Annotated in this window: 51 protein-coding genes (1 of these 51 running past the window's edge); 20 read left to right on the top strand and 31 right to left on the bottom strand. The window is 73.5% G+C overall.

Annotated features, from left to right (window positions below):
- The 3 genes in view from ABTZ99_RS24525 to ABTZ99_RS24515 are tightly spaced (each overlapping or abutting the next) and all read right to left on the bottom strand, a layout consistent with a single transcriptional unit that may run on beyond the window.
- Positions 1-612, bottom strand: partial view of an ABC transporter ATP-binding protein gene (locus ABTZ99_RS24525; protein ID WP_499614260.1) — the beginning only. 1101 nt of this gene lie to the left of the window's left edge; the window shows 612 of its 1713 coding nt (coding positions 1-612); its start codon is at positions 610-612; its stop codon lies off the left edge, out of view.
- Positions 609-2411 carry an ABC transporter ATP-binding protein gene (locus ABTZ99_RS24520; protein ID WP_498779393.1) on the bottom strand — a complete coding sequence of 601 codons (1803 nt, stop codon included), beginning with the start codon at positions 2409-2411 and terminating at the stop codon, positions 609-611. The genes ABTZ99_RS24525 and ABTZ99_RS24520 overlap by 4 nt, the downstream gene beginning before the upstream one ends.
- Positions 2408-3415, bottom strand: coding sequence for an alpha/beta hydrolase (locus ABTZ99_RS24515; RefSeq protein ID WP_498779395.1), 1008 nt, complete (start codon positions 3413-3415; stop codon positions 2408-2410). The genes ABTZ99_RS24520 and ABTZ99_RS24515 overlap by 4 nt, the downstream gene beginning before the upstream one ends.
- A gap of 77 nt (positions 3416-3492) precedes the next feature.
- On the opposite strand from ABTZ99_RS24515, the gene ABTZ99_RS24510 reads away from it, so the two are divergent.
- Positions 3493-4071, top strand: coding sequence for a TetR family transcriptional regulator (locus ABTZ99_RS24510; protein ID WP_499614257.1), 579 nt, complete (start codon positions 3493-3495; stop codon positions 4069-4071).
- 147 nt (positions 4072-4218) lie between these two features.
- Positions 4219-7380 carry a S8 family serine peptidase gene (locus ABTZ99_RS24505; protein WP_499614255.1) on the top strand — a complete coding sequence of 1054 codons (3162 nt, stop codon included), beginning with the start codon at positions 4219-4221 and terminating at the stop codon, positions 7378-7380.
- 48 nt (positions 7381-7428) lie between these two features.
- Here the strand turns inward: ABTZ99_RS24505 and ABTZ99_RS24500 are convergent, their stop codons facing one another.
- Positions 7429-10113: an nSTAND1 domain-containing NTPase gene (locus tag ABTZ99_RS24500; RefSeq protein ID WP_499614253.1), complete on the bottom strand. Its 2685-nt coding sequence runs from the start codon at positions 10111-10113 to the stop codon at positions 7429-7431.
- A gap of 302 nt (positions 10114-10415) precedes the next feature.
- Between ABTZ99_RS24500 and ABTZ99_RS24495 the strand changes: the two genes are divergently transcribed.
- A complete protein-coding gene (locus ABTZ99_RS24495; RefSeq protein WP_499614250.1) occupies positions 10416-11528 on the top strand; it encodes a lytic polysaccharide monooxygenase auxiliary activity family 9 protein in 1113 nt (370 codons plus the stop codon).
- Positions 11529-11579: 51 nt separating this feature from the next.
- Here ABTZ99_RS24495 and ABTZ99_RS24490 read toward each other — a convergent pair whose 3' ends face one another.
- Positions 11580-12404 (bottom strand): SDR family NAD(P)-dependent oxidoreductase, encoded by an 825-nt coding sequence (locus tag ABTZ99_RS24490; protein ID WP_498779403.1) that lies wholly within the window; start codon positions 12402-12404, stop codon positions 11580-11582.
- 111 nt (positions 12405-12515) lie between these two features.
- Between ABTZ99_RS24490 and ABTZ99_RS24485 the strand changes: the two genes are divergently transcribed.
- Entirely contained in the window at positions 12516-13115 is a 600-nt protein-coding gene (locus tag ABTZ99_RS24485; RefSeq protein ID WP_499614247.1) for a TetR/AcrR family transcriptional regulator, read from the top strand.
- Positions 13116-13273: 158 nt separating this feature from the next.
- Positions 13274-13609 carry an SH3 domain-containing protein gene (locus tag ABTZ99_RS24480; RefSeq protein WP_498779406.1) on the top strand — a complete coding sequence of 112 codons (336 nt, stop codon included), beginning with the start codon at positions 13274-13276 and terminating at the stop codon, positions 13607-13609.
- 72 nt (positions 13610-13681) lie between these two features.
- Here the strand turns inward: ABTZ99_RS24480 and ABTZ99_RS24475 are convergent, their stop codons facing one another.
- The 4 genes from ABTZ99_RS24475 to ABTZ99_RS24460 all read right to left on the bottom strand — a co-directional run bounded on the left by ABTZ99_RS24475 (position 13682) and on the right by ABTZ99_RS24460 (position 18916).
- On the bottom strand, positions 13682-15412 hold the full coding sequence (locus tag ABTZ99_RS24475) for an HEXXH motif domain-containing protein (protein WP_499614244.1): 1731 nt from the start codon (positions 15410-15412) through the stop codon (positions 13682-13684).
- Complete coding sequence (locus tag ABTZ99_RS24470) at positions 15409-15723, bottom strand: hypothetical protein (RefSeq protein ID WP_498779410.1); 315 nt, start codon at positions 15721-15723, stop codon at positions 15409-15411. The genes ABTZ99_RS24475 and ABTZ99_RS24470 overlap by 4 nt, the downstream gene beginning before the upstream one ends.
- Positions 15720-18251, bottom strand: a complete 2532-nt coding sequence (locus tag ABTZ99_RS24465; protein ID WP_499614242.1) for a tetratricopeptide repeat protein — start codon at positions 18249-18251, stop codon at positions 15720-15722. Before ABTZ99_RS24465 ends, ABTZ99_RS24470 begins: the two co-directional genes overlap by 4 nt.
- Before the next feature lie 251 nt (positions 18252-18502).
- On the bottom strand, positions 18503-18916 hold the full coding sequence (locus ABTZ99_RS24460) for a DUF2000 family protein (RefSeq protein WP_499614239.1): 414 nt from the start codon (positions 18914-18916) through the stop codon (positions 18503-18505).
- Between the two features lie 49 nt (positions 18917-18965).
- Between ABTZ99_RS24460 and ABTZ99_RS24455 the strand changes: the two genes are divergently transcribed.
- From ABTZ99_RS24455 to ABTZ99_RS24440, 4 genes are all read left to right on the top strand, one after another.
- A complete protein-coding gene (locus ABTZ99_RS24455) occupies positions 18966-19775 on the top strand; it encodes an AraC family transcriptional regulator (protein ID WP_499614237.1) in 810 nt (269 codons plus the stop codon).
- Between the two features lie 84 nt (positions 19776-19859).
- On the top strand, positions 19860-24542 hold the full coding sequence (locus ABTZ99_RS24450) for a hypothetical protein (RefSeq protein ID WP_499614235.1): 4683 nt from the start codon (positions 19860-19862) through the stop codon (positions 24540-24542).
- Positions 24543-24651: 109 nt separating this feature from the next.
- Entirely contained in the window at positions 24652-26412 is a 1761-nt protein-coding gene (locus ABTZ99_RS24445) for a glycoside hydrolase family 3 protein (RefSeq protein WP_499614233.1), read from the top strand.
- Between the two features lie 4 nt (positions 26413-26416).
- Positions 26417-28423 (top strand): serine hydrolase, encoded by a 2007-nt coding sequence (locus ABTZ99_RS24440; RefSeq protein ID WP_499614230.1) that lies wholly within the window; start codon positions 26417-26419, stop codon positions 28421-28423.
- On the opposite strand, the gene ABTZ99_RS24435 is transcribed toward ABTZ99_RS24440, so the two are convergent.
- Complete coding sequence (locus ABTZ99_RS24435; protein WP_499614228.1) at positions 28424-29053, bottom strand: TVP38/TMEM64 family protein; 630 nt, start codon at positions 29051-29053, stop codon at positions 28424-28426. It lies immediately after the preceding gene.
- 80 nt (positions 29054-29133) lie between these two features.
- On the opposite strand from ABTZ99_RS24435, the gene ABTZ99_RS24430 reads away from it, so the two are divergent.
- Positions 29134-29511 (top strand): hypothetical protein, encoded by a 378-nt coding sequence (locus ABTZ99_RS24430; protein WP_499614225.1) that lies wholly within the window; start codon positions 29134-29136, stop codon positions 29509-29511.
- Between the two features lie 78 nt (positions 29512-29589).
- A complete protein-coding gene (locus tag ABTZ99_RS24425) occupies positions 29590-30198 on the top strand; it encodes a DUF305 domain-containing protein (RefSeq protein WP_498779425.1) in 609 nt (202 codons plus the stop codon).
- 32 nt (positions 30199-30230) lie between these two features.
- Here ABTZ99_RS24425 and ABTZ99_RS24420 read toward each other — a convergent pair whose 3' ends face one another.
- From ABTZ99_RS24420 to ABTZ99_RS24410, 3 genes are all read right to left on the bottom strand, one after another.
- Entirely contained in the window at positions 30231-30584 is a 354-nt protein-coding gene (locus ABTZ99_RS24420) for a hypothetical protein (protein ID WP_499614222.1), read from the bottom strand.
- A gap of 98 nt (positions 30585-30682) precedes the next feature.
- Positions 30683-32089, bottom strand: coding sequence for an MFS transporter (locus tag ABTZ99_RS24415; protein ID WP_499614219.1), 1407 nt, complete (start codon positions 32087-32089; stop codon positions 30683-30685).
- A 280-nt stretch (positions 32090-32369) separates the two neighbouring features.
- On the bottom strand, positions 32370-33485 hold the full coding sequence (locus ABTZ99_RS24410) for a serine hydrolase domain-containing protein (RefSeq protein WP_499614217.1): 1116 nt from the start codon (positions 33483-33485) through the stop codon (positions 32370-32372).
- Between the two features lie 218 nt (positions 33486-33703).
- On the opposite strand from ABTZ99_RS24410, the gene ABTZ99_RS24405 reads away from it, so the two are divergent.
- Positions 33704-34054, top strand: a complete 351-nt coding sequence (locus tag ABTZ99_RS24405) for a DUF6223 family protein (RefSeq protein ID WP_499614215.1) — start codon at positions 33704-33706, stop codon at positions 34052-34054.
- Here the strand turns inward: ABTZ99_RS24405 and ABTZ99_RS24400 are convergent.
- The 4 genes from ABTZ99_RS24400 to ABTZ99_RS24385 all read right to left on the bottom strand — a co-directional run bounded on the left by ABTZ99_RS24400 (position 33973) and on the right by ABTZ99_RS24385 (position 36678).
- Positions 33973-34710 (bottom strand): response regulator, encoded by a 738-nt coding sequence (locus ABTZ99_RS24400; protein WP_498779434.1) that lies wholly within the window; start codon positions 34708-34710, stop codon positions 33973-33975. The two genes, ABTZ99_RS24405 and ABTZ99_RS24400, sit on opposite strands and share 82 nt — an antisense overlap.
- Positions 34707-35813, bottom strand: a complete 1107-nt coding sequence (locus ABTZ99_RS24395) for a sensor histidine kinase (RefSeq protein ID WP_498779435.1) — start codon at positions 35811-35813, stop codon at positions 34707-34709. Before ABTZ99_RS24395 ends, ABTZ99_RS24400 begins: the two co-directional genes overlap by 4 nt.
- A gap of 65 nt (positions 35814-35878) precedes the next feature.
- Complete coding sequence (locus ABTZ99_RS24390) at positions 35879-36151, bottom strand: GlsB/YeaQ/YmgE family stress response membrane protein (protein WP_498779437.1); 273 nt, start codon at positions 36149-36151, stop codon at positions 35879-35881.
- Positions 36152-36225: 74 nt separating this feature from the next.
- Positions 36226-36678 (bottom strand): VOC family protein, encoded by a 453-nt coding sequence (locus ABTZ99_RS24385; protein ID WP_498779438.1) that lies wholly within the window; start codon positions 36676-36678, stop codon positions 36226-36228.
- A 126-nt stretch (positions 36679-36804) separates the two neighbouring features.
- Here ABTZ99_RS24385 and ABTZ99_RS24380 point away from each other — a divergent pair, with 126 nt between their 5' ends.
- Positions 36805-37350: a cysteine hydrolase family protein gene (locus ABTZ99_RS24380; protein WP_498779439.1), complete on the top strand. Its 546-nt coding sequence runs from the start codon at positions 36805-36807 to the stop codon at positions 37348-37350.
- 53 nt (positions 37351-37403) lie between these two features.
- On the opposite strand, the gene ABTZ99_RS24375 is transcribed toward ABTZ99_RS24380, so the two are convergent.
- The 5 genes from ABTZ99_RS24375 to ABTZ99_RS24355 all read right to left on the bottom strand — a co-directional run bounded on the left by ABTZ99_RS24375 (position 37404) and on the right by ABTZ99_RS24355 (position 42813).
- The gene (locus ABTZ99_RS24375; protein WP_498779440.1) at positions 37404-38153 is read right to left on the bottom strand and encodes a GH12 family glycosyl hydrolase domain-containing protein; all 750 of its coding nucleotides are present in this window, start codon (positions 38151-38153) and stop codon (positions 37404-37406) included.
- Between the two features lie 102 nt (positions 38154-38255).
- Complete coding sequence (locus tag ABTZ99_RS24370) at positions 38256-38861, bottom strand: hypothetical protein (RefSeq protein ID WP_498779442.1); 606 nt, start codon at positions 38859-38861, stop codon at positions 38256-38258.
- 41 nt (positions 38862-38902) lie between these two features.
- Positions 38903-40738, bottom strand: coding sequence for a WD40 repeat domain-containing protein (locus tag ABTZ99_RS24365; RefSeq protein ID WP_499614208.1), 1836 nt, complete (start codon positions 40736-40738; stop codon positions 38903-38905).
- Positions 40739-40782: 44 nt separating this feature from the next.
- A complete protein-coding gene (locus tag ABTZ99_RS24360; protein WP_499614205.1) occupies positions 40783-42165 on the bottom strand; it encodes an FAD-binding oxidoreductase in 1383 nt (460 codons plus the stop codon).
- A 66-nt stretch (positions 42166-42231) separates the two neighbouring features.
- A complete protein-coding gene (locus ABTZ99_RS24355) occupies positions 42232-42813 on the bottom strand; it encodes a TetR/AcrR family transcriptional regulator (protein WP_499614202.1) in 582 nt (193 codons plus the stop codon).
- Positions 42814-42858: 45 nt separating this feature from the next.
- Here ABTZ99_RS24355 and ABTZ99_RS24350 point away from each other — a divergent pair, with 45 nt between their 5' ends.
- Positions 42859-44067, top strand: coding sequence for a YbfB/YjiJ family MFS transporter (locus ABTZ99_RS24350; RefSeq protein WP_499614200.1), 1209 nt, complete (start codon positions 42859-42861; stop codon positions 44065-44067).
- Here ABTZ99_RS24350 and ABTZ99_RS24345 read toward each other — a convergent pair.
- Entirely contained in the window at positions 43985-44923 is a 939-nt protein-coding gene (locus ABTZ99_RS24345; protein ID WP_498779450.1) for a helix-turn-helix transcriptional regulator, read from the bottom strand. The two genes, ABTZ99_RS24350 and ABTZ99_RS24345, sit on opposite strands and share 83 nt — an antisense overlap.
- Before the next feature lie 53 nt (positions 44924-44976).
- Positions 44977-45324: a hypothetical protein gene (locus ABTZ99_RS24340; protein ID WP_498779452.1), complete on the bottom strand. Its 348-nt coding sequence runs from the start codon at positions 45322-45324 to the stop codon at positions 44977-44979.
- Positions 45325-45427: 103 nt separating this feature from the next.
- Here ABTZ99_RS24340 and ABTZ99_RS24335 point away from each other — a divergent pair, with 103 nt between their 5' ends.
- Entirely contained in the window at positions 45428-46003 is a 576-nt protein-coding gene (locus tag ABTZ99_RS24335; protein ID WP_499614197.1) for an RDD family protein, read from the top strand.
- 54 nt (positions 46004-46057) lie between these two features.
- Here the strand turns inward: ABTZ99_RS24335 and ABTZ99_RS24330 are convergent, their stop codons facing one another.
- Positions 46058-46861 carry a hypothetical protein gene (locus ABTZ99_RS24330; protein WP_499614195.1) on the bottom strand — a complete coding sequence of 268 codons (804 nt, stop codon included), beginning with the start codon at positions 46859-46861 and terminating at the stop codon, positions 46058-46060.
- A complete protein-coding gene (locus tag ABTZ99_RS24325; RefSeq protein WP_498779455.1) occupies positions 46861-47361 on the bottom strand; it encodes a SigE family RNA polymerase sigma factor in 501 nt (166 codons plus the stop codon). Before ABTZ99_RS24325 ends, ABTZ99_RS24330 begins: the two co-directional genes overlap by 1 nt.
- Positions 47362-47520: 159 nt before the next feature.
- On the opposite strand from ABTZ99_RS24325, the gene ABTZ99_RS24320 reads away from it, so the two are divergent.
- A complete protein-coding gene (locus ABTZ99_RS24320) occupies positions 47521-48666 on the top strand; it encodes an acyl-CoA dehydrogenase family protein (protein ID WP_499614194.1) in 1146 nt (381 codons plus the stop codon).
- Here ABTZ99_RS24320 and ABTZ99_RS24315 read toward each other — a convergent pair whose 3' ends face one another.
- Complete coding sequence (locus tag ABTZ99_RS24315) at positions 48667-49593, bottom strand: NAD(P)-dependent alcohol dehydrogenase (RefSeq protein ID WP_499614193.1); 927 nt, start codon at positions 49591-49593, stop codon at positions 48667-48669. It abuts the gene before it with no gap.
- Between the two features lie 92 nt (positions 49594-49685).
- On the opposite strand from ABTZ99_RS24315, the gene ABTZ99_RS24310 reads away from it, so the two are divergent.
- Positions 49686-50303, top strand: a complete 618-nt coding sequence (locus ABTZ99_RS24310) for a TetR/AcrR family transcriptional regulator (protein ID WP_498779460.1) — start codon at positions 49686-49688, stop codon at positions 50301-50303.
- Between the two features lie 94 nt (positions 50304-50397).
- Here ABTZ99_RS24310 and ABTZ99_RS24305 read toward each other — a convergent pair whose 3' ends face one another.
- The 4 genes from ABTZ99_RS24305 to ABTZ99_RS24290 all read right to left on the bottom strand — a co-directional run bounded on the left by ABTZ99_RS24305 (position 50398) and on the right by ABTZ99_RS24290 (position 54721).
- Positions 50398-51216, bottom strand: a complete 819-nt coding sequence (locus tag ABTZ99_RS24305; protein WP_498779462.1) for a siderophore-interacting protein — start codon at positions 51214-51216, stop codon at positions 50398-50400.
- A gap of 416 nt (positions 51217-51632) precedes the next feature.
- A complete protein-coding gene (locus ABTZ99_RS24300) occupies positions 51633-52724 on the bottom strand; it encodes a hypothetical protein (protein ID WP_499614192.1) in 1092 nt (363 codons plus the stop codon).
- A 218-nt stretch (positions 52725-52942) separates the two neighbouring features.
- On the bottom strand, positions 52943-53077 hold the full coding sequence (locus ABTZ99_RS24295; protein WP_499614190.1) for a hypothetical protein: 135 nt from the start codon (positions 53075-53077) through the stop codon (positions 52943-52945).
- Between the two features lie 3 nt (positions 53078-53080).
- Positions 53081-54721: an aminotransferase-like domain-containing protein gene (locus ABTZ99_RS24290; RefSeq protein WP_499614189.1), complete on the bottom strand. Its 1641-nt coding sequence runs from the start codon at positions 54719-54721 to the stop codon at positions 53081-53083.
- Between the two features lie 58 nt (positions 54722-54779).
- Here ABTZ99_RS24290 and ABTZ99_RS24285 point away from each other — a divergent pair, with 58 nt between their 5' ends.
- From ABTZ99_RS24285 to ABTZ99_RS24275, 3 genes are all read left to right on the top strand, one after another.
- Positions 54780-55385 (top strand): LysE family translocator, encoded by a 606-nt coding sequence (locus ABTZ99_RS24285; RefSeq protein WP_499614188.1) that lies wholly within the window; start codon positions 54780-54782, stop codon positions 55383-55385.
- A gap of 48 nt (positions 55386-55433) precedes the next feature.
- Positions 55434-56054, top strand: coding sequence for an L-threonylcarbamoyladenylate synthase (locus ABTZ99_RS24280; protein WP_498779469.1), 621 nt, complete (start codon positions 55434-55436; stop codon positions 56052-56054).
- Between the two features lie 101 nt (positions 56055-56155).
- A complete protein-coding gene (locus ABTZ99_RS24275; RefSeq protein ID WP_498779470.1) occupies positions 56156-56935 on the top strand; it encodes a hypothetical protein in 780 nt (259 codons plus the stop codon).
- The last annotated feature ends 79 nt before the right edge of the window (positions 56936-57014 follow it).

The raw sequence follows: 57014 nt of genomic DNA, 5'->3' as shown, positions 1-57014 counted from the left end.
CGGCTGCGCCTGGAGGTACTCGATGACCCGCCCGGCGGCCTCGTGGTCGCGTTCGGCGCGCTCGGCGTCGGTGGCGGCCGCCGAGCGCCCCGTCCAGGACTGCACCGCCGCCACGACCGGTGCGGCGGCCAACGCGGCCAACCCCAACCGCCAGTCGAAGCCGAGCATCACCAACACGATCGTCAGCGGCGTCACGGCGGCGGAGACGAACGGCGCCAGCAGGTGCGCGATCACACCCATGGCCTGCAACACCCCGGTGCCGGCCAGGACGGACAGCTCCCCGACCCGGCGGCCGTCGTACCAGCCGACGGGCAGCCGGGCGAGGTGGTCGCCGAGCCGGTGGTACATGCCGCGCAGCAACGTGGTCCCGGCGCGGAACCCGGACAGGTCGCTGCGGTAGCGCAGCACCGCGTAGACCGCGACGGCGGCGCCGAACGCGACCAACGACGGCCGGACGTCCCCCGGTGCGGGCCCGAGCAGCGCCCTCAGCACGGGGACCAGCAGGGCGTAGGACAGGCCTTCGGCCATCGCGGTGACCGTCATCAGGGTGACGGTGCGGCGCACCGGCCGGGCGTACTCGTTCCCGAGCACCCGCAGCAACATCCGGATCATCGGGGTTCGCTTCCTTCCCGGGCGGGGGTTCCGTCGGCCGTCGCCGCTCGGTGCGAGTGCCAGAACGCGGCGAACTTCCCGTTGCGCGCCAGCAGTTCGGCGGGTGCGCCGCGCTCCACGATCGCACCGTCCTCCAGCACCACGACGGTGTCGGCGTCGGCGATCGTCTCCAGGCGGTGGGCGATCACGAGGGTCGTCCGATCGCCCGCCGACGCCGCCAGGGCCCGGCGCACCGCCTGTTCGGTCCGCGGGTCGGCGAAGGCGGTCGCCTCGTCCAGCACCAGCACGGGCGCGTCGGCGAGCAGCGCGCGGGCCAGCGAGATCCGCTGCGCCTCGCCGCCCGACAGCCCGGCGTCCTCGCCGATCACCGACTCGTACCCGCGCGGCAGTTCGAGGATCCGCTCGTGGATGTCGGCCAGCCGGGCGGCGCGGACCACGTCGTCGCGATCGGCGTGCGGCACGGCCAGCGCGATGTTGTCCGCGACCGACGCGCGCAGCAGGGACGTGGACTGGAAGACGAACGACACCGTCCGGTAGAGCTCGCGGCCGTCGAGGTCGCGCAGGTCGACGCCGCCGAGCACGACCGCGCCCCCGGTCGGGTCGAAGAACCGCGGCAACAGCTGGACCAGCGTGGACTTGCCGCTGCCCGAGGGGCCGACGACCGCGGTGGTCGTGCCCGGTTCGAGCACCAGGTCGATCCCGCGCAGCACCTCGTGCCCCGGCTCGTAGCCGAAGCGGACGTCGCGCAGCTCCACCCGGTGCCCGCGCGGCGCGACCGGGTGCGCGGGCTCCGGCAGCGGTCGCACCGCCAGCACGTCCCGGATCCGGTCGAGCGCGCGCCGTGCGGCCTGGAGGTCGTCGAAACCGTGACCGAGGGCCGCCACCGGAGCCGTCAGGCCGAGCCCGAGCAGCACGAACGGCAGCAGGTCGGCCGGCGCCAGGCCGCCGGACGTGATCAGGACCGCCCCGCCGACCAGCACGACCAGCAGCACGAACGGCGGCGACAGCGCCAGCTGCATCCCGGCGGCGGGCCCGGCCATGCCGTGCACCCACCGGTTGAAGGCGCCGACGAAGTCGTCCACCGCCGTGCGGAACCGGCGGTGCGCGCGCTCGCCACCGCCGAACGCCTTCACCACGGCGATGCCCCGCACGAACTCGACCACCGAGCTCGCGATCCGCCCCATGGCGCCGTCGAACTCCTCCTGCTCGCGCAGCCGGGCCGGCGTCATCATCAGCGGGACCAGCGCCACCGCGAGCACCACCGGCGCCAACGTGATCAGCGTGAGCCGCCAGTCGACGGTGACCAGGTAGACCAACGACACCAGCGGCACCACGAACGCGGACACGAGCTCACCGGGTGCGTGGGCGATGACCGGGTGCACCGCGCTCACGTCCTCCCCCACGACCTTCGCCAGCTCGCCGGTCCGGCGGTGGGCGAACCAGCCGATCGGCGCGTGCCCCAGCCGATCGGCCAGCGCCCGCCGGAACGACAGCTGCACCCGGCCGTCGAGGAGGTGCCCCACGGCGGCCGACGCGGAGGTGAACAGCAGCCGCACGAACAGCCCGACCGCGCCCGCGACCACGACGAACCACACGTGGCCGTGGTCGACCGGGGCGGGCGACAGCAGCGCACGGCCCAGTTCGACCACCGCCAGCAACGGCGCCAGCCCCGCGACCGCGCCGACCACCTGGAGCACGACGACGGCGGCGAAGGCCCACCGGTGAGGGCGCAGCAGCACCGCCAGGCTCGGTCTCGCCGGGTCGACGCCCGGTGCCGCGGACACCTCGGCGGCGGTCATCGGTCCCCCACCTTCGTCGACCCGGTCACCAGGCGGTCCCGGAGGAACCCGGCGACCTCCGCCCGCGCGGGTTTCGCCTGCCGCACCACGCCCGGCATGCTGAGGAACCCGTGCGTCGCCCCGGGGTGCTCGGTGAGCCGTGCGGGCGTCCCCGCCTCCCGCAGCCGTTCGGCGTAACGGCGGCCGTGGTCGGCCAGCGGGTCGACGGTCGGCACCACGACGAGCGCGGGGGCCAGCCCGCTCAGGTCGTCCGCGCGCAGCGGCGACAGCGGACGGGCATCCGTTCCCGGCGGAACGGCCAGTCGCCGGTACAGCCGCAGGTGCGGCAGGGTCAGCGTCGGGCTGTGCGCGTGCCGGGTCATCGACGGGTGGTCGAACCCCGCCTCGGTCAGGTCGAGCGCGGGGTTGACCAACACCTGCGCCTGGAGGGGCAGCCCGGCTTCCCTGGCCCGGATCGCGACCAGCGCGGCGATCAGCCCGCCGTTGCTCTCCCCGAAGACCGCGGTGCGCGCCGGGTCGATCCCCCACTCCCCGGCGTGCCGCACCACGTGCCGCAGCACGTCCCAACCGTCGTCGACGGCCGCCGGCAGCGGGGTCCCCGGATCGAGGAGCCGGTGCTCGACCGAGACGACCACCGCGGGCAGCCGCGCGGCGAGGTGGCTGTTCACCCAGTCGCTCTGCGCCGCCGTGCCGACGAACCCGCCGCCGTGCACGTGCAGCACGAGTGGCAGGTCGTCGTCCCCGCCGCGGTCCGGTGACGGCCGGTACACCCGGACCCGGACCTCCCGGTCGGGCAACGCCACCTCCCGCCACCGGATCCCGGCGCCGCGCGCGGGCCACCCGGTGACCACCCGGAGCAGGCGGGACGCCCGCTTGCGGTTCTCCACCTCGCGGAAGGCGATCAGCTCCTCCGTCGTCATCGCGGACCAGTCCTGCTCCTTCCGCAGGGCGTGCAGCAGTCGGACCCCCGGCGAGGGGCGTTCGACGCCGGTGACGTCGTCCATGTCTCCTCCTCGACCACCGTAGTTTCGCTACCGATGGTATCGATACCGATCGTAGCGCAATTGGCTATCGTGGGGTCATGACCCCAGCGACCCCGTCCGGCAGGCCGCCCGGTCGTCCGCGCGCCGGCATCGACGCGGTGGTCTTCGCCGCGACGCTGGGCACGATCCACGAGCTCGGCTACGCGGGCGCGACGATGGACCGCATCGCGGCGGCGGCGGGGGTCGCGAAGACGACGCTCTACCGCCGGTGGGAGTCGAAGGGCGCCCTGATCGTGGACTGCATCCTCGACACGTTCGGCCCGCTGCGGCCGGAGAGCGAGGACCGGGCCGAGATCCTGTCCTCGGCCATCCGGTTGGCCGCGGCGAAGATCGGCGAGCCGGGGGTCGCCGCGGCGTTCGCGGGCGTGTTCGTGGACGCCATCAGCGATCCGACCCTGCGCGAGGTCCTGTCGACGCGGTTGCAGGCCCCGTACCTCGCCGTGCTCGTGGACGCGCTGGGGCTGCCGGAGGACCGGGTCCTGCTCTTCATCGACGTCGTCGTCGGGACCCTGCTGCACCGGATGGGCATGACCGGCGTGCCGATGGTCGACGCCGACGTCGAGGCGCTGACCGCGATGGTCCTGCGCGACTTCGCCGACTCCGACGACCCGGCCTAGATCGCCGCCGCCGGTGTTCACAACTCGTTGTTCAGCCTGCCCAGGGCGAAGCTGAACATCCTCCGCGCCGCTTGACTCGGGTCCGATGACGGAGCCCGTGCCGCGGCGTTCGAGGCACGGGCTCTCCCCTACGGACAGGGAGGTCCCGTGGCGCGAAGAGCAGTGGCGCTGGCGCTGGCCACCGCACTGGCGGGAACGGCGGCGCCCGCCCACGCCGCACCCGACGGCACACCACCGGACACGACCGCGCCCGGCGGCGCGCGGGGCACGACGTCGTCGCCGGACGACCGCAAGACCGTCACCCTCGTCACCGGCGACCGGGTCGTCCTCGACGGCGACCGGTTGGTCTCCGTCACCCCCGGCGCGCACCGGCAGGACGTCTCGTTCCAGGTCACCCGGCACGCGGGCCGCCTGCGCGTGGTCCCGGCCGACGTGGCCCGGCCGCTGGCCGAGGGCCGGGTGGACCAGCGGCTGTTCGACGTCACCGGGCTGGTCGAGGCGGGGTACGACGACGCGCGGCGCGACACCGTGCCGGTGATCGTCTCCGGGGGCCGGCCGCCGTCGGGCGCACGGGTGGCCGACGCGCTGCCCGCCGTGGACGCGGTGGCGGCCGAGGTCCCGAAGTCGACCGGGTGGCTCGAACTGCCCGAGGGCCCCGGCAAGGTGTGGTTGGACGGGATGGCCCGCCCGCTGCTGGACCGCAGCACCACGCAGGTCGGCGCGCCGGCGGCGTGGGCGGCCGGGCTGACCGGCGCGGGCGTGACCGTCGCGGTCGTCGACACGGGCGTGGAGGGTGATCACCCCGACCTGGTCGGGAGGGAGGTCGCCGGGCGCGACTTCACCCGCGAGCAGGACGGCGTCGACCGCTACGGCCACGGCACGCACGTCGCGGCCACGATCGCCGGCCACCGCGCGCCCTACCGGGGCGTCGCGCCGGACGCGCGGCTGCTCGACGCGAAGGTGTGCGACCGCGAGGGCTTCTGCCCGGAGTCCGCGATCATCGAGGGGATGCGCTGGGCCGCGGAACAGGGCGCGGACGTGGTGAACGTCAGCCTCGGCCTGCCGCCCAGCGACGACGTCGACCCGGTCGAGGCCGCCGTGGACGCCCTGTCGGCGAGCCACGGCACGCTGTTCGTGGTCTCGGCGGGCAACTCCGGCGACGCGCCGGGCACCCTGCTCTCGCCCGGCACCGCCGACGCCGCGCTGACCGTCGGCGCGGTGGCGCGCGACGACTCGGTGGCCGATTTCTCCAGCCGGGGACCGAGGGTCGCCGACGGCGCGGTCAAGCCCGACATCACCGCGCCGGGCGTGGACATCGTCGCGGCGAAGGCGAGCACCGGCGGACTTCTCGGCGCGCCCGTCGGCGAGCACCACATGGCGCTGTCCGGCACGTCGATGGCCTCGCCGCACGTCGCCGGCGCCGCGGCGCTGCTGGCGCAGCGGCACCCGGACTGGACCGGCGCGCGGCTCAAGGCGGCGCTGACCGCCTCGGCGCGGCCGAACCCGGCGCTGGGCCTGCACGACCAGGGCTCGGGCCGCCTGGACATCGCCGCCGCGTTGTCCACGACGATCACCAGCGAACCCACGTCGGTCGTCCTCGGCAGGCACGAGTGGCCGCACGACGACGACAAACCCACCACGAAACCCGTGGTCTACCGCAACGACGGCGCGCAGCCGGTCACGCTGGACCTGGCGGTGCGGGCGAACGGGCCCGGCGTGTTCTCGGTGTCCCCGACGAGCATCACCGTCCCGGCGGGCGGCGCGGCCGAGGTCGCCGTCACGGGCGACGCGCGGCAGGCGGCCGCAGACGGCGCGCACTCGGGCACGGTGGTGGCGACCGCAGGCGGCGCGGAGGTGCTGCGGACGCCGGTCGGCCTCAACCGCGAGGTGGAGAGCTACCCGGTCACCTTCGACTACCCCGGCGCGCCCGAGGGCCGGGCGTTCACGCTCCTGGTGCACCTGGCCACCGGCGCGCACACCTACGTGCGGGACGGCGCCGTGCGGCTGCCCAAGGGCGACTACGTGGTGCAGGCGCTGCTGGGCCCGGAGGAGGGCCCGCACACGATCGTCACGCGGCCGGACCTCCGGGTGGAGGGAGCGGCGCACGTCGTCCTCGACGCCCGGCCGGCGGGACCGCTGGAGGTCGTGGCGCCCGATCCGGCCGCGACCGCGGGCGAGCACCGCCTGCTGGTCGAGCGCCGGCTCGGCGAGCAGACCGTGAGCGTGGGGCTGTACCAGCCCGGCGGTTTCCGGGCCGGGACGCGGGTCGGTCACGCCGGGCCGGCGCTGCCCGCGGGCGAGTTGGACGTCTTCATCTCCGCGCAGTCCGAGAGCCCGTCGGCGTCCTACTGGCTGGGGTGGGTCGAGCAGGGCCGGGTGCCCGACGGGTTCGTGCGCCGGCCGCGTGAGTCGGACCTGGCGAAGGTGCGCACCACGATCGCCCTGAAGGACACCGGCGGGTACCGGGCGTTGGGCGGCTGGGTGGTCGCGCCGTCGGGTGCGGCCGGTCCGGGCTTGTTCACGGACTTGGCCCCCGGGCCCGTTTTCACGCGGTACACGACACCGGATGTCGCCTGGGAAACGCTGTACACCGACGAGGGAGCTCTGATGACCGCGAAGCAGGAGCGGTACGGCGCGGGCCGGACCTACGACCGGTCGTTCGGCGCGCCCGTCATCGGTCCGGTGATGTACTCCGGCGACTACCCGAACCTGGCCCGCACCGGGAACGAGGTGGCGGTCTCGCTGTCGCTGTTCGGCGACCGGGAGGGCAACGAGGGCTACTCCAGGGTCACGTCCGCGCGGACCGCGCTGTACCGCGGCGGTGAGCTGGTCGGCGAGAACGACAGCAGCGGGCACGGGGTGTTCGCGGTGCCGCCGGGGCCCGCGGTGTTCCGGGCGCGGACCGAGGTGACGCGCGCGCCGGAGGTCTCGGACTTCAGCACGCGCATCGAGGTCGACTGGACGTTCCGCTCGGACACGACGAACCGCGAACGACGGCTGCCGATGTCGGTGGTGCGGTTCACCCCGGAGCTGGACGGCACGGGCAGCGCGCCCGCGTACCGACCGCTGACCGTGCCCTTGGTGGTGGACCAGCAGCGTGGCGTGGACAACGCGCCGCTGCGCCACTTCCGCGTGGAGGTGTCCTATGACGACGGTGCGAGCTGGGTGAGCCTCCCGGTGCTGGGCCGCGCGGCGCTCGTGGGCAACCGGGCGAAGCCGGGGACGTTCGCCTCGCTGCGCGTGCACGCCACCGACGGCCGGGGCGGCGAGTTGAGCCAGACCGTGATCCGGGCCTACCGGCTCGGCTGACGGTCCCGGCAGGCGCCGGGCGGGTGTCCGCCCTCCCGCCCGGCGCCGTCACGGGCACAGCGGCCGTTCCGCCACCCCGGGGAAGTGCGCCGCCCAGTCGACGTCCACCAGTTCGGGGCACACCTCGCGGATCACCCGGTCGACGTCCACCGCGAGCCGCCACAGCGCGCCGCGGGTGTCCACCATCAGCAGCTCGCCGTGCTCGTAGCGCACGAAGCTGAACTCCACCCCGGGCGCGCGCAGCGCCAGCGATTCCCCACCGCGCAGGTCCCACAACCACACCGAGTCGCGGTGCACCGCCGTGACGGCCCCGCCGTCGCGGGCGAACTCGACCACGGCCGACTCCGGGATCCCGTCCGCCTCCAGCAGCGTCGTGGCGCCGTCGAGCACGGCGAGGTGCGCGTCGTCCCGGCCGTGGACGGCGAGCATGCGCCCCGGGCCCGGCACGAGCATCAGCCGCGAGTCGCGGCCGAACACCGGCGTGACCCGGCCGTCCGAGGACCACACCTCCACCTGCCGCCGGTCGCCGTCGTGGCGGGCCAGGACCACGCCGGAGCCGTCGTCCAGCGGCATGGCGTACTCGACGCCGTCGGCGGGCAGGCGGGTGCGGGTGGTGTCGCCGGGTCGCCAGTGGACCGCGGCGCCGTCCTCGACGGCGGTCATGAGGGTGCCCGCCGCGTCGACGCCGAGGGGGAACGGCCAGTCGGTCATGGTGCTCGTGACGCGCGGCGCGGCGGGGTCGCTGATGTCCCACAGCTGGAACTCGTCGCGGTCGACCACCACGAGCGCGGTGCGCTCGTCGGCGCTGATCAGGTTCAGGAAACCGGTGGGCGGCAGCGGGATCCGGCCGGCCTGCTGCTGTTCCGCGCCGGCCCAGAGCCGGATGGTCCCCGGCAACCCGGGTTCGGCGCCGAACTCCTGGGTCACCGAGAGGCGGCCGGGCACGCGCACGTGACCACTGCCCAGGGTGGTGGCGGCGCCGGCCGCGCGGGCGAGCAGCAGCGCGTCGCGGGACTGGGTGGTGGGTGCGACGCGGTAGGCCGCCAAGGCGAGCGTCGCCGCTTCGCGCGGGCGGGTCAGCAGGTCCAGGGCGGAGTCGGCGGCGCGCATCGACAGCGTCTGGTTGCGCTCGCGGGTGGCGGCGCGCTGGGCGGTGACCGCGTAGGCCGCGGTGGCGGTGAGCAGCAGGACGAGCGCGGCGAGGCAGGCGACGAGTCGCCGCAGCCTGCGCACGCCCCGCCTGCGCACCGCCTCGCGGTCGCGTTCGGCGGCCAGGCCCGCGTCGACGAACTCGCGTTCGGCGGGGTTGAGGCGGGACGCCAGGCGGCGTGCCTGGTCGAGGTGGACGCCGCGGTAGAGCGCGTCGGGGTCGCGGTCGTGCGCGCGCCAGGCGTCGGCGGCGCTGGTGAGCCTGCGGTGCGCGCGCAGCGCCTCGCGGTCCTCGTCCAGCCAGCCGACCAGCCTCGGCCACGCGCGCAGCAGCGCCTCGTGGGTCAGCTCCACGGTGTGCCGGTCGAGGGTGATCAGCCTGGCCGCGGCGAGCCGGTCGAGCAGCGCGTCGCCCGCGTCGAGTTCGGCGCGGGCGACGCGGCGGCGGGTGTCCTCGGTGCCGTCACCGGGTGCGACCAGGCGTTGGAACACCTGCCGCGCCGCCTCCCGGTCCGGCTCGGGTAACGCGTCGTAGACCTGTTCGGCGGTGCGCGCCAGGGCGTGCTCGACGCCGCCCGCGTCCTCGTACCCCGCCAACGTGAGCACCGCGCCACGGCGCCGTCGCCACGTCTCGACGAGCACGTGCGAGGCCAGCGGCAGCGCGCCCGACTGGGCGGTGACGTCCGCGATCAGCCGTGCCACCAAGGCGCTCTCCAGCGAGGCTCCCCGGCGGGCGGCGGGTTCGACGACCGCGCGGCGGAACTGCTCGGCGTTCATCGGGCCGACGAGCGACTGCGAGCGGTGCAGCGCGTCGAGCAGCTCGGGGTGGCGGGCGCAGTGGCCGTAGAAGTCGGCGCGCACGCCGATGACGACGTGGGCGGCGCCCGCGGCGTGCGTGAGCGCGTGCACCAACCAGCGGCGGTCGGCTTCCCGGCAGTGGGTGAAGACCTCTTCGAACTGGTCGACCACGAGCAGCAGGTCGTCGGCGGCCCGGCGCAGCAGGACGCGCAGGTGCTCGGGGTCGGCGGCGAGCTCGGCGCGCACCTCGACCGCGGACCGGTCGTCGGCGAGCGCCGCGGCCAACTCGGTGATCGGGTCCGAGCCGGGCGTGACGACCAGGTGCGCGCCCCACTGGGCGGCCAGTCCCGCGCGCAGCAACGACGACTTGCCCGCGCCGGACGCGCCGAACACCCCGACGAAGGGCCGTTCGCGCACCAGCGCCAGCAGTCGGCCCACCTCGGCCTCGCGGCCGAAGAACCGGTCGGCGTCGCCGACCTGGTAGGCGGCCAGCCCCACGTAGGGCGCGTCGCCGTCGTCCGGGCCCTCGGCGGCCAGCTCGCGCCAGCGGGCCGTCCACTCCTCGACGTCTCCCCCGCACGCGCGGACGAACGCCCTGGTCACCGCGAGGCTGGGCAACCTCCGTCCGGCCACCGCCTCGGACAGCGCGGCGGGCGAGTAGTTCGCCAGGCGGCCCAGCTCGCGGTAGGACGGCAGCCCGGCGACGCGGCGCAGCCGCCGCAGGTCGCCCGCGAACTTCAGCACCGGCGTGTCCTCTTCGACCAGCGGACGTTCCGTGCGCGGCACCCCGAATCCCCCTTCGACGCCTCGAATTCTCCCGGCGAGGACCACCGGCGGACACCGTCGCGGGGCGGCCCATCGCACGTTGCGCAACGTTGCGCAAGGCCCGGAAGGGCGCAAGCACGGCGTCCGATCCGTCCCCCGCACCCGGGTCCGCACGGCCGCTTTGCGAGCCCGTAACCCGAATGGCGGATGCCGACCAGGTGGCACAGCCTGACACTAACACCGTTCTGGGAGCGCTCCCAGAAGCGGGCGGAGGCACCCGCGCGTCCACGTCGTCGATCAACGAAGATTTGGCGGTCACACACATGCTTCGCTTCTCCGAAGACGTCCCCGACCGGCGCCGCCGGGCACCGGGAACCCCGACGAAGGTCGTGCCGGCCCGCGGCAAGGCCGCCGTCTGGCGGGCGTCCGCGATCCTCGGCGCCTGCCTGACCCTGCTGACGACCGTGCTGGTCACCTTCGGCGCGGGCAACGCCTCCGCGCACGGCGCGGTCAGCGACCCACCCTCGCGCCACTACGGCTGCTACAACCGCTGGCCCAACGGCCCGTCGCAGCAGATGGCCACCGAAGACCCCATGTGCTACCAGGCGTGGCAGGCCGAGCCGGCCGCGATGTACAACTGGAACGGCCTGTTCCGCGAGGGCGTCGCCGGCAACCACCAGGGCGCCATCCCCGACGGGCAGTTGTGCAGCGGCGGCCTGACCTTCAACGGCCGTTACGCCGCGATGGACAAGGTCGGCGCGTGGGTCGCCCCGAGCAAGCCCAGCCGGTTCACCCTGAACCTGAACGACACGTCCTCGCACGGCGCCGACTACATCCGCGTCTACGCCACCAGGCAGGGCTTCGACCCCAAGACCCAGGCCGTGAAGTGGAGCGACCTGGAACTGGTCGGCCAGACCGGCAGGATCCCCACCGGCACGCGCACGCCCGTCGAGGTCGACGCGCCCGGCCGCACCGGCCACCACGTCCTGTTCACGGTGTGGCAGGCCAGCCACCTCGACCAGAGCTACTACGCGTGCAGCGACGTGAACTTCACCGACGGTGGCACCACGACCACCACCACCCCGACCAGCACGACGACCACGACCACGACGACCACCACGACCACGACCGGGAACCCCTCGGCGGGCTGCTCGGCCACCTTCCGGGTGACCTCGCAGTGGAACGGCGGCTTCCAGGTCGAGGCGCGCGTGACCGCCGGCGCGACGGCGATCTCCGGCTGGGCGGTGAGCTGGACGTTCACCAACGGTGAGCGGATCAACTCCTCGTGGAGCGCCACCCTGACCACCAGCGGGTCCACCGTCACCGCCCGCAACGCCGCCTACAACGGCTCGGTGGGCGCGGGCGCGAGCACCACGTTCGGGTTCGTCGCCTCCGGCACCGCCGGGACGCCGACCCTCACCTGCACCGCGTCCTGATCGGCGTGGGTCCGCCCGCTGCCTCGACGGCGGCGGGCGGACCCGCGCACGTCAGCCCGCCTGCCGGCTGAGGTGCTCCCACTTGGCGAGTTCGGCCCTGCGGGCGCCGTCCAACTCCTGGACCATGTCGTAGGCCGCGGCGCCCAGGATCAGCCGCTTCGGCGGTTCGGGCAGGTCCACCACCTGCGTCAGGACCGCGGCGGCCAGTCGCGGGTCGAAGTCCTCGGACTCGGCCCACAGCCCGTTCAGCCAGGCGCGCAGCGGCGCGTAGGCCGGGTTCTCCCCGGTCGTCGTCAGCCCGAGGGTGAACAGGTCGGTCCGGTAGCCGCCGGGCTGCAGGATCGTCACCTTGATCCCGAAGCGCTCGACCTCCATCGCCAGGGCCTCGCTCATGGCGTCGAGCGCGGCCTTGCCCGCGCTGTACAGGCCGGTCGCCGCGAAGCCCCCGGCCGAGCCCATCGACGAGACCTGCACGATGTGACCCGAGCCCTGTGTCCGAAGGAGCGGGACGACCGCCTGGTTCACCCAGAGCGCGCCGAAGAAGTTGACGTCGAGGTGGGCGCGAGCCTGCTCCTCCGTGACCTCCTCGACCATGCCGAGCAGCGCGCCACCGGCGTTGTTGACGACGACGTCGAGCCGGCCGAACGCCGCGAACGCCCGCTCCACGCCGACCACGACGGCCTGCCGGTCGGACACGTCCAGCGGGAAGGCGACCAGCCTGCCGCCGGACTCGGCGACGAGGTCGGCCAACGGCGTGACGTCGCGGGCCACGCCGACGACCCGATCGCCCGCCGCGAGCGCGGCCTCGGTGAACGCGCGCCCCAGACCACGCGAGGCGCCCGTGATGAACCAGGTACGAGAGTGGTCGCGCGTCATGACGGTCTCCCCAGTTTGTGAGACGATACGTTCCGTCTCGATGCCCGGAACTCTGGCAGACGCCACGGCACAAGTCAAGACGGACCGTCTCGTTCCGAGTACAGTGCCGCCATGGCCACCAGCACCACGCCGAACAGCACCCGTCGCAGCGAGCGGTCCCGGGTGGCGATCCTCACCGCGACGCGCGAGCTCATCGGCGACCTCGGGTACGCCAAGCTGACGATCGAGGCCATCGCCGCCCGCGCGGGCGTGGGCAAGCAGACGATCTACCGCTGGTGGCCGTCGAAGGGCGCGGTCGTCTTCGACTCCCTGCTGGCGCTGAGCGAACGCCCCGACGGCGGCGGCATCGAACTGCCGGACACCGGCGACGTCGAGGCCGACCTCAAAGCAGTCCTGCGCGCGACGGCGGCCGAGTTCGCCGATCCCGGGTTCGAGGCACCGATCCGGGCGCTGAACACGGAGATCATCAACGACCCCGAGCTAGCCGCCGCCTACCGGGAGAAGATGGAACGGCCGATGCGCGAGGCGAAGCGACGACGGCTGCGCAGCGCCCAGGAGGCCGGCCAACTGTCCCCCGACGCCGACCTGGACCTCGTCATCGACCTGCTGTACGCGCCACTGGCCCAGCGCTGGCTGCTGCGCTCCGGCCCGCTGGACGACGCCTTCGCCGACGCCCTGGTCGCCGCCGCCCTCCGCGCCTTCCGCCCCTGAAGCCCGATACCGGCGGAGCTGCCGTGGCCAGGCGAGTCGTTCGATCGGCTTGTTTCGCCCATTTGCCGGGTGACGCCGCGGCACGGACCTTGCGCAGCCTCAGGCCGGACTGCTGCTCTTGGCTCAAGGGTGCACACCAGCCGGAGGAAGGAACTCACATGCCGCGGCGACCGGTATCCGCAGGCCTGGTAGGCCTCTGCCTCGCGTCCGTCCTGTGGCCGGCCCCTGCCGCGGCCGCGCCGAGTGCCGACCTGGAAGGCTGGTTCACCGACGATGACGTCGCCATCCGCGCGGAACCCCGCCTCTCCGCCCGCATTCACGGACGAGGCTATCGGGATCACAAAGTCACCTTGCACTGCTACACCGTGGGGGATGACGTCGACGGGATCAAAGACTGGCTGAAGCTGACCGACCGGACCACCAACGTCCGGGGGTTCTCCTCGGCGAAATACGTCAGCTTCGATTGGCACCATGAGGCCCCGTCGAAGTGCTGAGGGCCGGACATCGACGTAGCGCGCGGGGCGACCGGTTTCTCAGCGGCTCAGGCGCTGGAACCGACCACGTGGTCAACCGTGGACGTGGACCGGCGGGACGTCGGATCCGGCGGGTGGCGCGAGCCATGCCGCCACCGTCTCCACCTCGACGGTCCGGCCGGTCCGGTCGCGCACCTGCGTGCTGACGGCCCGCACCAGTTCCGGACACCGCAACAGGCCCCTTGCCACGTGGTGATCGCCCCGCCGGCGCGCCACGAGACCCAGCACGACCCAGGATTGCCTCTGTCCGAGCGCGTCCAGGCACAGTTGGCGCGCCCGGACGAGGTCACCGGTCAGGTAGGCGCGCCGGGCCGGGGACAGTGCGGTGTCGTCGTCGAGCGACGCCGAGCGGAGGAAACCCAGCTTGGTGTCGAGCACCTGCGTCCCGATCCCGTCCACCCACGCGGCACTCGAAGGCCTTGTCCCGGCGAGCCACATCTCCGCCAGAGCGCTCACGCGGCCGCCGTTCGGCACGACGTGCGCCAGCCTCCACTCCGCCCGGTGGTCGATGACGGCCTCGATGGCGGCCGACAGCACGTCGGCAGGCGGCTCGTCCGTGCAAGCCGCCAGGCGATCGACGATGCCGCGCACGAAAGCACGACCGGCCGGTGTGAGCTCAGGTCGGTCGACGACCGCCACCGCGACGTCGTAGGCCTGGCGTCGCCAGTACGCGTACTCGAACCACGCCTCGGGAGAAGCGTCGATCCGACATCGTCGCTGCCAGAACCCGGTCACCGCGGAGAACGCGTACACCCCGTGCAGAACGCCCTGCAGCGGACGGGGATCGTCACGCCAAGCCGTGTAGAGCAGCGCGCCGCGGTCCCCGTCGAGCAGGTCGACCAGATCCAGCAGCCCGGACAGCTTGGTGTGGTGGAACTCGTGCACGAGCGTCTCCGCCAACCGCACGGGTCGAGCAGGGCGGGTGAGCATGACCGCGCCGAAAGCCTCCTCGGCGGTGGCGCTCGTGAAGCCGGTCTCCTCGCGCGTCGACCACGGCACCACCACTGTCATCGTGGTTGCCATCGCCCTCGCCTGCGCGGCGTCGTTGCGGAACAGCACACCCCAAGCCTCTCGCCACATCTCGTTCCACAGCCCGACCTCCTCGGGCCCGGGCTGCGTCGGCGAGCGGTGGGGCCGCGTTCGCTCGAGCCCGCGGAACGGATCGTGGGAGTCCAACCGGGCCACCGCTCGGGGGGCGGTGAGCACCGGGATCGGGTGCCAGCCGGGTGTCGTCGTGGTGAGGTCGCGCGGCAGCCGCACCGCCGCGCCGCGGAACGACATGTCGGAACCCGGCCGGAACAGGGCATGACCGGATTCGGGTGCCGGGAACGCGGCGAACCCGATGCCCGGTATGACCGCTGTGCCGTCGTGAACCGGCACGGGCACTTCGACGTCCACGCCCGCGACGACCTTCGCCGCGGCGAGCAGGCTCCACAGGTACCCCGCGTCCTGCCACAACGGCGGCGACCCGTCCACGGTCCCGTGCAGTCGGCGTACCAGCCAACCCAACCACCGACCCACCTGTGGGTAGAGCAGGACCGAACGGACCGCTTCGGGCTCGTCGTCGTGCAGTTGGGTGAGTTCGTCCCACGCCAGCTCCACCGGAGGCAGGGGCCCGGCGGCGTCCTGCCGGTCGCGCAGCAGGCGGACGACCTCGTCGATCAGCAGCACCCGAGGTCCCCACCGGCTGGCGCCGAGCAGGGTGAGCACCCGGTCGTCACCCGATCCGAATGCCCGCAAGTCCGCCGACGACAGCCCGTTCACCCCGGCGATCCTTCCTTCGGCGGCGCACCGTCGGAAACGGCTTCACCGTCCTGGGCCTTCGGTTCCCGCTCCACGCGCTCGGACGGGGACCGCAGTTCCGTCGCCGGCCTGGAATCGGGCATCGGGTTGGACTGGGCCTCCGTGCTGGAGTAGTCGAACCCGCCGCCGCCGTCGTGACCGCCCATGCTGGACGTGGTGGCCTGAGCACGCCTGATCAACCGCCGGGTGATCCGGTCGGTGCTCTCCGGATCGAGTGACCGGATGTCCATGATGGACAGACCGTCGAGCTCCCGCGGGTCCGGACCGTTCACGAATCAGACCCGTTCTCCCCGGTTGACGAGGACGACGTGGACAGGAGGTCGAGCACGCGTGCGCGGTACCACCGGCTCTCCTCCGTCTGCGGGTGGTCCTCGCCCAGCACCGCTGATCGAGAGTTGGCCACGGCGTCGAACAGCACGAAGGCCTCGTTCAACGCCTCCAGGTCCAGCAGCACGCACGCCATGTTGTAGCGCACCGTCAACGTGTCGGGATGCGCCTCGCCCAGGGTGTCCGAGTTGACCCGCCAGACGTCGGTGAACTCCGCCAGGGCTTCCGAGTAGTGACCCCGCCGATGGAGCACGGTAGCGCGTTCGTGTCGTGTGGCCAAGGTGATCGGGTGGTCCTCCCGCAGCCGCTCACCGGTGACGTGGAGGATGGCGTCAAGCGCGCGCTCGGCCTGGTCGAGGTGTCCCAGGTCCCGGAGGTCCCGCGCCCACTCGTACCGCGCCGCGAGGAGCGCCAGGTGCTCCGGGGCGAAGGTGGCCGACGCGGTCTCTATGGCGTCCCGCAGTTCCGCCTCGGCTTCCTCGATCCGTCCCTGACCCCGCAGCGACCTGGCGATGTGGTGCCGGACGTCGAGCACGTACCGACTGGGTACTCCTTGGGGCAGCACGAACAGGTACCGCAACTCCCGCTCCGCCTCCGCGTGCTTGCCCAGGTTGACCAGCGCGAGGGCGCGAAGGTACCGGCTCGCGAGGGTCTCCGGGTCGTCCTCGGCGTGGCCCGCCTCGACCAGGGTGCGGAAGAGCTCGTCGAGCACCGCTTCCGCGTCGGTGAAGCGGCCGACGGCCATCAGCGCGCGGCCCAGTCCGCGACGCGCGGACAGCAGGTGCGGGTCGTTCCGGTCGAACAGCGGCAGGCTCAGCTCCAGGACGCGTTCGTACTCGCCGAGCGCGGCTCGGAACTCACCGTTCTCCAGGAGCGCGCGTGCGTGGTGGCGCCTGCCGTGCAGGGTCTCGGGGTGCGACGGGCCGAAGCGCTGCTCGCGCAGGCTCACCACCGACCGGAGCACTCCCACGCTCTCCTCGAAGTACCCGGCCGTGTAGTGGTGACGGGCGGCCAGGACACCCAGTGCGGTGGTGGTCAGGACCTGGTGGTCGCTCGCGCCCGGGGTGTCGACGAGGAGCCGCACCACCGCGGTGCAGTGCGACGCCAACAAGCTCCAGTGCGACCACGTGCCGGGATCGTCCGGGGACAGGCGCGCGGTGGCGCGTTCCAGCAGCGCGGTGACCAGGGACAAGTAGTCGACGCCATGGCCGGAGCGGATACCGGCTCGCACGACCGGGTGTATGTCGAGGGTGCGTCCCGCCTCGCCGGAGGTGATCGAGATCAGGCGCAGGCCCGCGAGCCCCTGCAACGCGTCCCGGAGGCCGCGGTGGGTCAGGCTCGCGAAGCGCCGATCCGCGCGCAGCACCTCGGAGTCGAGCACCATCTGGTACGGCAAGGAGGTCTCGGCGAAGCAGGAGAGCAGCCTCAACAGCGGCCGGGCGATGTCGTGGCCTTGGGTCACGAGCAGTTCCAAGGACAGTTCCCAGGTGGCGAAGATGTCCCGGCGGGCTTGCTCGGATCCACTCGACCGACCAACGGTGTTCACGGCCACGTCGGCTAGCCGGTGGGCGAACGCGGTGCGGTACGCGGCGAACGTGACGGGTTCGTCGTCGTCAGGCCAGACCGCCCTGGCCGTCGTCGCCAAGTAGGAGCCGGCGAGATCCAGGGCCAGCGGCAAGCCGCCCAGGTCCGCGGCCAGCAGTTCGGCTTCCCGCACGTCACCCGCGTCGGGGGCCAGGTCGAGGAGCACGCGCGCGGCGTCGGGCAGGGGAAGCGGATCCACTTCGTGGAACGTCACCCACGACCCCCAGCGCTCGCGGCGGGTCTCCCGACTGGTGACGAGGACCGTCCCGAGAGGCGTGCGCGGTGCGCGCAGCCAGCCGGTGCCGTCCGCCAACGCGCGCCCGGCGGCGGAGGCGGCGTCGAGGTCGTCGAGGTTGTCGAGCACCAGCAGCCACGGATCGGGTAGCACGTCCAGCTTCCGCCACAGGACGTCTGCCGGGTGCAGGTGGTCGAAGTCGACGGGAGCCGCGCCGGCGTCCGTTGCCACCGCCCGCAGCGCCGCCGACAGACCGGTCGCGTCCGAGGCCGACACCCACCACGTGTGCCGGTGATCGTGGTCGAGTCGATGGGCGACTTCGAGGGCGATCGTGGTCTTCCCCGTGCCCCCGAGCCCGCACAGCGCCCACACCCTCGGTGCGTCGATCGGGTCCGTCCTGCGCCGCACGCCTTCGGTCAGCGTCGCCACGAATGCTTCACGCCCGTGCAGTCGGTTCGAGGCGACCCGGCGGTGCGGCACCGCCAAGGGCGTGGAGGGCGGAAGCGGGTTCTGCGGCGTGACGGCGAAGTGCGCGACATCAGCGGCGGCGTGCACATGGACGTCACCGGTGATGGTGCCCCCTTGGATCACCGTCCCGGCGGAGCCGCTGAAGTCGTTCGTGGTCTCGGAACGTTGCTCCGGGTTACCGGTCAACCGAACCTCATTCCCTGCGACATCCGGAGCCTCACCACGATGATCCCGGGCCTCGGAGCATCCTCGCCCGCAATACTGCGGAAGGGGGAGGGGTGGTCGGTGAAACGACGCTGTGCTTGCGGAGAACGACTCCGTGCAGGTCAGGCTTACCGGTGACAGTCGTTGGGATGGTCGTCGAGTCGCGGCGGTCAGCTGATGCCGGAGCCGTCCCACCTGGACTGGTCGACGTCGCCGCGGCGGTCGGGCGATCGTCAGGGGTGCATCCGGGCACCCTTGAGGGCCTTGTCGACGGCGTTGCGCGGGCCGTGCACGCCGATGCCCACCAGGTCCAGCTCGGCACGCGGCACGGCTCGCACGGCGGCGCGGTTGTCCGCGTCGTTGCCGGCGGCGAACAGGTCGGAGGTGAACACCGCCGACGTCAGCCCCCGCGCGACCACCTTGGCGTGCGCGGTGGTCAGCACTTCCTTGCCACCGGTCAGCACGAGCACCGGTTGGCCGAGCATCGGCAGGTACCGCGTGCCGTCCGCGTCCTCGTACGGCTCCCCGACGGCCTCCGGCACGGCCGAGGTGAGGGCGCCGGCCAGGAAGGCGGTCACGTTCAACGCCTGCCACGGCGCCAGGTCGTCGCGGAGCAGGACGGCGAACTTCGTCTCGAATCGTTCCACCCGCACACCGTCGCCGAACCGGGCGGCGCCCGTCTTGTACGTTCTTGACGTGGGCCCCGACATCGCCGCGTGGCGGCCCGCCGTGCCGGGCATCGCCGAGGTGCTGCACGCGCGCTTCACCGACCACGCCTACCCAGCGCACACGCACGACGCGTGGACGTTGCTGCTGGTCGACACCGGCACGGTGACCTACGGCCTGGACCACCGCGAGCACGGCGCACCACCCGCGTCGGTCACCCTGCTCCCACCGCACGTGCCGCACGACGGCCGCAACGCCACCTCCGAGGGCTTCCGCAAGCGAGTCCTCTACCTCGACACGTCCGTCCTCGGCACGGACCTGGTCGGCGCGGCGGTCGACCACCCCGCGTTCGCCGACCCGGCGTTGCGCCTGCGCGTGCACCAGTTGCACGGCGTGCTGCACGGCGGCGACGAGTGGGAGGCCGAGTCGAGGTTGGTGCTGGTCCGGGACCGGCTGCGCACCCACCTGACCCGGCGCCCGCCGAGGACACCTGCCGCGGAGCCCGGCCTCGCCCGCACGTTGCGGGACCTGCTGGACGCCCACGTGACCGACGGCCTCACCCTGACCGACGCCGCGACCCGGCTGGCCGCCGCCCCGGAACGCCTGGTCCGCGCGTTCACCCGCGAGTTCGGCCTGCCACCGCACCGCTACCTCACCGGCCGCCGCGTCGACCTGGCCCGCCGCCTGCTGCTCGACGGCCTGCCACCGGCCGAGGTGGCACCGGCCGTCGGCTTCTACGACCAGTCCCACCTGACCCGGCACTTCCGCCGGATGCTCGGCACCGCACCGGGCGCTTACGCGCGATCGGGCACCTCACGCGCGGTCCGCTACCGCACCTGACCCGCTCACGACCACGACAGGACCACCCGTCCGTCGCCGCAGTATTGCGGGACCGCGCGGAAGTCCGGTCTGGATGATGCGGGGGTGCGAGTTGGTGACGAGTCCGACGGGCCCGCGGCGGCGGCCGGGAACGGGACCGGCGGCTCCGGGGCCGTGGCGAACGCCGCGGCGGCCACGTCGGGCGGTGTGGTCGTCCAAGCGGGACGGGACGTCAACCTCCGGACTGGTGAGCCGGTCCGGACCCGGTACCGGCACCAGGTGCTGAGGATCGTGCCACGCGAGCTGATCGGTCGCGGGTCGGAGTTGGCCGACCTGGCGGCGTTCTGCTCCGAGGAGTCGGCCGACGGCTGGTTCCGGTGGTTGAAGGCGGCGGCGTGGGCGGGCAAGTCGGCGTTGCTGTCCTGGTTCGCGGTGAACCCGCCGCCCGGCGCGCGGGTGGTGTCGTTCTTCGTGACGGCGCAGCTCGCCGACCAGGCCGACCGCGTGGCGTTCGTGGAGAACGTGCTGGAGCAGTTGCTCAGCATGCTGGGCGAGCAGATGCCACCGTTCCTGACGCCGGCCACGCGTGAGGCGCACCTGTTGGGGCTCTTGGAGGACGCGGCCTCCCTCTGCGCCGACCGCGGTGAACGCCTGGTGCTCGTCGTGGACGGGGTGGACGAGGACCGGGGCGTCGGCACGGGGCCGGACTCGCACAGCATCGCCGCGCTGCTCCCGGCCCGCCCGCTGAAGGGGTTGCGGGTCGTGGTGGCCGGACGGCCCGACCCGCCCGTGCCCGACGACGTGCCGGAGGGCCACCCGCTGCGCGACGGCGGGATCGTGCGGGAGCTGGAGGTCTCGCCGGAGGCCCGCGCGGTGCGCGCGGAGATGAAGCGCGACCTGAAGCGCCTGCTGGCCGGCCGCCCCGAACGCGACCTGCTCGGCCTGGTCGTCGCCTCCGGAGGCGGGCTGACCGCGGACGACCTCGCGACGTTGACCGGCACCCTCGCCTGGGAGGTGCGCGAACACCTCGGCACGGCGACAGGGCGGAGCTTCACCCGGCGCGACAACGACCTCGCCCCCGGCACGGCCCCGGAGGTGTACCTGCTGGCGCACGGCGACCTGCGGGTCACCGCCGCGGAGATGCTGGGCGCGGAAGCGGTGTCCGCCTACCGGGAGCAAGTCCACCGGTGGGCCGCGGGGTACCGGGACCGGGGTTGGCCCGCGGAAACGCCGGAGTACCTGCTGCGCGGCTACCTCTTCATGCTGCTCACCACGGCTGACGTCGGGCAGGCCACCGCCCTGTGCACCGATCCCGTCCGCCACGAACGGCTGTTCGCGCACACCGGTGACGACCGCGCCGCCCTCGCCCAGCTCGCGGCGACCCTCGACCGCCACGTCACCGGCGACGCGCCGGACCTCCTCGCGGTCGCCCGCCTGGCGGTGCACCGCGACCACCTGACCGATCGCACCACGCGCGTGCCGCCGGACGTGCCCAGGCTGTGGGTCCGCATGGGCCGGGCCAACCGGGCGGTCTCGTTCGCCCTGGCGGTCACGGACGACCACCGGCAGAGCTCCATGCTCGTGTCGGTCGTGGACGCGCTGGTCGACGAGGGCCTGCACGACCAAGCCGCGGAGACCGCCGCCCTCATCCCCACCGCGTCCCGCCGCGGCACCACCCTGGTCTCCCTCGCCCGGACCCTCACCGCCACCGGACGGCACGGCCAAGCCGCAGACCTCCTCGACCAAGCCGTCACCACCGCCCTGTCCACCGACGACCCCGACCACCGGAGCCTGGTCCTGGTCGCCGTGGTCGACGCGCTGGTCGACACCGGCCGGCCCGACCGGGCCGCGGAGACCGCCGCCCTCATTCCCACGCCGGCCCGGCGCGGCACCGCCCTGGTCCACGTCGCCGGCGCGCTCACCGCCACCGGACGACGCGACCAGGCCGCGGACCTGCTCGACCAGGTCGTCACGACCGCCCTCGCCCTCGACGACCCCCGACGCCAGAACCCGCTCCTGGCCGACGCAGTCGGCGCGCTGTTCCACAGTGGACTGCACGACCGGGCGATCCGGACGGCCGCCACGATCACCAACCCCTTCCGCCAGGGTGAGGTGCTGACCTCCGTGGTCAGGTCGTTGATCAGGGCCCGCCTCCACGACCGGGCCGTCGAGGCCGCGCGTGCCGTCGCCGACCCCGGCTGGAAGGGCGCCGCGCTGGTGTCGGTGATCGAGTCGCTGGCGGCGGAAGGCTCGCACGGGCGGGTCCAAGACCTCCTGGAGGAGGTGACCGGGGCCGTCCGCGCCATGCCCAACCCGTACCAGCGGAACACCGCGTTCGTGTCGATGGCCAGGGCGCTCGCCACCGCCCACCACGACGACCGGGAGGACCGGCCCGAGCGCGCCGCCCTCGCGCCCACCGACCACGCCTGGTCGGGATCGTCCCTGGCGTCGGTGGTCACCACGCTGACCCGCGCCGGTCACCACGACCGGGCGGCGGAGACCGCGCGCTCGATCACCGATCCGGCCGCGCGGCGAGCCGCCCTGGTGTCCGTCGCGGACGCCCTGGTCGAGGCCGAGCAGCACGACGAGGCGGAGTACGCCGTCGTGTCCGCCACCGACCGCTACCGGCGCAACGCGGCGTTGGCGTCCGCGGCGAAGGCGCTGGCGGACGCCGGCCTGCCCGAGCGGGCCTTGGCGACCGGCCGCTCGATCGTCGGGCGGCCCGAGACCGCCCCGGTCGTGGCGTCGCTGGTCGAGGCGGGCATGTTCGACCAGGCCGTGGAGGTCGCGGTCGACGCGGGCGACAGCTCGGTGCTGGCGTCGGTCGGCCGGAGCCTGGTCGAAGCCGACCGGTGCGCGTTGGCCGTCGAGGTCGCCCGGCTGATCACCGACGACGACCAGCGGGACCTGCTCCTGACGGCGGTGGCCGAGTCCCTGGTCGAGGCGGGACTGCCCCACCTGGCCCTGGACACCGCCGCGCGGTCGATCACCGACGCCTACCGCAGGGTGTTGGCGCTGGTCCCGATCGTCAAGGCGTTCGCCGAGGACGGCGCCCGTGATCGGGTGGACGAGGTCGCGGACCAGGCGGTCGGCGCGGCACGCTCGATCACCGACGCCTACCGGCGGAGCTGGGCGTTGCGGGTGGTGGTCGGGGTGCTGGCCGTGAACGGGCGGAGCCGCCGGGCCGAGGTGCTCGTGCACGAGATCGTCGACGCCGCCGACGCGATCGGCGACCTCGACCTGCGGTGCCTGGCCCTGGAATCGGCGGCCGGCACGCTCATCGACGTCGGCCTGCACGCTCCGGCGATCGAGGTCGCGCGGTCGATCGCCGACCCCGAACGGCGGGCCGCGGAACTGGTGGCGCTGGCCGAGGCGCTGCACGAGAGCGGTTTCCGCGACCGGGCCGAAGACCTCGTCGACGAAGCCGTCCAGGTCGCGCACACGGCCACGGACCCGTTCCAGGACGGCCGGGCGTTGATGACGCTCGCCGAGGTGCTCGCCAGGGCCGGGCACCCCGTTCGGGCCGTCGCCGTGGTCGGCTTGATCACCGATCCCGACCGCCGCGCCTGGGCTCTGGTGTCCGTGGCGAAGGGGGCGGTCGAAGCACGCCTGCTCGACCGCGCCGAAGAGCTCGCCGACGAGGTCGTCCTGGCGGCGCGCTCGATCCTGGACCCCTACCGGCGGAGCTCGGCGCTGGCGTCGGCCGCCGGGGTGCTGCGTGCTCTCGGCCGGCACGACGAAGCGGAGCGCCTCGTCGACGAGGTCCTCCGGCCCACGCGGTCGGCCATCGACCCCGACCTGCGCGGGTCGGAACTGGTGGCGGCGGTCGAGGCGCTGGCCGAAGGTGGTCTGCACGACCTCGCGGCCGAGGCCGTCGCCCGGATCACCCGCCGCCACCAGCGTGCTTCGGCCCTCGCCGCGGTGGCCAGGGAACTCGCCAAGGCCGGCCGGCACGACCGGGCGGTCGAGACCGCGTCCCTGATCGTCGATCCCCAGCGGCGGAGCTGGTCGCTGCTGTCGGTGGTCGAGGCACTGGTCGAGGCGGGGCGGCACGACCAGGCGATCGCGCTCGCCCGTTCGATCCCCTGGCCGCACCAGCGGGGGCTCGCGATCGCCGGCCTGGCCGAACGCCTCGTCGCGACCGACCGCGAAGACCGCGTCGAAGGCCTGGTCGAGGAACTCGTCAAGGCCGCCGACGAGACCACCGGACCCGACCACCAGGCGCTGCTGCTGGCCGCGGCGTCGAAGGCGATGGCCGTGATCGGCCGCCACGACCGGGCCGCGGACCTGCTGGACCGGTCCGGGGTGGCGATGCGCGGCGTCCACGACCGGTACGACCGGAACTCGGTGCTGGCCGCGATGGCCACCGCCCTCGCCGCCGCGGGGCACGACGACCGGACCGGCAAGACCGTCGAGTCGATCACCGACCCCGACCAGCGCGCCGCGGCCTTGGCGGCGGTGGCCGAGACGCTGGCCACCTGCGGGCGCCACGGCCCGGCACTGGAGGTGATCGACGCCATGGTCGACCCGAACCAGCGGTCCCGGACCACGATGCGGCTGGCGCGCCTGGCCCGGGACACCGCTCCGAGGGACGCGGGCCGCTTGGCCGCCCTCGCCCTGCGGACCGCCCACTGGAGCACGGCCACCACCGATCTCCGCCACGTCTCCCTGCCGACGGTCCTGGCGATGATCGACGAGGTCACCGCGCTCACCCGGATGGGCACGGGCTCGCCCGCGGACGCCGAGCCGCCCGATGCCCCCTCCGGTCAGTACGCCCTCTTCGAGTAAGTCCCCACCCGGTCCTTCGCGCCAACGCCCCCCGAACGGGCGATGCCGGCGCCGGCGCCGGCTGCGTACATTCGACCGGATCGGTGATTTCCTCACTGTAGGAGTGCGCATGAGGAAAATCTTCAACCGACGACGGGTGGTCGTCGGGCTGGCGGCCCTGCTGGTCGGCTCCGCCCCGGCGGTGGCCACGGCCGGCACGGGTGACGTGGTGGCGGACGCGTTGCGGCGGATGAGCCTGGAGGAGAAGGTCGGCCAGCTGTTCGTCACCTACGCCTACGGCGCCACGGTCGACGCGTCCGACCCTGCCTCGGTGGCCGCCAACCGGCGACAGCACGGCGTGGACAACGCAGAGCAGCTGATCCGGAAGTACCACCTCGGCGGCATCATCTACTTCGCGTGGTCCGGCAACACGGCCAACCCGGCGCAGGTCGCCGCGCTGTCCAACGGCATCCAGCGGGTGTCGGCGATCCCCGCCCTGGTGAGCACCGACCAGGAGTACGGCGTGGTGTCGCGGATCGGGGAGCCGGTCACGCCGTTCCCCGGCAACATGGCGCTCGGCGCGGCCCGTGACCCGCGGGCGGCGGGCGAGGCGGCCCTGATCGCCGGGCGGGAACTGCGCGCGATGGGCGTCAACCAGGACTTCGCGCCGGTCGCCGACGTCAACGTCAACGCGCTCAACCCGGTGATCGGCGTCCGGTCGTTCGCCGAGGACCCGGAGCTGACGGCGGCGTTGGTCGAGGCGCAGGTCCGGGGTTACGAGCGGGGCGGCGTCTCGGCCACCGCCAAGCACTTCCCCGGCCACGGCGACACCGCCGTGGACAGCCACACCGGTCTCCCCGTGATCGGGCACAGCCGCGAGGACTGGGAACGGCTGGACGCGCCGCCGTTCCGCCGCGCGATCGCCGCCGGCATCGACTCGATCATGACCGCGCACATCGTGGTGCCCTCGCTCGACCCGTCCGGCGACCCGGCCACGCTCTCCCGGCCGATCATCACCGGCATCCTGCGCGACCGGCTCGGCTACGACGGCGTGGTGATCACCGACTCGCTCGGGATGGCGGGCGTCCGGCAGAAGTACGGCGACGACCGCGTGCCCGTGCTGGCCCTGAAGGCGGGCGTCGACCAGTTGCTGATGCCGCCCGACATCGACCTCGCGTACCACGCGGTGCTGGCGGCGGTGCGCGGCGGCGAGCTCACCGAGCGCCGCATCGACCAGTCGGTCCGCCGGATCCTGCGGATGAAGGCCAAGCGCGGCCTGTTCGACGACCCGTTCGTCGACCCGGCGAAGCTGCCGGAGGTCGTCGGGACGGCGCCGAACAAGCAGGCCGCGCAACGGATCACGGACCGGACCACGACGCTCGTGCGCAATGCGCTCCTGCCCCTGCGCACGCCGCCGTCCTCCGTGTTCACCACCGGCTGGGGCACGACCGCCGACCCGGTGCCGCACCGGCTCGCCACCGCCGTCGCCCGACGTTCGGCGACGACGAACGCCCTGGTCACCGGCACGAACCCGAACCAGGCGATGATCGACCGCGCGGTCGCCGGCGCGGGCGCGGCCGACCTGACGATCGTCGCGACCAACAAGGCGTGGACCGACGTCGGCCAGCAGGGGCTGGTGAAGGCGTTGCTGGCCACCGGGAAACCGGTCGTCGTGATCGCGGTCCGGGACCCGTACGACATCGCGTACTTCCCGGACGCGCAGACCTACCTGGCGACCTACTCCTACACCGAGGTCTCGGTGGAGTCGGCGGTGCGGGTGCTCTACGGGGAGCACGCCCCGGTCGGGAAGCTGCCGGTGACGATCCCGGTCGCGGGCGATCCCTCGACCGCGCTGCACCCGTTCGGCCACGGCCTGACCTGGGAGGGCTAACCCGATGCGTCGCCTGCCGACCGCCGTCCTGTGCGCGCTGCTGGTCGCGACACCGTCCGCGGTGGCCGAACCCACGAGCGCCGGGACCGTGCCGCTGACCGTGATGACCTACAACATCCACACCGGCATCGGCGTGGACGGCAGGCTGGACCTGGCGCGGGCAGCCGCGGACATCACGGCCTCCGGCGCCGACGTGGTCGGCGTGCAGGAGGTCGACGTCCACTGGATGGCCCGCAGCGAGTGGCGCGACCAGGCGACGGAACTGGCCGCCGCGGTCGGCATGGGCGTCTACTTCGCGCCCATCTACGACCTCGACCCGGCGGAACCGGGCAAGCCGCGGCGGCAGTACGGCGTGGCGGTGCTCAGCCGGCACCCGATCGTCGCGGCGGAGAACCACCCGATCACCCGGCTGTCCACCCAGGTGCCCGACCCGAGACCCGAACCGGCGCCGGGGTTCCCCGAGGTGGAGCTGAACGTGCGCGGCGAACGCGTGCACGTCTACGACACCCACCTGGACTACCGCGCCGACCCGGCGGTGCGGCGGGCGCAGGTCGCCGACATGCTGCGCGTGATGGCCGAGGACCGCGGTGACGCGCGGGTGCTGCTCGGCGACTTCAACGCGACGCCGGACGCGCCGGAACTCGCTCCACTGTGGACGGAACTGGTCGACGCCTGGGCGATGACCGACCCGTCGTCCCCCGGCATGACCTACCCGGCCGCGGCGCCGACCAAGCGCATCGACTACGTCGCCGCCGGCTACCCGGCCCGGGTGGGCGAGACGCGCGTCGTCACGACCGGGGCGTCGGACCACCTGCCCGTGGTGGCCGAGTTGGCCATCACCCGACGGCACGGTTCCCCTTGGGACGGACCGCTCCCCGACGACCGACTGCGTTACGGCACGGCACGGCAGGCCGGACTGGCCGCCGAGCACGTCGACCGGCTGGTGCCCGACGTCGAGGCGGGCGTGCGCGCGGTGCCCCAGGCGTTCCCCGGTGGCGTGGTGCTGGCCGCGCGCAACGGCGTGATCGCCCGCCACGCCGCCGTGGGAGACGCGCTGCGGTACGGGTCCGACGGCGCGGAACTGCCGCCCGACCAGCGGATCCCGATGCGCGAGGACACCATCTTCGACGTGGCGTCGATCTCGAAGCTCTTCACCACCGTGGTCGCGCTGCGACTGGTCGAGCGCGGTCTGCTCGACCTCGACGCGCCCGCCGCTCGCTACCTGCCCGAGTTCGCCGGCAACGGCAAGCAGGACGTCACGCTCAAGCAGTTGCTGACCCACACCTCCGGGCTGCCCGCCGGCTTGGCGCTCGGTTCGTACCCGACGGTCGAGCAACGGCTGGCCGCCGTCTACGCGGTGGCGCTCCGGTCGGAGCCGGGCACGCGGTACGTCTACTCGGACCTGAGCCTCATCGTGGTCGGCAAGGTGCTGGAACGGGTCACCGGCCGGTCGCTGCCGGACCTCGTGGCCGCGGAGGTCACCGAGCCGCTGGGGCTGCGCGACACCATGTTCAACCCACCGGAGAGCCTGCGGCCGCGCATCGCGCCGACCCAGCACACGGGTCCGCGCGGGCTGATCTGGGGCCAGGTGCACGACTCCACGTCCTGGTACCTCGGCGGCACGGCGGGGCACGCCGGCGTCTTCTCCACCGCGCGCGACCTCGCCGTCTTCGCCCAGGTGCTGCTCAACGGCGGCCGGTACGGCGACCGGCGGATCCTGCGGGCGGACAGCGTCCGGGCGATGACGACCAACTGGAACGCGGCCATCCCAGGTGCCGCCCGCGGGCTGGGCCTGGACGTCGACAAGCCCGCGTTCATGGGCATGCTGGCCACGCCGTACACCGTGGGTCACACCGGGTACACCGGGACGTCGCTGGTCGTCGAGCCGGCGAGCCGGTCCTTCGTGCTGCTGCTGACCAACCGCGTGCACCCGACGGCGGCCGGTCCGGCCACCAACCCCTACCGGCACGCCGTGGCCGACGACCTGGCCCGCGCCGTCCTGGACCGCTGACTAGACCTTCGACCGGCGGAGCAGGTGGCGGCCCCACACGACGCCGACCACGGCCAGCACCAGCCACGCCGCCGCGGCCGCGATCGAGCGGGGTGAGCCGAGGTCGAGCGCGGCGTCGCCGAGGGTCGCGGCCAGGGCGGTGGTCGGCAGCAGCCCGAGCGCGGTCCCGGCGGCGAAGGACCTCGGCGCGACGGCCGTGACGCCCGCGCCGTAGTTGGACACCGCGAACGGGATCACGGGGAGCAGGCGGAGCACCACCGTGGCGGACAGGCCGTTGCGCGCGAAGGCCGTGTCGAGCACCTTCAGCCGGCCGGAGCCCAGCCACCGCGCCACGGACCGCCGCCCCAGCAGGCGTGCGACGAAGAACGCGACCAACGCACCCGCCGTGAAGCCCGCGACCGCGACCACCAGTCCCGGCAGGACGCCGAACAGCAGGCCGGACGCCGTGGCCAGCACCGGTTTCGGGAAGAACGCCGCCGTCCCCGCCGCGCACACCGCGAAGAACACCAGCGGCGCCAGCACGCCGTTGCCCTCGATCCAGGCCCGGAGCTGTTCCGGGTCCGGCAGGTCGAGCAGCGTGGCGGCGAACGCGAGCGCCACGACCACGACGGCCGGCCCGACCACCCGCACGTGCCGCACCGTCTCCCCCGCGCTCCCCGCCGACCTCGAGGTCGACTGTCCGCCATCGTAGGTCCTTGTAGGATGGGCCCGTGCTCCACCGCGTCCGCACCCGAGCCTCGCTGTGGGCTCTGGTGTGGGCTGTCGCGTTCGCCGTCGTGGGGATGCACCACCTCGGCACGCACGAGCAGGCCGCGGTGACCGTGACCGCGGTGGCCGACTGCTGCGCGCACGGCGCGTCCGAAGAGCACGCGCCCGGTCCCGTTCAGCAGCACGACCTGCTGCACCTGTGCCTGGCGATCCTCGTCGCCGGGCTCGGCCTGCTGCTCGCCGTCCTCGTGCTCCTCCGCCGCGGCGTCCTCGTGCGGCTCACGTCGGCCACCACGCGGTCGGCCCGGCCGCGCTCACCTCCCCCGAGACCGGGCGGCGCGCCGGCGCTGCTCGCCACCCTCTGCGTCCTGCGGCTGTGACAGGCGGCGCGTGACGTCCCTTGTGGACGTCGACGCGACGCCGCGCAACCGACTCGGATCCACACCGCAGAGGACATCATGACCAGGAAGAACCTGGTCGGGACGGCGCTCGCCCTCCTGACCCCCGTGCTCGTGCTCGCCGGGTGCGGCAGCGACTCCACCGGCCACGACCCGGGCAGCACGACCGGCCACCCGAGCGCCGCCGCCGGCGCGCCGTCCGGTGGGCACAACGAGGCGGACGTCACGTTCGCGCAGGGCATGATCCCCCACCACCAGGGCGCGATCGAGATGGCGAAGCTCGTCCACGGCCGGACCACCACCCCCGAGGTGCTCGACCTCGCGTCGCGCATCGAGAAGGCGCAGGACCCGGAGATCAAGACCATGACCGGCTGGCTGACCGGCTGGGGCGCGCAGGTGCACACCACCGGCATGCCGGGCATGGACCACGGTTCGGACCAGCCCGGCATGGGCGCCGCCGAAATGGAGGCGCTGGCACAGGCCCGGGACACCGAGTTCGACCGGATGTTCCTGGGGATGATGATCAGGCACCACCAGGGCGCGATCGAGATGGCGAACGTGGAGCTCCGGCACGGCGCCAACGCCGAGGCCAAGGCGCTCGCCCAGCGGATCGTCGACGCGCAGCAGGCCGAGATCACCGAGATGCAGGGCCTGTTGCCGCCCGGCTGACGCCCGGCGGACGGCGACGGCGACCGCGCGCGTCAGCTCGCGGCGCTGTCGTCGGCCGGCCGGTCGATCAGGTGGTCGGCGAGGCCGGCCGGCATCTCGGCCCGGCCCGGCCCGCCCGCGGCGACCCAGTCGAGGACGTGGTCCACCGCCTCGTCGGTGAGCACGCCGCCCAGCCACACCGGCCGGGCGCCCGTGCCCCGGGCCGGCCTGACCACGACGACGTTGGAGAACTCGCAGGAGCTCAGGCAGTTGGCCACGGTGACCGCCCCCGGCCCCACGGCCTCCCGGAACTTCCGCAGGTGCGTCGCGTGGTCGACGTCCGGGTGCTTGTCGACGGTGCCGCAGCAGCAGCCCCGGCAGACGGTCACCTTGCTCGTTTCGGGCACCTGATCTCCCTGCTGCGGCGAACCAGTGGAAAGCTATACCCCGGCTGGGTATGCCCGAGAACGTAGCATACCCAGCCGGGGTACTGATCCACCGCGGGTCAGGCGTCGACCGCCACCGGCTCGACGACCCGGCCGCGCAGGGTGAAGGCGGCCAGCAGCGCGGCGGCCAGGGCGACCAGCGCGGCGCCGGTGAAGGCGGCCGAGTAGCCGTCGGTCAGCGCGACCGCGTCCCCGAGCCGGTCCGCGCCCCGCGACGTCGCCACCGCCGTCATCGCGGCCAGGCCGAGCGCCGAGCCGACCTGGTAGGTGGTGTTGACGATGCCCGAGGCCAGCCCGCCCTGGTCGGGGGCGACCCCGCCGATGGCGGCCATGGTCGCGGGGATGAAGACCAGCGCCATGCCGACCGCGGCGATCAGCGAGCCGGGCAGGACGTCGACGACGAAGCTGCCGCCCGGGTCGGCGGTGGCCAGCAGGCCGAGGCCGGCGGCGAGCACGGCGAGGCCGGCGACGATCAGGGGCTTGGCGCCGAAGCGGCCGATCAGGCGTCCGGTGACCGTGGTCATCAGCACGGTCATGAGCGCGGTCATCGGCAGCAGCGCCGCGCCGCTGGCGAACGCGTCGAACCCGAGCACCTGCTGGACGTAGAGGTTGAGGAAGTACCACATCGGGATCCACGCCGCGCCGAGCAACGCCATCGCGACGTTCGCCGCAGCCAGGTCGGGCGTGCGCCAGACCCCCAGCGGCATCAACGGGTTCTTGACCGTCCGCTGCACCAGCAGGAACGCGATCAGCAGGACCGCCGCGGCGCCGAGCTGCACCAGCGTGGCCGTCGACGCCCAGCCGCGTTCGGGCGCCTGCACGATGGCGTAGACGGCCAGCGCGAGCCCGCCGGTCACCGCGACCGCTCCCCCGACGTCCAGACCACCGCTGCGACCGGGGACGACGGGCAGCAGCCTCGGCGTGAGCGCGAGGGTCAGCAGGCCGATCGGGACGTAGACGACGAACACCCACGGCCAGCTCAGCCACTCGGTGATCACGCCGCCGAGGAACACGCCCGCGGTGCCGCCGGCCGGGGCCGCCGCGCCGTAGAACGCCATCGCCTTCGGCAGTTCGCGGGGCTGACCGGCGAACAGGACCATGAGCAGCGTCATCGCGGCCGGTGCGATCAGCGCCGCGCCGACGCCCTGCACCGCGCGGCCGACGACCTCCGTACCCGCCCCGGTCGCGGCGGCGGCGATCACCGAGCCGACGATCAGGGTGGCCCAGCCGACGGCGAACACGCGGCGTGCGCCCCAGAGGTCCGAGAGCCTGCCGCCGAGCAGCAGCAGGCCGCCGAGCGCGACCGCGTAGGCGTTGAACACCCACTGGAGCCCGCCGGGGGTGAAGCCCAACTCGCGCTGCATGTCCGGCAGCGCCACGGCGATGATCGAGGTGTCCATGATGACCATGAACTGCGCCGCCGCGAGCACGACGAGTGCCCACCAGCGCCGGGGATCGGGGTTCATGACGGGTCCTTCCTTTCGATACCCCTCGGGGGTATCCCGTGGAGCGATCGCGAACATACCCCCTAGGGGTATCACCCTGTCAAGCCGGACTTCCGCCCGCCCGCAACGTGGCGCCAACTCACGCGGCCGGCCGCGCCACCACCGCGGGCGCGCCGACCGTGACTTCATTGGCCGACCACGCGGCGATCTTCGACCGGTGGGAGATGTTCGACGTGGCCCGCGCCCTGACCGCGCTCGGCGCGTTCGGGCTCGTGGTCGGTCGGCGCGTCCCGACCGGGCGTCAGCCGCAGTCGACCCGGAGGTTGAGGTCGTCGCCCAGTTCGGCGGCGATCTCGGCGATCCGCGAGTGGTCGTGGAGTCGGCGGGTCACGTAACCCACCGCGTGGTCGTTGCGCAGCGACCACCACGCGGCCGACCCGCCGAACCCGCCGAGGCCGATGAACGAGCCGGTGCGGAACAGGCCGAGCGCCCAGTTCACCGTCGTGCCGACGACCTCGTCGTGACCGCACACCTGGGACGCCAGGAAGTCCGCGTGCAACCGCGGTCCGAGCAGTCGGCGGACCGGCCCGTCCGGCGCGGTCAGGCCCGCGTAGAACCGCGCCAGCGCGGTCGCGGAGGCGTGCAGACCGCTGGCGCCGAACACCGCCCGGTGCCAGTCCGGCGAGTTGAGGCGGGCGGGGTCCAGCGCGCCGACGGGGAGGGCGAGCGCGCGCTGGTACGACGAGGCGACCTCGGCCACGAGGTCGTCCGTGCTGCCGTCGATGCCCAGTTCGAGCTCGGCCACGCGGTCCAGGTCCCGTTCCGGCACGCCGAACCAGGCGTCGACGCCCAACGCCGGCCGGACCACGTCGGCGTACAGCTCGCCCAGCGACCGCCCCGTGGCGGCACGCAGGACCCCGTCGATCAGGTGGCCGTAGGTCAACGCGTGCTCGGCCAACACCGACCCGGGCTCGGACTCCGCCGTGGCCGCCGCCAGCTCACGCCGGAGCCCCGCGTCGTCCAGCAGGTCCACCGCGGCGGCCGAGGCCGGGAACGCGGGCAGACCCGCCCGATGGGTCAGGACCTGCCGCAACGTCGTGCGCTCCTTGCCGCCGGTCGCGTAGTCGGTCCAGTAGGTCGACACCGGCTCGTCCAACGACAACGCGCCGTCGGCCACCGCCGCCAGCGCGGTGAGCGCGGCGAACGGCTTGGAGGTCGAGTACGTGGTGACGAGGGTGTCGTCCCGCCACGGACGGCTGCGGGCCACGTCGGCCCAACCACCGCTCAACCGGACGACCTCACGTCCACCGGCCCACACCGACAGCCCGGCGCCGGTTTCCCGACCCTCGTCGACCATCCTCGTGAACACCCGGCGAACCTGCTCGTAGCCCTCCGCGACGAACCCGCTGACACCCACCGACCGCCCCCTCCGCCGACGACCTACCGTCCCACCATACCCCGTATGGGTATGACCGACGGCGAGCCCGCTGCGGCACGCGACCGCCACTGCGGTGGTACGGCGCGCGGAGGGCGTACAACCGGGGTGGTAGGAAGATCGGCAACTCCGGCATGACGACTCGCGGCCACCCCCGTTCCTACGCTGCCCGTACCTGTTGTACGAGTGGAGGAATCCCCATGCATGTCGCCAATGTTCTCGCCGCGGCCAGTGTCTACACGATGAGCCCGGGACGGATCGGCGCCAGTCTCGGCGCGGTGCTGGGGTTGGTCGGCCTCGTGGTGGGCGCACTGGCCCTCACCCGGCCCACCGGTCGCTTCGGCACCCGCACCGGACGGCTCGGGGCCCTCGTGTCCTTGGCGACGGGTGTCGTCGGCCTGGCGCTCGGCGGGCTCGTCGCGGTCACCTCCGACAGCGGCATCGGGACCGGCAACGGCCGTGGCGGGGCCTACGTTGCCTTGGTGGTCGGGTCGGTCGCCGTGGTCCTCGGCGGGTCGGCGCTGGCGCGCTCGCGCCGGGAGACCGCCTGATCGGTCAGCCAGCCCGGCACGGCGAGGCCGGACTCGTACGCGAGGATCACCAGCTGGGCCCGGTCGCGGACCCCCGCCTTGGTCATGATGCGACTGACGTGGGTCTTCGCGGTGGCCGGGCTCAGCACGAGCCGGGCGGCGATCTCGTCGTTGGACAGGCCGGCCGCCACCAGCGCCATCACTTCGCGTTCGCGGTCGGTGAGCGCGCTCAGCCGCGGTCCCGGGTCCGGGTGCGTGGCGCGGGTGGCGAACTCGGCGATCAGCCGGCGGGTGACCGACGGCGCGAGGAGCGCGTCACCGCGGGCCACGACCCGCACACCGTGGATCAGCTCGGCCGGCTCGGTGTCCTTGACCAGGAAGCCGCTCGCACCGGCCCGCAGCGCGCCGTAGACGTAGTCGTCCAGGTCGAACGTGGTCAGGATGATCACGCGGACGTCGGAGGTCGCGGTGATCTCCCGCGTGGCGGCCAGGCCGTCCAGCCCGGGCATCTGGACGTCCATGAGGACGACGTCGGGCCGCAGGTGCCGGGTGAGCCGCACCGCCTCCGCGCCGTCGGCGGCCTCGCCGACCACCTCGATGCCGTCCTCACCGTCCAGGATGGACCGGAACCCGGCGCGGACGAGGGTCTGGTCGTCGGCGAGCAGCAGGCGGATCACGCCGGCACCGGGTCCTCGCGCAGCGGCAGGCGGGCGTGGACCCGGAAGCCGCCGTCCGGGCGCGGGCCCGTGGTCAGCTCGCCGCCCAGCGCCTGCGCCCGTTCCCGCATGCCGAGGATGCCGTTGCCGGGCGCGCCCGGTGCGCCGGTGCCGTCGTCCTCGACCTCCACCAGCACGGTGTCGTGGTCGGGCCGGACGCGGACCACGGCGGCGGTCGCGCCCGCGTGCCGGGTCACGTTGGTCAACGCCTCCTGGACGATCCGGTACGCGGCCAGGTCGACCTCCGGCGGCAGCGGCCGGGTCTCGGCGAGCTCGACGCGGATCTCCAGCCCGGACCGCCCCGCCGTCGTGACGAGGTCGCCGAGGCGGTTCAGGCCGGGTGGCGCGTCGCCGTCCTGGCGCAGGGCGTTGAGCGTCGCGCGCAGCTCGCGCAGGGTTTCCTTGCTGGTCTGCTTGATCGCGGTGAGCGCCTGCTCGGAGCGGGCCGGGTCCGGGCGGTGCAGCGCGGCGCTGGCCTGCACGTTGATCAGCGAGAGGTGGTGCCCGAGCGCGTCGTGCAGCTCGCGGGCGATGCGCAGCCGTTCGTCGGTGGCGCGTCGCCGGGCCTCCTCCTCCATCCGCTGCTCGGCGGCGAGGGTGCGCGCCTCCGCTTCGGCGAGGTAGGCCCGGCGGTTGCGGGTCACGCCGACGATGACGGCGATGAGCCAGCCGGCGTGCAGGAACGTCGCGCCGTTGTCGGTCCGGTTGAAGCTGTCCGCGAGGGCGAAGGCGACGACCGAGGCGACGCCGAGCCCGATGGCGACGGCGAGGTGGCCCTCGTCGACGACCGTGTAGAGCGCGACCACGAACACGACCATGATCGGGCCGGGTTGGTGCAGCAGCGCCCCGTACGCGCTGATGGCGGCCAACGCCACCACGCCGACCGGGATCGGGTGGCGGCGGCGGACGACCAGCGCGCCGGCGGAGACCAGCACGACGAGCAGTGCCGCCCACTCGCCCGGGGTGTCGACGCCGCGCGACTGCACCAGCAGCCCGAGCAGCGCGACCAGGCCCGCGGCGATCGCCGCGGCGGTGTCCGCCGTCCGGCCACGCCCTCTCGACATGGCCGAAGCCTAACCCCCGCCGGGTGAGCGGGAGGTCAGGCTTCGACGGGGTCGGGCGCGGTGGGTCAGGCGACCCGTTTGCGGGTGTAGAAGCCCGCCGCCACGGCGACGCCACCGGCGGCGAGCGCGACCTGGATGATCACTTCGATCCAGTCGATGCCGCGGGTGTCGCCCACGCCGAGCGCGTTCGCGATGAAGGTGCCGATCACGGCCGCCACGATGCCGACGACGATGGTCAGCCAGATCGGGATGCTCTGCTTGCCGGGCAGCACGAGTCTGCCGAGGGCGCCGATGATCAGGCCCACGATGAGGGCGCTGATGATGCCGGAGACGGTCACGTTCACTCCTTCGAGTCAAGTGAGCCTCAGGTACCCGATCAGCGCCCCCGTCACTCCTCCGAAGTTCTCCCGCCCTACGACGCGCAGAACTCGTTGCCTTCCGGGTCCCGCATGACCCACCAGTGCCCGGCCGGACCCTTGTCGAACTCGGTGACGCGGGTCGCGCCGAGACCCTCCAGGCGGGCCACCAGCTCGTCCAGGCCGCCCGGCTCGCCGTGGATGTCGATGTGCAGGCGGTTCTTGCCGGACTTGGCCTCGGGCACGTCCTGGAACAGCAGCCGCCGCCCGCGCCCGACGCCGCTGGTCGCGTCGAACGGGTCCTCGGGGTGGCGGACGGCGGCGAAACCGCGGAAGTTCTTGCGACCGTTGTGCTCGATGACCGCTTCCGCGCCGAGGTGACCGGCCGCCAGCAGCTGCTCGATGAGCGCGCTCGGGTCCTCCACCTCGTAGTCCAGGGCCGCGGCCCAGAAGTCCGCGAGGGCGGGTGCGTTCTTGGTGTCGATGACCAACTTCCAGCTCAGTGCCATGTAACTGGTTATATAGGTTACAGCGGTCCCGGCGCAAACCGAGGCCCACCGCGAACGGCCGGACCGGCCGTTCCGTCGCGGCGCGACCGACCGCGTCGAGCCCGCCCGCGGCTAGGCTGCGCCGGCATGAACGCGGCACTGCTGATCGTCGACCTGCAGGAGATGCTGGTCCCGCTCGTCTGGCGCGGCGAGGAACTGGTCGACCGCGTCGCCGCGTTGGCGCGCGAGGCCCGGCGCAACGGCGTGCCGGTGGTCGCGTTGCGGCAGATCGGGCCCGGCGGCACGCCGTTCGACCCGGCGAACCCGGGAACGCGGATCAGCTCACGCCTCGGCCTCGAACCGACCGACGTGGTGCTCGACAAGACGGCGACCGACGCCTTCTACCGCACGGACCTCGCCGCGCTGCTCGCCGAACGGGACGTGGACACCGTGGTGCTGACCGGCCTGGCCACCGACTACTGCGTGGACGCCACGGCGCGGTCGGCGTTGAGCCACGGCCTGGACGTCGTGCTGGTCAGCGACGGCCACTCGCCGGCGGCCGACGGCGACCCGGAGGCGGGCCTCACCGCCGAGCAGGTCGTCGCGCGGCACAACCGGCTCCTCGGCACGGCCGTCCACCCCGGCGGCGCGGTGCGCCTGGTGCCGGCGGCGGAGGTCGTGTTCGAGCGCTGACCGCGCCGAAGGGCCGGTCCGGGGTGTCGGCCCGGACCGGCCCGGTGCTCGGATCAGCCGCTGACCGAGGCGGAGAAGTTGTTGACCGCCAGGCCGGTGCCGCCGTTCCACGGCTCGAAACCGGCTTGGATGCTGGTCAGGTACCAGGACGTGGTGATCGCGCCGCGGTTGCGGACGTCGTTGACGAAGTCGAGCACGTTGAACGACCACGACGTGATCGGCGACGGCGCGACGTAGGAGATCACGTTGTTGGCGCCGTTGCTGCCGCGCCAGACCTGCCAGCTGCGGCCACCGATGGTGGTGTTGCCGACCGCGCTGCCGATCGGCTGGATCGAGCCCTGGCGGTTGAACCAGATCATGATCTCCATCTGGTTGACCCCGTTCGTCTTGGGCGTCGGGTCGAGCCAGATGTCGTAGGAGGCGTTGTAGGTGCCGCCCACGTAGGTGTAGTTGATCGAGGACGAGGCGCTGCGGATCCGGCTGACCTGCATGGGCAGGTTGCTGCCCGGCGAGCAGTTGGAGTAGTGGCAGCCGAGGAACACCGACGGGTACGACAGCGGTGCGCCGTTGGTCGGCGCCGAGCCCTGCTGCTGGGTGATCCGGAAACCGGTCGAGGTGACGTTGATGCACTGGGTGGCCGACGAGCCCCAGCGGTTGTTCTGGACCACGTAGCGGCCCTGGATGGTGGTCGATCCGTACTGCTCGCAGATCGTGGTGTCGGCCTGGGCCGGCCCGGCTGCGGCGACGACCGCGGACGCGGCCATCAGCCCGGCCAGCACGAAGGCGCGGACAGTGCTTCGCATGGAACTCCTTCCGAAGGGTCCACGACGGCGGGGAATCTCCTGGGAGCGCTCCCAGGGTAGCCCGGAACACCCTCGGACGCCTACGGCGCACCGGATCCGTTCCTAGTCGTACGTCGCCAGCACCAGGCAGAGCAGCGTGCCGTCGTCGTCCACGATCTCGTGACCCGTGAGGTTCTCGGCCGCCACGGGGAGGACGATCCCGTTGAGCCCGGTCTCCGGGTCCAGCACCACGTCCACCCAGTTGTCGGGCCGGTGGTGCGGCCCCTTGGCCAGGATGCGGTCCCGCGCGTCGGGGAAGAAGGAGGGCACGTCGTCCTCGAACGGGAGCGTGGCGCGCATGGCCTCGTCGCCCCACAGCACGGCGTAGTCCTCGATCAGGTGGATGTCGTCGTACCCGTCGTGGTCCCACTCCGCCGCCGCGATGCGCGCGGGCTCGGCCAGCGGGATCACGACCATGCTCGCGAAGTACCGGAACCGGTCGGGTTCCCAGTGGTCCGCGATCACGGTGTGCGAGCCCACGTAGACCGGGTGGGGGCCGGCCGGCAGCGCGTGGGTGAAGCCGGCCTCGGTGCGCCACGGCGTCTCCCAGGTCACCCGACCGTCCGCCACGACGAGGTCGCCCGCGTGGTCGAACCAGTCGGGCCGGACCGTGTCCGAGCGCTTCGTGTACTCGTCGGCCAAGCGCCACAACAGCTTCTGCACGTCCACGTGGTCGTGTCCTCCCGGTCGTCCGTCGTCCCGCGCCGTCGTCACGCGGTCAGCCGCCGCGTCGTGATGCCCGTGTCCGAACCGGTGATGACGACCAGTCCGCCGTCCGGCGTGCCGAGTGCGGTCAGCTTCACCGCCCGGCCGCCGGAGCGGATCGGCTCACCCAAGCGGCGGCCGGTCTCCGCGTCCCACCGCAGCACGAGCCCGTCGGGCCCGGCGCTGACGAGCACCGGGCGCCCGCCACCAGGCCGGGCCGCGACCAGCGCGGTCACCGAGTGGGTCGGCGTGTGCCCCGCCATGGGCTCGCCGACGGGCTGCCCGGTCTCCGCGTCCCACCGGCGCACGACACCCTTGCGGCCCCCGCCGGCGAGCAGCACGCGCCCGTCGTCCAGGACGACCGCGGCCACGGGCCCGCGAACGCCGTCCTCACCCGTGATCGGCTCGCCCACCAGCGCTCCGGTCTCGACGTCCCACCGCAGCACGGTCTTGTCGTAGGCGGCGCTGACCAAGAGCGTGCGGCCGTCGCGGAGGCGCACGGCGACCAGCGACCGCACGTGGCCGGTGTGGCCGGTGAGCGGTTCGCCGACGGGACGGCCCGTCCCGGCGTCCCAGAGGCGCACGGTGTGGTCCTGGGAGCCGCCCGCGACCAGGACGCGCCCGGCGTGCTCGAACGCGAGCACGCACGTCACGGTCTTGGTGTGCCCGGTGAGGGGCTCGCCCAGTTGACGGCCGGTGGTGAGGTCCCAGCGCCGCACCGCCAGGTCCTCTCCCCCGCTGACGAGCAGCGTGCCGAGGGCGGCCACCGACCACACCGGGGCGGTGTGCCCCACGAGCGGTTCGCCGACGGGTCGGCCGGTGTCCAGGTCCCAGCGGCACACCTCGGCGCCGCTCGCGCCGACGAGCAGCGACCCGCTGGTGGTCAGCGACCGCACGCCCCGGGGCGGGCCGGTCAGCCGGTCGCCGACGGCCTCGCCGGTGGCCGCGTCCCAGCGGCGCACGTCGCCGTCGTCGCCGCCGCTGAACAACGTCGTGCCGACGACGGCCAGCGACCGCACGGGACCGCGATGGCCGGTCAGGGGCTCCCCCACCGGGGTTCCGCCGTCCCACCGGTGCACCGAGCCGTCACGGCAGCCGGCCACGAGCAGCGTGCGGCCGTCGTCCACCACGACCGGGAGCAGCGACAGCACCGCGGCGGGGTGGCCGGTGAGCGGGTCGCCCGCCGGCTGCCCGGTCGCCACGTCCCACCGGCGCACGCTGCCGTCGTCGGAGGCGCTGAACAGCGTGGTGCCGACCACGGCCAGCGACCGCACCGGACCGGCGTGGCCCATCACCGGCTCGCCTTCGGGCCGGCCCGTCACCGCGTCCCAGCGCCACAGCGCGCCGTCCGCGTAACCGCCCACGACCAGCGTGCGGCCGTCGGGCAGCGCCGCGGCGGCCAGTGACCAGACCGAGGACGCGCGGCCGCGCAACGGGTCACCCACCGGCAGACCGGTCGTCACGTCCCACCGGCGCACGTCGCCGTCGTCGGAACCGCTGAACACCACCGTGCCGACGATGGCCAAGGCCCGCACCCACCCGGTCCGGGGCACTTCCGCCAAGGGCTGGCCGGTGGCCGCGTCCCACCGCACCACGCGGCCGTCCCCGAACCCGCCGACGACCAGTGCGCGTCCGTCCTCTGTGGACGCGGCGGCCAGCGACCACACCCAGGCCCGACCGTCGAGCGGGTCGTCCAGCGCCTGTCCGGTGACCGCGTCCCAGCGGCGCACACCGCCGTCGTGCGACCCGCTGACGAGCACCGCCCGCCCATCGGCCCGTCGGACGGCGGTGAGCGCGGTGATCGGCCCGCGGTGCGGCGAACCGATCGACGACGTGGACATGTGAGTGATCATCCACTATCTGGTGATCACCTTTCGGTCCCGGGTCAGGCGAGCCCTTGGGGGAACGCGAGGACGCGGTCCGGGTCGTAGCGGCGCGCGACGCGGCGCAGGCGTGGGAGGTTCCGGCCGTAGTAGGCGGTCGGCCAGTCCGGCATGTCGGGGTCGATGTAGTTGACGTAGCCGGTGTCGTGGCCGATGCCGTCGCGCAGGTCGGCCATGATGCGGCGCGCTTCGGCCTCGCCGACGCCGACCACGTCGACGTACGCCTGCGCGCTGGCGATGGCGCGGCGGTGCGGGAACGCGGTGGCGTCCGGCGGCACGCGCGCGATCGCGCCGCCGAACGTGTCGAACTGGGCCCGGCCCGTCCGCCGCCCCTCCAGCAGCGCCACCACCCGCGCCGGGTCGACCGGCCGGTGCAGCATCCTGGACGACGCCACGAACGGCGAGCCGTCGTCGGGCAGGCACGCGGGCAGGCAGCCGGCGAAGAACCGCATCGCGGTGCCGTAGTCCATCGGCAGGACCGTGCGGCTGGTCGGCGCGACCTTCGCGGCGAACCGGTCGAGGAGCCGGTCCAGCTCGGCCTCGGACCCGATCCAGCTGCCGATGACGTTGGCGGGCGGCGGGCTGCCGGCCCGGACGTTGCACGCCGACCACAGGCCGTCCGGGGTGTCGAGCATCCACTCCTGCCACGCGCCCAGCACGTCGGTCGCCGCACCCGCCGGGAACTCCAGGACGAACGCGGCCACGTCCGGCGCGGGCTCGGTGTCGAACGTGAACGACGTGACGACGCCGAAGTTGCCGCCGCCGCCACCGCGCAGCGCCCAGAACAGGTCGGGCTCGACGTGGTCGTCGGTGCGGCGCGGCCGCCCGCCCGGCGTCACGATCCGCGCGGCGCGCAGGTGGTCGACGGTCAGGCCGTACTTGCGCCCGACGACGCTGATGCCGCCGCCCAGCGTGAGCCCGCCGATGCCGACGGTCGGGCACGACCCGGCGGGCAGCAACCGGCCGTTGCGAGCCAACTCGTCGTACAGGTCGATCATCCGCGTGCCCGCGCCGACCTCGGCCCGGCCGCGGCGGTCCACGCGGATCCGGCGCAGCGCGGACAGGTCGACGACGAGGCCGTTCTCGGGCACCGAGTAGCCGGCGTAGCTGTGCCCGCCGCTGCGGGCGGCGACCGGGATCCGCTCCCGGGCCGCGAAGTCGAGGCACCGCGCCACGTCGGACTCGTCGGCGCACAGCGCCACGGCCGCGGGCCTGCGGTGCGCGTACACCGTGTTGTACGGCCGGCGCACGGTGTCGTATACGTCGTCACCGGGCAGGACCAGCCTGCCGGTGAGCGCGCGGCGCAGCCGGTCCCAGTCGTTCTCCCACGCGCCGAGCGCGACGAGACCGGTGGCCTGGATGAAGGTTCTGCGACCGAAATCCATGAGCACTCCCCCCGACCCATGGTCCCCCTGTCGCCCCGTCCGCCACTCCGCCGAACGGGTTCGGTGTCAGGACGCGGCGGCGAGCAGGGTGCGCGCGGCGCGCAGCGCGTGGTCGCCCGCTCCGGTCGGGCCGTGGTGCGTGGCGACCACGGTCGCGCCTTCGACCAGCATCAGGAGCTGCCGCCCGAGGAGCGCGGGGTCGACGGCCCCGGCGCGTTCGGCGATGCCGACGAGCGTGTCGAGGTACCGGTCCATGTGGCGTGCGGTGAGGGCGCGCACCGGCTCGACGTGGTGCTGGGCGGCGGCGTTGAGCAGGGCGCAGCCGCGGAACTCCGGCTCGTCGAAGGTCCGCTGGAAGGCGTCGAACACGGCGGTGAGCTGGTCGGCGGGATCGGGCCCGGCGGCGGCCACGGCGTCGGCCAACGCCCGCGTCACCCGGTCGCTGCGGGCCTCCAGCACGGCCCGCACCAGGCCGTCCTTGGTGCCGAAGTGCCGGTAGAGCGTTTCCTTGGACACGCCGAGCCGCGTGCACAGCTCGGCCACGCCGATGCCGTCGAGGCCGCGTTCGTAGAGCACGGGGGTGGCCGCGTCGAGGATCGCGGCACGGGTGCGCCCCGGGTCGATCGTGGAGCCCTTGGCCACCGGCATGACTTAGATGGTACCGATCGGTTCGATCCACTGTTAGCGTACCGGATGGTACCGATCGGTTCGATCTACGGGGGCGCGATGTGGCAGGCGGCTCGGCTCGCGCTCGGCACGGCGTCCGCGCTCGGGCTCGCCCGGTTCGCCTACGGGCTGCTCGTGCCCGCGATGCGCGACGACCTGGGCTGGACGTTGACCGAGGCCGGTGCGATGAGCACCGCCAACGGGCTCGGTTACCTGCTCGGCGCGTTGGTGACCGCGGCGGTCGTCCGCGGCTGGGGCGTCACGGCCGCCTTCCGCGGTGGCCTGGTCGGCACGGCGGTCGCGTTGGCCGCCACGGCGCTCTCCGCCGATTTCGCGGTGCTGCTGGTGGTGCGCGCGGCGGCCGGTGCGGCGGGTGCGGTGGTGTTCATCGCCGGCGGGGTGATCGCCTCGCGCATCGCCACCCGGGTCGGGTCCGGCACGCCGATCACGGTGTACTTCGCGGGCACGGGGCTGGGCATCGCGTTCGGCGGCGTGACGATCCCGTTGCTGGGCAGCGGTTGGCGGGTCGCCTGGGTGGTCCTGGCCGTGGCCGCCGTCGCGGCGGCGCTGGTCGCCTGGACCGCGGCACGTGCCGGCGGTGAGGCCCCGGCCGCGACGTCCGGCCGACCGCGGTTGCGCCCCCTCTGGCGGATCGCGGTGGCGTACACGCTGTTCGCGCTCGGCTACATCACCTACATCACGTTCCTCTCGGCCTACCTCGTCGAGCGCGACGCGCCGACCTGGCAGGTGGTGCTGACGTGGGTGGCGCTCGGTCTGGCGGTGGTGGCGGCGCCCGCCCTGTGGAGCCGGCCGATCGCGAACTGGCCGGGCTCCCGGGCGCCGGCCGCGTTGCTGGGCGTGCTGGGCGGTGGCGCGGCCCTGGCGTTGGTGGCGCCGACGCCGACGGTGATCCTCGGCTCCGCCCTCGTCTACGGCGCGACGTTCATGGGCGTGCCCGCCGCCGTCACCGCGATCGTCCGCGACGCCGTGCCGACCGCCGACCTCACGGCGACGCTGGCCGCGTTCACCACGCTGTTCGCGGCCGGTCAGACCGCCGGGCCCTGGCTGGTCGGGGTCGTCGCCGACCGCACCTCGACCGACGCGACCCTGGCGTGGACCGCGGTCCTGTGCGCGGCGGCGGCCGTGATCGTGGTCAGTCCACGGCGGCGGCGAACCGCGCGGCGAGCGCCTCGACCGCGGCCCGCAGTTCCGGCCCGCCCTCGACGCGGAAGTTGACCGGCACGGTCGCCAGCCACTCCTGCGCGTACATGGCGGGGTTGCTCGTGCTGCCGACGAGGACGCACCCGTCGCCCAGCGGTTCGAGGCGGCCCATCGGTGGCCTGATCCACGGCGCCACCTGCTCCGGCGGCGCGTGGAACACCACGCGGGTCGGGAACTCCCAGCCGGTGCCCAGGTTCTCCTCCACCACCGCCACCGGGTCGAGGTCGGCCGGCGGCTCGAACCCGTGCTCGGTCTCCCGGACCGCCCGGACCCGGTCGATCCGGTAGGTGCGGAGCGCGTCCGCGCGGTGGGAGTGGCACAACAGGTACCACCGCCCGTGCCGGACGACGACCGCCCACGGGTCCACCTCGGAGTCCCACTCGCTGCCCGTGTCCGGGCGGTACGTGACCACCACGCGACGCCGGGCCGCGATGGCCGCGACGAGCGCGCTGGTCGTGGCGGGGTCCGGGCGGGCCGAGTTCCGGTCGGGCGCGGCCGACGCGTGCTCGCGCAGCGCCGCCGCCTGCTTGCCGACGTGCTCGGGCAGCGCCCGCACGACCTTGCCCAGGGCGCTGTCCACCAGGTCGTCGGCCGGGTTGTCGAGCACCGCCATGACCAGGACGAGCGCCTCGGGCTCGGTGAACACGACCGGTGGCAGCCGCGTGCCGCGCCCGAGCCGGTACCCGCCGTAGGGGCCCCGGGTCGACTCCACGGGGATGCCCGCCTCACGGAGGATCCCGACGTACCGGCGCACCGCCCGTTCCGTGACGCCCAGCCCCGCGGCGAGCTCGCCCGCCGTCACGCCGGGGCGCGCCTGGAGGATCTCCATGGCGCGCAGGGCCTTCGCGGTGGGGCTGAGTTCGGTCGGCACACCTGGACCTTAGACGTGAACCGGACGCGGGCCGTCCGGAACGCGATCCGGCCTCACTGCTGGGTCGACGCCATGAGCAGGCCCATCTCGTAGATGAACAGGGCGCCGAGGTAGAACGGCACGGACAGCAGCAGCACCGCCCAGAACGGCGGCCGCACGCGTCGGGTCAGCAGCCACGCCAGCACCGACGAGAGCACCAGCGGCACCGGCAGGTGGACGGTCACGTAGTCCAGGAGCACCGGGCCGAAGGAGACCGGTTCGCCGGTCTGGACGAAGACCGTCAGCACCACGAACACGACGAGGCCCGTCACCAGGTGCGCCAGGAAGTACGGGACGATCGACGCCTTCGGCGCAGCCGCCGCCGGCGCGCCCTGGCCGCGGGCGTTCGGATTCGGGTTCATGTCCCGGCCCCCTGACGTCGTGGAGCCCGGATCATACGTTCGCGCCCGAACCGGATTCGACGTCAGGCAGAATGTCGCCGTCACGAACCGACTGGAGGACGCCATGGCCGCTCCGGGCCTCGACCGGCCGCCGACGAGGCTGGAGGTCGTCCGGGCCGAGACGGCGCACGTCCTCGGGGCGAGGGCCGCCGGGCGGATCGAGTCGTTCCCCGACGGGGTCCTCTACGTCCGGGCCGGCGAGCTGCGCCGGCTGCTGGCCTGGCTCGTCGACTTCGTGGTGTTCCTGCTCGCGGTCGGCGTCGGCCTGGTCGTGCTCAGCGTGCCGTACGCGTCCGGGAGGATCGACGACGGTCAGCTCGCCCTCGCCGCCATCGCGCTGCTGCTCGTGGTGCCCCCGCTGTACGGCCTGTGCTACGGCAACGGCCGCGCGCTCGGCGCCGTGCTCACCGGCACCCGACTCGTGCGACTGGCCGACGGCGGCCGGATCGGGCTGAAGGCGCCGTGGGCGATGACGGTCCGGACCGTGCTGCTGCCGCTGGTCATCGTCTCGATCTTCGTCGGCGCGGCGGCCGGCGGCGGACCGCCCGGATCACCGGTCCGGACCAGCATCGACGGCCGGAGCACCCGCCGGCTCCACGCGGCGGGCTTCCGCTCCCTCGCCGACCAGCGGCCGCGCTGAGCCCACGCACGGCCGTCGACGCGCCTCGGACGTGGCACGCCGACGGCGGTGCGATCACGGCAGGTAGCCGAAGCCGGGCTTCGTGACCAGGTCGACCAACTGCCGCTCGGTGAACGGCACGCTGTCGCGAGTGGTCGGCCGGGTGTACGGCGAGCCGTGGTCCATCACCGTGGTCTGGTTGGTGACGGTGACCTCCACGACGGTGCCGTCCGGGAAGCGCGCTTCCGCCGACACCCGCCCCGGCAGGCCGGTGCGGAGGTCGCGCGCGACCTCCACCTCGACACCGTCGACGGACTTCACGGCCGGCTGGTCGAAGAACGGGCCGTTCATCGCGGTGAAGCGCACGCAGCCGCTCTCCACCGTGCAGTTCTCCGGCGCGGTGGCCGACCGCACGTAGAGCGCCAACGTCACGCTGCCCTCGGCGTCGGAGAACACGGCCGAGGCCAGGTAGCCGCCCGAGGTGTCCGGCCCGTGGGCGCTGAAGCGCAGCGGCGGCTCGTTCCGCTCCGAGACCACCGGGTGGATCTCGAAGCCGTCGGGGACGACGTCCGCCGCGGCCAGCCTCGCGGTCAGCTCGGCGGCGTGCCCGGGCGTGGTCGGCGCCGGGGGCACGTCGGTCGGCGTGGTCGTGAGCACGGGGCCCGACGCCGACTCCACAGTGGACCGATCGGTCACGGCGAAGAGCACGCTCGCCCCGATCGCCAGCACGACACCGACGGACAGCACACCGGCCACCGCCCGCCGTTGCGCCACCGCCTTGCGCGCCGACGTCAACACCTCTTCCGGCGAGTGCCGGGGCCCGGTGTCGCCTGCCAGCACCGGCGCGAGCATCCGCCGCACCTCGTCCACGTCGTTCATCACGCCACTCCTCCCTTGTCCAAGGTGCTGCCCAGCTCGCGGCGCAACGCCGCGAGGCCTTTGGCGCACTGGCTCTTGACCGTCCCCTCGCTGCACGCGAGCACCTTCGCCACCTGCGAGACCGACTGGTCCTCCCAGTACCGCAGCACGACGGCCGCGCGTTGCCCCGGTGGCAACGCCGCCAGCGCGCGCTGCACGTCGATGCCGCTCTCGTGCTCGACCTCGTCGGCGGGCAGGTCCGGCGGCTCCGCCACCGGCTTCTCCGAGCCCTTCAGCGGCCGCCGGTGGTCGATCACGGTGCGCACGAGCACCGTGCGCCAGTACGCGTCGACGGAGTCGGCCCGCCGCACGCGTGACCACGAGCGGTACAGCTTGAGCAACGTGGCCTGCGCCAGGTCCTCCGCCAGGTGCCAGTCGGCGCACAGCAGGAACGCCGTCCGCCGCACGTGGCGGTGCTTCGCGCGCACGAACTCGACGAACTCGGCGTCTTTGTCCTTCACCCGTCCACCCCCTCTCCCAGGACGACGAGACGGCGTCGGCGTTCGGTTGCCCTCGACCCGTTCGGCGGGACCGGGCCACGCGAATGGTCGTGCCGGTCCGACGGCCGGCGGTGGGACGATCGACTGGCCGCCGCCGCTGTCGTCGAAGGGGGTTTCGTGATGAGCTCCGGGGTCCTGACCGCCATCGCCGCCCTCGCGCCGCGGTTGACCGCTGCCGCCGCGCGGGCCGAGGAGGAGCGCCAGGTCTCCGGCGACACCGTGGCGGCCATGCGGGACGCGGGCACGTTCCGCGTCACGCGGCCCGCGCGGTACGGCGGCGGGGAGGGATCGATCCGCACGCACCTGGACGTGTCGGCGGCGGTGGCCGAGCTCGACGGTGGCGCGGGCTGGTGCACGGCGCTGTGGAACGGCAGCAACTGGATCACCTCCCTGTTCCCCGAGCAGGCTCAGGACGACGTGTGGGGCGCCGATCCCGAAGCCCTGGTCGCCGGGACGCTGATGCCGAGCGGGCCGGTCGAGCGCGTGGCGGGCGGCTACCGGCTCAGCGGCGAGTGGACCTACGCCTCCGGCATCGGGCACGCGTCGTGGGGGCTGGCGGCGGCCGTGCTGGACGGCAACCTGGCGTGGACGCTGGTGCCCCGCGAGGACTTCGAGGTCGTGGACGAGTGGCACGTGGCCGGGATGAGGTCCACCGGCAGCAACCGGTTCGTGGTGCGGGACGCGTTCGTGCCCGACCACCGCGTGCTGCGGCTGGAGCGGATGGTGACGGGCGCCAACGTCACGCCCGACACCCCCGTCGCCTACCGCGCCGCGTTCGTGCCGTCGCTCGTGACGATGATCAGCGGCCCGTTGGTCGGGCTGGGCCGTGCGGCCCTGGCGCACGTCATCGCCGCCGCGGCGGACAAGGGCATCGCCTACACCGGCTTCGACCGGCAACGCGACTCGGCCGCGTTCCAGCTCCTCGTCGCCGAGGCCGCCTCGGCGGTGGACAGCGCCGAGCTGCACGCCTACCGCGCCGCCGACCTCCTCGACCGGTACGCCGCCGAGGCCGAGTACCCCTCCGAACTGCTCCGCGCCCGGTGCCGCGCCGACTCCTCCGTGGCCGTCCGCCACGTGACCCGCGCCTTGGAAACGCTGCTGTACGCGCACGGTTCGCGCGGCTTCGCCGACTCCAGCCCGTTGCAGCGGATGTGGCGTGACGCGAACGTGGCCGCGCGCCACGGCATGCTCCTCCCCCAGGTGAACCTGGAGATCTACGGCGCGACCCTGGTGGGCGCGGAGACCACCATCAGCCCGTTCGTGTGATCAGAGGACTCGGATCACGTGCTTCCCGCGCACCCCGCCGGCTTCCAGCGCACGGTGGGCCTCGGCGATCCCGGCCACCGGGTGGACGGCCTCGACCACGGGTCGGACCGCGCCGCCCTCGACGAGCGCCGTGAGGTCGGCGAACAGATCGGTCCCGGGGTTGCCGCTGAAGAAGCGGACGCGGCGCGGGCCGAACACCGCGGACGCGAGGAGGTAGCCGACGTCGGCGGCGGAGCGGAACGCGATGCCGACCATGCGGCCACCGGGCCCGAGCAGGCGGCGGTACGCGCGCGGCGTGCCACCGTACGTGTCGAGGACGACGTCGAAGCGGCCGAGGTCGGCGGGATCGGTGCGGTAGTCGATCGCCTCGTCCGCGCCCAGCTCTCGGACGAAGTCGAAGGCGCCCTTGCCCGCCAGGGCGGTGACGTGCGCGCCGTAGGCCTTGCCCACCTGCACCGCGACGCTGCCCACTCCCCCGCTCGCGCCGCGCACGAGGAGGCGTTCGCCCCGGCGCAGCTTCGCCTTGTCGCGCAGGGCGGTGATGGCGGTCGTGCCGACGCCCGGCAACGCGGCGGCCTGGACCAGGTCGAGGCCGGCGGGGCTGGGCGCGAGTTGGCGCGGGCGCACGACGACGTACTCGGCCACGCTGCCGAACCGGCCACGCGGCAGGCCGCCCCACACGTGCGCGCCCGGCGCGAAGCCGGGCCCGGACACGACCTCGCCCGCGAAGTCGATGCCGACCCGCTTGGGGAACTTCGGGCCGAGCAGGACCTTGAGCTTGCCGGACCGGCCCATCAGCTCGCCACCGTTGACGCTGGCCGCGTGGACCCGCACCAGCACGTGCCCCGGTGGGACCTCCGGGTCGGGCACGACGCCCTCGTACAGGACCTCCGGCGGCCCGTACCGGTCGAACAGCGCTGCGCGCATTCCTCACCCCTCACGGAAGTGGAAGACACCCTCCACTTCGACGCTACCACGACAAACGGAAGGCACCTTCCATTTCAGGTAAAGTGAGAGACGTGCCAGGGAGGACGACTCAGTTGCGCGTGGACGCCAGGCAGAACCGCGAACGCATCGTCGCCTCGGCGAGGGAGACCTTCGCCGCCGACGGCCTGGACGTGTCGATGACCGAGATCGCCCGCCGGGCGGGGGTCGGCGTCGCCACCCTCTACCGCCGCTTCCCGACCAAGGAGGAACTGGTCAGGGAGGTGTTCGCGGAGCAGTTGGAGGCGTGCACGAGCGAGGTCAGCCGGGCGGCGGAGGACCCCGACGCGTGGCGCGGCTTCTGCCGCGTGGTGGAGAAGCTGTGCGAGATGCAGGCCAGGGACCGGGGGTTCAGCGCGGCGTTCCTGACCGCGTTCCCCGACACCGTGCCGGTCGACGAGCTGCGCACGCGGGCCGAGGAGGCGTTCGCCGGGCTGGTGGCCCGCGCCAAGGCGACCGGCAGGCTGCGACCCGACTTCACCCTCGACGACCTGACGCTCGTGCTGATGGCCAACAACGGCCTGGTCACCGAGTCGGTGGACGCGACGGTGGCCGCCTCGCGCCGCCTGGTCGCCTACTTCCTCCAGTCGTTCCAGGCCCGCGACCCGCTGCCGCCGCCGGTGCGCCTCGGCCTGCGCGACGCGCTCGGGTGACGAAACGACCGTCCGAGCCGGGCCCGCCGCGCGAGTTCCACGCGCTCGACGACGCCCTGGGCCTGCTGGACGAGACGGCTGACGCCGCGGACCGCTAACCCTGTTCCTGCTCGACCCGCCGGTTCCACTCGCCCTTGGACGACTGCCAGCCGTCCTCGTCCGCGCCGAGCCTCCAGTAGCCGGAGATCGACATCTGCTCGCGCGGGACGCCCCGCTCCACCTTCAGGTGGCCGCGCAGGTCCTTGACCATGTTCGCCTCGCCGTGCACGAACACCTGGACCACGCCCTCGGGGAACGTCGAGGCCTTCACCGCGTCCACGACGAGTCGTCCGCGCGGACCGCCGTCGCGGTGCAGCCACCGCAGGTCCACCCGACCCGCCGACCGCACGGGCTGCTCGTCGTCGGGCCCGTCGACCTCGACGAACACCTCCGCCCGGGCGCCGGCGGGCAACGCCTCCAGCGCCGCCGCGATGGCGGGCCACGCGCTCTCGTCGCCGGCCATCAGGTGCCAGGCGACGTCCGGGTCGGGCGCGTACCCGCCGCCGGGACCGGCGAAGTGCAGCACGTCACCCGGCTGTGCCTTCGCCGCCCACGGACCGGCGACGCCGACGTCACCATGCGTGACGAAGTCGATCCACAACTCGCCGGCGTCCGCGTCCCACTTGCGCACGGTGTACGTGCGGGTGCGGGGCCACTGGTCGCGGGGCATGGTCGCGCGGATCGCGGCGAGGTCGAACGGCTCGGGGTAGAGCACGTCCTCCAGCGGGAACGCGAGCTTGACGTAGCTGTCGGTGTACGGCCCGACGGCGAAGTCCGCGAGCCCTTCACCGCCGAGGACCACGCGGACCATCCGCGGCGCGATCCACTCGGTGCGCACCACGCGCCCGCTCCTGGCACGGGACCGTTCAGCCATGTCGCGTACTCCTCGGTGATTCCAACGGCGCAACCCGCCTTCACCGTACGTGCCGGTCCACCGCGGCCGACGGAGGCCGCCACCAAGCAGGGCTCCACCGGCACCACCACGACCGTCGACGTGAACGCGCCGGGGCCGCACCGGCCACCACGTGAACTACCGGGGGGTGCCGGCCACCACGTGATCTGCACGGTGTGGCAGGCCAGGCCACCTGCACCGGTCGTACTACTTCTGCAGCGACGTCACGTTCGGGTGACCCGGCGAGCGGGGGTCGGAGCCGGACCGGCCCCCGCTCCACCCGCGGGTCGTTCGGCACGAGGCCGGGCGGTCGGACTCCCGGCCTGGGCCGTGGCACGTCGGGCGGTCGGCTTGCCGCAGCGGGCGGTGGGACGCCGGACGTCCCACCGCCCGAGCGGTCAGCGCACGCTCCACTCCTGCGCGAGCTTGGCGGCCAGGCCGAGGTTCGCCGCGGCGGCGTCCTCGGTCCGTCGCCCGTACCCGCACGCGGCCGCGACGCCGGCCACCGGCATGCCCAGCGCGTCCACGGTGAGCCGCAGCGCTTCGCGGGTCTCCTCGGGGTGGTCCTCGGCCACGACCCCCGCGATGACCTCCACCCCGCGCCGCAGGTGCCGCAGCTCGTCGTAGAACGCGGGGTCGGTGGGCGGCGGGTTGGCGCCGCTGGCCACGGGCAGGTGCACGGTCGGCATCGGCACCCCCTGCCCGGCCAGCACGTCGGCCAGCGCGTTGAGGAACCGCACCGCCGGCCGCAGGTCGGTCGGCGTGAACACCGGCACGTGCTCCAGGTCGCCGTAGCACAGGTGCAGCACCCACCGGGTGCGCGGCGCGGCGCCCAGCACGCCGGCCACCTGCCCGGCGAGCTGGGCGGTCAGCTCCGGCCACGCGGCCGGCGGGGTGAGGTGGTAGGCCACCAGCACGGCGGGCGTCTCCAGCTGGAGCTGCAGCCGGTCGCCCCACCGGGCGACCAGTTCGGTCACCTCGTGCACCACCGCGACCTGCATGGTCGGCAGCCACTCGTGGGCGGCGTCGATCGAGCCGAACGCGAACACCGCCAGGTCGAGCGCGTTGGGGATGCCCACCTGCACGCGCAGGTCTTCACCGTTCCCGGTGACGTGCAAGCGGTCCAGCGCCGCGAACGCCGCGTCCGCCTGCGCGACGCGGGACAGGCCGATCTCCTCCGCGCACAGCTTCTGACCGGCCCGGACGCGGTAGTACGGCATGTCGTCGTAGCCGCGGCTCTCACCGCCGCGCACCTGTTCGAGGGACGGCACGGAGGACATGTGGTGGGTGAGCCAGTCGACGATCCAGCGCGGATCGCGGTCGGACGGCAGGGCGGTGAGCTCGGCGCCGCCCCGGTGCCGCAGGAACCAGTCCATGGCGGTGGCGGGGTCGTCGCACAGGGGACGCGGCAGTGAGCCGACGAGGTGGACGGGGATCGGGTGGTGGTCGTGCTCTCGATCGTGGGATTTCGTAGGTGCTTGTGCGGTCATGAGTGGAGTTCTGCTTTCGAACGACAGAGCGTGAATAACCCGGGAGTGCCGCAGGATCTCCGCGCCTGACTTCCCGGCCTCCGCTCATCGTGACCGCGCCGACCATGCATGTCCACTTAGGATGATCAACAAAATCCGACCGTGCACATCATCCACGCGATAGTGTGACTTTGCCACCGGCAATGGAATTCTGAGTGAGCACAAAACAAGAGGGACGATCACGATTGCCGGCGCGCGTCCGCGATGACGGCGACGCCTTCGGCGATGTCGGTCGGCGTGCTCGCGCCGTAGCCGAGCACCAGTCCGGGCGGCCCGGGCCGTTGCCCGTGCCACGACAACGGCTGCGTCTTCACCCCTCAGGCGAGAACTGCCGCGGCGAGGTCGGTGTCCGACACATCGTCGTCGAAGGTCACCAGCAGGTGCAACCCCGCCGCGGCGCCGTGCACGACCGCATCGGGCAGGTGCCGGTCGATCGCCGCGATCATCGCGTCGCGCCTGCGGCGGTGGCGTCGGCGGACGAACCGCAGGTGCCGTTCCAGTTCCCCGGAGGCCATCATGGCGGCCAGGACGAGTTGGGGCAGCGCCGCATTGCCGAGATCGGCGTACCGCTTCGCTTCGATCACACTGTTTTGATTCGCACCGGGCACGAGCAACCACCCGACGCGCAATGCGGGAGCGAGCACTTTGGACACACTTCCGGCGTAACAAACACGTTCGGGGAGCATTGCTCGCAACGCGGGCACGGGCGGCCGGTCATAACGGTGTTCCGCGTCGTAATCGTCCTCGATGACAAGACCGCCGGCCTCGGCCCACCGCATCAGTTCACGTCGACGCGCGCCGCCGAGCACCACTCCGGTCGGGAACTGGTGCGCCGGCGTCAGCAGGACGGCCGGCGCTCCCCCGGCGCGCAACTCGTCCACCCGGATGCCCTCGCCGTCCACCGGCACGGGTGGTGTGTCGAGGTCCCAGTTGCGCAGGTGCTGTCGCGCGCCGAGCGACCCCGGATCCTCCACGGCGATCTCGGTCACGCCGTCGCGGCGCAGCACCCGGGCGAGCAGCCCGAGCGCTTGGGCGACGCCGGCGACGATCACCACCTCGTCCGGGTCCACGCGGACGCCCCGGTAGCGGGCGAGCCAGTGCGCGACCTCGTGCCGCAACGCCGGCGTGCCGCGCGGGTCGCCGTAGCCGAAGTCCGACGCCGACAAGGTGCGGAGCACGGCACGTTCGGCGCGCAGCCAGGCGGCACGCGGGAACGCGGTCAGGTCCGGCACACCGGGCGACAGGTCGATCCGCGCGGGGACACCGCGCAGGGCATCGAACGCGTCCGCGCCGGGCGGCCGTGCGAACACACCGCCGTCGATCGGCCGACCCACCACCGCACCACTGCCAACCGGCCGACCTACCACACCGCCGCCGTAAACCGGCCGACCCGCCACCCCACCGCCGTCGACCAGCCGGACGCCGCCCGCGACCGGCGACCTGGCCGGCACTCCCCCGGCACCCGACCCACCCGCGCCCCGCACTCCACCAGCGCCCGCCTCGCCTTCGCCCCGCACTCCCCCGATGTCCGACCGGCCCGCACCCGATTGCCGCGCGTCCCCTCCCCCAGCGCCCCGCACACCACCCACAGCCCGCGCACCACCCACAGCCCGCGCACCACCCACAGCCCGCGCACCACCCACCCGAGGCGAGACCGCGTGGGGCGCGGCCACCACCACGGTGCCCGCCCGGCCCCGTCCGCTGACGTGGCCGTCCTCGGCGAGCCGTTGGTACGCCTCGGTGACCACCCCGCGCGAGACCCGCAACTCGCCCGCCAGCACCCGGGTCGCGGGCAGCCGACTCCCGACCGGCAGCCGTCCGTCCGCGATCGCCTCCCGGAGCCGCCGGGCCAGCCAGTCGGCCCGCCCTCCCACCGGCGCGTCGCCGATGTCGAGTTGCAGGAAGTCCGATCCCGTCGTTATGGACCTGTCGACCTGACCTGGATTGGACCTGTTCACCGGACCAGTCTGTCACCAGGGTGGACGCCATGATCCGCTCCACGACCGGGCGCGCCCGGTGACCGCCGACTTCCTGCTGACGTCCCTCGTCATCGTCGCCACACCCGGCACCGGCGTGCTCTACACGACCTCGGCCGGCCTCACCGGTGGCGTGCGCGTCGCCGCCGTGGCCGCGGTGGGCTGCACGTTGGGCATCGTGCCGCACGTGCTGGCCGCGCTCACCGGGCTGGCCGCGCTGCTCAACACCAGCACGCCCGCGTTCCAGGTCCTCAAGTACCTCGGCGTCGCCTACCTCTTCTACCTGGCGTGGAGCACGATCCGCGACAAGACCGCGCTTGCCGTCGACCCCGCCGCACCGCACCGCTCGTCGGCACGGGTGATCGCGTCCGGCGTCATGGTGAACCTGCTCAACCCGAAGCTGACGATCTTCTTCTTCGCCTTCCTGCCGCAGTTCGTGCGCCCGGACGAACCGGCCGCCGTCCCGCGCATGGTCGAGCTGAGCACGGCGTTCATGGCGCTCACGTTCGTCGTGTTCGTCGGCTACGGCTGGTCCGCCGCCGCCGTCCGCGACCACATCATCCGCCGCCCCCGCGTGCAGACGTGGATCCGGCGGGGCTTCGCGGGCGCCTTCGTCGCGCTCGGCGCCATGCTCGCGTTCACGTGACCCGCGGGCCTGCACGCGGGGCTCCTGCCGGACTACTAGGCTCCCCGCATGGCCAGGTACTTCGACGTGCACCCGGTGAACCCGCAGCGGAGGTCCATCGACCAGGCGGTGGAGCTGATCAAGTCCGACGGCCTGGTCGCCTACCCGACCGACTCCTGCTACGCGCTCGGCTGCCGGCTCGGCAACAAGGCGGGCCTGGACCGGATCCGGCAGATCCGGCACCTGGACGACCGGCACCACTTCACGCTCATGTGCCGCGACTTCTCCCAGCTCGGGCAGTTCGTGCACGTGGACAACGCGGTCTTCCGGGCGATCAAGGCGGCGACGCCGGGCAGCTACACGTTCATCCTCCCGGCGACCACCGAGGTGCCGCGCCGGCTGATGCACGCGAAGAAGAAGACGGTGGGCGCCCGCATCCCCGACCACCCGGTCGCGCAGGCCCTGCTGGACCAGCTCGGCGAACCGCTGCTGTCCAGCACGCTCCTGCTGCCCGACCAGGAGGAACCGCTGGTCCACGGCTGGGACATCAAGGAACGGCTGGACCACGTGGTCGACGCCGTGCTGGACGCGGGCGACTGCGGCACCGTGCCGACCACCGTCGTCGACTTCTCCCAGGGCGAGCCCGAGATCATCCGGCACGGCGCGGGCGATCCCTCCCGCTTCGAATAGGACCCGCGAACGGACCAGGACTTTTGCGCCGGTCAGAGGTATGGGAGCGTTCCCAGAACGGATAGCTTCCTGCTGCCCCCTCAGCGCAGAAGGAGCTACCCGTGCGGAAAAGGTTGTCCACGGCGGTCCTCGCCGTCCTGCTGTCGGTCGTCGCCCTGCCCGTCGCGGACGCCGCCGGCCCCGGTCAGGCCGACCACCGGCTGAAGTCCTGCGCCCGCGCCGACCTGCTGTTCTGCGAGGACTTCCAGCACGTGCCGACCGGCGCGGGCACCAGCCTCAAGTGGGGCGTGGACACCCGCAACGGCTCGCTGGAGGTCGAACGCGACCGGCGCGGCCAGAAGGTGCTGCACGTGCGGGCCGAGGGCAACGGCCGGGCGTTCCTCAAGGTCGACGACTTCGCCGCGCCGGGCAACAGCTTCTACGGCCGGGTCCGGGTCCGCGTCGAGGCGTTCCCGGACGCGCCGGACTGGGCGCACTACACGTTGATCGAGGCCACGGGTGACGGCCCGGAGGTCGTGCGCCCGCTGGGCGGGCAGTACGTGCCCACGCTGGACAAGGCGTTGTGGGGCGTCGGCGCGGACGGCGGCCCGACCGGCGACTGGACGAACTGGCGCGAGTCGGCGCCGTCGAAGGCAGGCGTCTGGCAGTGCGTCGAGTGGCGGATGGACGCCTCCGACAACCGGATCACGCTGTGGTTCGACGGCAAGCCGAACCCGGACCTGACCGTCTCGACCCGCGAGCACGGCGGCAACCAGGTCGACTTCCTGTTCCCGAGGTTCGACACGGTCAAGCTGGGCTGGCAGCTCTACCAGCCCAACGAGGGCAGCTACGACATCTGGTTGGACGACATCGCGCTGGGCGCCGACCGCATCGGCTGCTAGCGGACCCGGGCCCGAGTTCGCGGCCTGCCCGGGACACCGGGCCGGCCGCGGCGGGCACGGGGCGGGGGCGGTCGCGGGT

This window comes from Actinosynnema sp. NPDC002837, from assembly GCF_040295345.1.
Taxonomy (GTDB): Bacteria; Actinomycetota; Actinomycetes; order Mycobacteriales; family Pseudonocardiaceae; genus Actinosynnema.
This window is presented reverse-complemented; position numbering and strand designations above follow the sequence as displayed.

What these genes read in the sequence shown, in the direction of transcription:
- ABTZ99_RS24520 (WP_498779393.1), bottom strand. Translation starts at nt 2,411, where the DNA reads ATGACCGCCGCCGAGGTGTCCGCGGCACCGGGCGTCGACCCGGCGAGA.
- ABTZ99_RS24515 (WP_498779395.1), bottom strand. Translation starts at nt 3,415, where the DNA reads ATGGACGACGTCACCGGCGTCGAACGCCCCTCGCCGGGGGTCCGACTG.
- ABTZ99_RS24510 (WP_499614257.1), top strand. Translation starts at nt 3,493, where the DNA reads ATGACCCCAGCGACCCCGTCCGGCAGGCCGCCCGGTCGTCCGCGCGCC.
- ABTZ99_RS24495 (WP_499614250.1), top strand. Translation starts at nt 10,416, where the DNA reads ATGCTTCGCTTCTCCGAAGACGTCCCCGACCGGCGCCGCCGGGCACCG.
- ABTZ99_RS24490 (WP_498779403.1), bottom strand. Translation starts at nt 12,404, where the DNA reads ATGACGCGCGACCACTCTCGTACCTGGTTCATCACGGGCGCCTCGCGT.
- ABTZ99_RS24485 (WP_499614247.1), top strand. Translation starts at nt 12,516, where the DNA reads ATGGCCACCAGCACCACGCCGAACAGCACCCGTCGCAGCGAGCGGTCC.
- ABTZ99_RS24480 (WP_498779406.1), top strand. Translation starts at nt 13,274, where the DNA reads ATGCCGCGGCGACCGGTATCCGCAGGCCTGGTAGGCCTCTGCCTCGCG.
- ABTZ99_RS24445 (WP_499614233.1), top strand. Translation starts at nt 24,652, where the DNA reads ATGAGGAAAATCTTCAACCGACGACGGGTGGTCGTCGGGCTGGCGGCC.
- ABTZ99_RS24440 (WP_499614230.1), top strand. Translation starts at nt 26,417, where the DNA reads ATGCGTCGCCTGCCGACCGCCGTCCTGTGCGCGCTGCTGGTCGCGACA.
- ABTZ99_RS24425 (WP_498779425.1), top strand. Translation starts at nt 29,590, where the DNA reads ATGACCAGGAAGAACCTGGTCGGGACGGCGCTCGCCCTCCTGACCCCC.
- ABTZ99_RS24415 (WP_499614219.1), bottom strand. Translation starts at nt 32,089, where the DNA reads ATGAACCCCGATCCCCGGCGCTGGTGGGCACTCGTCGTGCTCGCGGCG.
- ABTZ99_RS24405 (WP_499614215.1), top strand. Translation starts at nt 33,704, where the DNA reads ATGCATGTCGCCAATGTTCTCGCCGCGGCCAGTGTCTACACGATGAGC.
- ABTZ99_RS24395 (WP_498779435.1), bottom strand. Translation starts at nt 35,813, where the DNA reads ATGTCGAGAGGGCGTGGCCGGACGGCGGACACCGCCGCGGCGATCGCC.
- ABTZ99_RS24385 (WP_498779438.1), bottom strand. Translation starts at nt 36,678, where the DNA reads ATGGCACTGAGCTGGAAGTTGGTCATCGACACCAAGAACGCACCCGCC.
- ABTZ99_RS24380 (WP_498779439.1), top strand. Translation starts at nt 36,805, where the DNA reads ATGAACGCGGCACTGCTGATCGTCGACCTGCAGGAGATGCTGGTCCCG.
- ABTZ99_RS24375 (WP_498779440.1), bottom strand. Translation starts at nt 38,153, where the DNA reads ATGCGAAGCACTGTCCGCGCCTTCGTGCTGGCCGGGCTGATGGCCGCG.
- ABTZ99_RS24365 (WP_499614208.1), bottom strand. Translation starts at nt 40,738, where the DNA reads ATGTCCACGTCGTCGATCGGTTCGCCGCACCGCGGGCCGATCACCGCG.
- ABTZ99_RS24360 (WP_499614205.1), bottom strand. Translation starts at nt 42,165, where the DNA reads ATGGATTTCGGTCGCAGAACCTTCATCCAGGCCACCGGTCTCGTCGCG.
- ABTZ99_RS24355 (WP_499614202.1), bottom strand. Translation starts at nt 42,813, where the DNA reads ATGCCGGTGGCCAAGGGCTCCACGATCGACCCGGGGCGCACCCGTGCC.
- ABTZ99_RS24350 (WP_499614200.1), top strand. Translation starts at nt 42,859, where the DNA reads ATGGTACCGATCGGTTCGATCTACGGGGGCGCGATGTGGCAGGCGGCT.
- ABTZ99_RS24340 (WP_498779452.1), bottom strand. Translation starts at nt 45,324, where the DNA reads ATGAACCCGAATCCGAACGCCCGCGGCCAGGGCGCGCCGGCGGCGGCT.
- ABTZ99_RS24335 (WP_499614197.1), top strand. Translation starts at nt 45,428, where the DNA reads ATGGCCGCTCCGGGCCTCGACCGGCCGCCGACGAGGCTGGAGGTCGTC.
- ABTZ99_RS24330 (WP_499614195.1), bottom strand. Translation starts at nt 46,861, where the DNA reads ATGAACGACGTGGACGAGGTGCGGCGGATGCTCGCGCCGGTGCTGGCA.
- ABTZ99_RS24320 (WP_499614194.1), top strand. Translation starts at nt 47,521, where the DNA reads ATGAGCTCCGGGGTCCTGACCGCCATCGCCGCCCTCGCGCCGCGGTTG.
- ABTZ99_RS24315 (WP_499614193.1), bottom strand. Translation starts at nt 49,593, where the DNA reads ATGCGCGCAGCGCTGTTCGACCGGTACGGGCCGCCGGAGGTCCTGTAC.
- ABTZ99_RS24305 (WP_498779462.1), bottom strand. Translation starts at nt 51,216, where the DNA reads ATGGCTGAACGGTCCCGTGCCAGGAGCGGGCGCGTGGTGCGCACCGAG.
- ABTZ99_RS24300 (WP_499614192.1), bottom strand. Translation starts at nt 52,724, where the DNA reads ATGACCGCACAAGCACCTACGAAATCCCACGATCGAGAGCACGACCAC.
- ABTZ99_RS24280 (WP_498779469.1), top strand. Translation starts at nt 55,434, where the DNA reads ATGGCCAGGTACTTCGACGTGCACCCGGTGAACCCGCAGCGGAGGTCC.